The sequence below is a fragment of the Sphingomonas sp. genome (assembly GCF_029239295.1).
GTDB lineage: Bacteria > Pseudomonadota > Alphaproteobacteria > Sphingomonadales > Sphingomonadaceae > Sphingomonas.
The window spans coordinates 114,480-172,150 of the sequence record NZ_JAQZBC010000006.1; the positions used below are offsets into that span (position 1 = coordinate 114,480).

Here is a 57,671-nt window from a genome sequence, read left to right on the forward strand (position 1 = left end):
GATCCTGCGCCGCCGCAGCAGCGCCGCACGCGCCCAGCCCCACCACGGTCGCATCTGCTCCCGGCGTCAGCGTGCAATAGGTTGCGGCGCCCGCAGGCTGCCACTGGATCACGCGATAACTTTCGATCCCGCGCTTCTTGTCCCAGGAGTATCGCAACCCGGCGGTCCCTTTCAGACCGTCGATCAGCTCGTAATCAACCTGGCCGAAGCCCGCGAGGCCATCGGTTCTCAAATCTCCCGACCCGTCGTAGAACGCGCGCCGCGGGTTGGCAGGGCAGTTCGGCACCACCGCGAAGCTGACCGGCGCGACACAGATCGGTGCCGCCAGCCGCTGGCTCAGGGTGTCGCTATTGTCGCCATCGACGAACCAGGTGACCGGCTGGAAGTATTTCTCGTGGAACTGATAGGCGCCGACAATCCAGTTGAACCGCCCCTGCGTGGCATTGGATAACGTCAGCTCGTTGGTGTAATATTTCTTATCCTCTTGGTAATCCTGCACGTAGGTCGGATTGTACGAGTAGGTGCGGAAGGCATTGGCCAGCCCGAACGGTGCCAGCGCTGCTATAGGCGCGGATCCAAAACTGGTGGTCACCAGCTGGTTGGCGGTATAATCCAGATCGGCGAACGCCTGATATTTATACTGGGTATATCCCCCGACATATTTCAGGGCGACACCGCCGATGTCCGCGGTAAAGTTCGCAACGAACGTATGATTGTCGCTCAGCAGCGACTGGTTCAGCGTGTTGCTGTTGATCTTCCACGGGTCGGTGACGGAGGGATTGGGCACGCCGTAACCGAATGCAGCGGCCGGGGTCAGCGAATTATCCGTCGCACCATCGATGTCGTTGGTTACATAGGGGCTGACCTGCACGCCTACGGGATTGCTGTCGTTCCACTCGGCATGGCTGTATTTCAACCACAACTGGGTGGTGTCCGAAAAGTCGTACTGAAGCTGCGCTTCCAGAAAGAAGCGGTTGGTGAACCCCTCGTCGCGGGACGTCGCCGTGCGCGCGATATTGTCGTACCTGGCCCCGGTTGCACGGGTTACCTGGGCGGAGAGGCGCGCCTTCAACCCGCCCACGATCGGGCCCGACAGATAGCCTTCGGAAACCATCTGGAGATTGTCCACGCTGAAGCGCCACTCGCCGGTCGTTTCTTCCGTAGGACGTTTTGAAATGACGTTGATCGCGCCGCCCACAGAGTTGCGGCCATACAGGGTTCCTTGCGGCCCGCGCAGGAATTCCACCCGCTCTACAAACATCGGCGTCTTGGATGCCTCCGCGTTCGACGCGGTGTAGAAACCGTCATTGTAGATCGCGACGCCGGGGTCGGAGCCGATGGTGTTCGTCAGTCGCCCGATACCGCGCAGCGACAGGCGATCGAGCGATGACGAGAATGTCAGCCCGGGAGTGAAATTGGCGAAATCCTGGATCGAGCGGATGCCGCGCCGGTCGCGGTCACTCGATTCGAAGACGCTGATCGCGATCGGCACGTCCTGGATCGCTTCGGCTCGCCGTTGAGCGGTGACGACGATGTCGTTGAGCGCAGCGGTGTCAAAGGGATTGGATGGGGCGCCGGCTTGTCCCGCCCCGGCGCTCGCCCCCTGTGGTGGCGATCCTCCCGGATCGCTTGCCGGAATCGCCTGTACGCCGCCCGGTTCGCCGGTTTGCGCCGCCGCATGCCCACTCACCAGCGCGATCATTGCCGCGCCTGCCCGCATCCTCGCCTTCATCGCCGTTCCTCCTCCTGAAAGAGGCGGCCGGGGGCGCTCGCGTCGCTCCCGTGTCCGCTAGACCATTGTCATCAGCTTCTCGGATCCATGCTTTGAGGGGCACATCGCGATGCCTTTACGCGCGATGCGGAACATTGCCGTCGGCTTCGCCAGCAACCGCCACCTGCTTGTTCGCCGCAGGATGTTCGGTGCTGAAAAGAGTGGACGGTCGAAGAAGGAAGCAACGGCGGATCGGCCGGCGCCCGCGGGTGCCGCTGCGCTGACCGTACGCCAAACGGCGACGATCCCGCATGCCTGACCGATGGTCGGCGCGAATGTTTCCGCGAACCGCCGCATGATCTTCCTCTCCATAACCAGTTTTGGAACAACTGGCGCGGCTGTCAAGTTTGCAATGTTGGCGGCGGGTAGTCCGCTGCGCCGAAATGGCCTATGTTCACGCCGTGACACGTAGCGCCGCCCCGGCTCACGATCGAACCGCGCGCTTCGCGCAACGGCGCTCGCAGATCCTCGATACGGCGTCGGCGCAGATCAACCGGCATGGTGCGCGGGGCATGACCCTGACTGCTGTCGCCAAGGCGCTCGGCCTCGATACAAGCAGCGTCACTTACTATTTCAAGCGTAAGGACCACCTCGCCGCGGCCTGCTACGAACGGACGCTCAATTGGGCGCTCGAGACGGCACGCGAAGCCGCGCGCCAACCAACCGCTGCCGAGCGCGTCCGCCACCTCATCGCGGCGCAATTCGATCTCTACCGGCGCAGTCGTAATGGGGAGGTCGGCGATTTCGCCGTTCTCTCCGACATTCGGGCGCTCGATGAGACGACGCGGGAGCCGCTGGAGGCAGCCTATCTCGAAAGCTTCGCGGTCATTCGCGGATTCTTCGCACCGGAGGGCGCCCGGGCGTCAGGATCGCGCAGCGCGATCGCCGCCACCCATCTGACCGCCAGCCTGCAATGGCTGCCCGCCTGGATCGACCGTTACCAGACGCGCGACTTCGATCGGGTGCAGGAACGGCTGTACGACGTTCTGGCCAATGGCCTTGCGCGCAGCAATTCACCCTGGCCGGTCACTGTTGCGCCGCCCCCGCAGGACGCCAGCGACGGCACGCAGGGGCGCTTCCTCGCCGCCGCCACTCGCCTCATCAATCGGCACGGTTATGTCGGCGCAAGCGTGGAGCGGATCGCCGCGGAACTGGGGGTCAGCACCGGCAGCTTCTATCACCACCTCGACAATAAGGATGATCTGGTCCTCACCTGCTTCCAGCGCTCCTTTTCGACCATCGAGGCAGCACAAACGCACGGCGACGCAACCGGCCGCGACGAGGGCGAGCGCCTGGCAATTGCCCTCGCCAATCTCGTCGGCCTTCAGTTCACTGACGACAGCCCCCTGCTCCGCATGAGCGCCTATCAGGCGCTGCCGCTGGAGTTGCGCGCCGACATGCTCGCGCTGGCTGGACAGGTCACCCGCCATGTCGCCGGGACAATCGCCGATGGTATCGCGGATGGATCGTTGCGACCGGTCGATCCGCTGGTCGCCAGCCAGACAGTGATGGCGGCTGTCAGCGCCGCTTCCGACATGCACCGCTGGGCGCAGGGGCGCGACCCGTCGGACGCTGTCCGCGCTTATCTTGAGCCGCTACGCGTCGGCATATTCCACTAGGCGCCGCCGCTCTGGAACAGCCGCGCGCGTTCGCTATCGGCCCGCGGCGGTATCCGCCGGCCCGTCATGTGGTGCCTCGAACGTCGCCCAATCAGCGTCCCCGCCGGGCGGCGGCGGATCGCCGGCAATACTGCCCGGCTCGACGATCGCGCCGGTCCTCAGGCGATGCAGGTGAACCTTCGCGATCATGTTTGCTGAGATCGGCGCAGTGATGAACAGGAAGACGCAGATAAGCAGTTCATGCGCCGTCCAGATCCCCAGCCGCGCCTGGAAGAAGATCATGGAGCCGATCAACAGCGCCCCCAGCCCCAGCGTCGTCGCCTTGGTGGGGCCATGCAGCCGCTCCATCGTCGATGGCAGACGCACCAGCCCCCAACTGCCGATCAGGACAAACGCTGCCCCCAACAGGATCAGTGCGGCGATGATCGCGTCGACCACCATGGTCATTCCACGATGTCCCCGCGCAGCACGAACTTACAATAAGCGATCGTGCCGACGAACCCGACCATCGCCAGCAGCAGCGCGGCCTCGAAATAGGCATTGGTCTCGCCGGTCATGCCGATCAGGATGATGATGGCGATGACGTTGATCACCATCGTGTCCATCGCGACGATCCGATCGCCCAGCGCCGGTCCGCGCATCAGCCGCCAGCAATTGCACATCAGCGCCAGCGATACGGCGGCAAAGGCGATGTGGAGCGCCGCGTCGATCATACGAACACCCGTTGCAGCCGCGCCTCATACCGCTGCTTGATTCGCGCGATTTCAGCTTCCGGATCGGCCACGTCCAGCGCATGAACCAGCAGGAAGCGCCCGTCAGCGGACACATCCGACGATACCGTCCCCGGCGTCAGGCTGATCGTCCCCGCCAGAACAGTGATCGCCTCGGGCGTATGGAGATCCAGCGGAATGACCAGCCACCTCGCCCGCAGCTCGCGATTGCGACGAAACAGAATAACGGCGGCGACCTGGAAGTTGGCCACCACGATGTCGAACAGGACGATCGCGACATAGACCAACAGGTCGCGCCCGAACCGCACCGCCGGTCGGTCGGGCCAAAAGGGCGCGGTAAAGCGCGGCAGCACCACCGCAAACAGGCTGCCGAGTACCAGCGCACCGACCGAGATGGTGTTCACCATCAACAGCCATATCACGAGCAAAAGCACCGATAGTCCCGGATGAGGCAGCAATTTCCTCATGGCTGCCCCGTCCTGCCGGCAGCCGCCGGCTCCAGCACCGCGCCGATATAGGCGTCGGTGTCGAATACCTGATGAGCAGCGCTCCCTGCCCAATCGCTGGCGGGCCCGGCAAAGATCGTCCATCCCACAAGCGCACCGATCGCCAACGTCGGCCCCAGGAATGCGGCGCGCGGCAGCGGCGCGGCGGTAATTGCGGCCGCCTCGGGTTCCGCCGCTTTCCAGAAGATGGTGCTGCCGGTGCGCGCAAACCCGATTACCGCCAGCAAGGTGGTCAGCAGGATCGTTGCCCAGATCACCGCCTGCGCCGCCGTGCCGGTCGTGGCACGCAGCATCAGCAGCTTGCCGATAAAGCCCGACAGAGGCGGCAGCCCCGCCGCCGCAATCGCCGCCGCCAGGAACAACAGCCCCGCCGCCTGCTGTCCCGCGAACCGTGGGGCGGCGACTGCCGCATCACCATATTGCCCGCGGAGCCGGAGCACGACGTCGGCGACCAGGAACAGCGTCGCGCCGGCCAGCGTCGATTGCACCAGATAATACAGCGTCGCCGCCGTGGTCGGCTGCGTCCAGGCGGACAGCACAATCATCACCGTACCGGTTGATCCCAGCACCGCGAACGCCGCCTGTTCGCGCAGTCCACGCGCCGCCAGTACGCCGGCAAAACCAAGCGCCGCCGTGAGCAGGGCCGCGGGCAGCAGCCATGGCGACGGCACCCAGGCGGCCGCCCCCGCCTCCGCGCCGAACACCAGCGGGACGACGCGGATCATCGCATAGACACCCACCTTCGTCATAATCGCGAAAAACGCCGCAACGACCGGCATCGTCGCACTATAGGTTCGTGGCAGCCACAAATGGAGCGGCACGGCCGCCGCCTTCAGCGCGAACACGGCGGTCAGCAACAGGCCGGCGGCGCGGATCAGGCCAGCGTCCTCGGGCGGGACCTGCGCCACGCGCTGCGCGAGATCGGCCATGTTGAGTGTGCCCGTCAGGCCGTAAAGCAGACCCAGCGCGATCAGGAAAAGCGCGGATCCCACGATATTGACGATGACATAGGCAACGCCCGCCTTCAGCCGCGCTGCCCCCTGCCCGTGCAGCATCAGCCCGTAGGAGGCGATTAGCAGGACCTCGAAGAAGACGAACAGGTTGAACAGATCGCCCGTCAGGAACGCGCCGTTCAGCCCCAGCAGCTGAAACTGGAACAGTGGATGGAAATGCCAGCCACGTCGATCCGCGCCGGTGGCGATCGCATGGACCATCACGATGACGCCGAGCACCCCCGCCAGCATGAGCATCCCGGTCGACAAGCGGTCGAGCACGAGGACGATGCCGAACGGGGCTGGCCAGTTGCCGACCGGATAGGTCCGGATCATTCCGTCGCTCGCTTGCGCAAACAGCGTGACGGCCGCCAGCAGGGTGAGAATGCAGCCAAGCAGAGAAATGCCCGCGCCCAGCCGGCGGCGGCGGCGCATCACCAGCAGCGCGACTGCAGCCGTCATGGCCGGCAGCACCACCGGCCCGATCACCAGTTGATCCGCCAGCGTCATGGCCGCGGATCCTCATCGCGCTGGTCGGCCTCGACCCGGCCGTCGACCTGGTCCGATCCGCTTTCCAGAAAGCTGCGCAGTGCCAGGATGACGACCAGCGCCGTCATGCCAAAGGTGATGACGATCGCAGTCAGGACCAATGCCTGCGGCAAGGGGTCGGTATGCTCGACTACCGCCTTGTCATAGATCGGCGGGCGGTCGACGATCAGGCGGCCGATGGCGAACAGGAACAGGTTCACCGCATAGGAGATCAGCGTCAGCCCCAGCACTACCTGAAACGTGCGTCCCCGCAGCGAAAGATAGACGCCGCCAGCCACCAGCGCGGCGATCGCGGTCGCAACCAGGAACTCCAGGCTCACGAGGCTTTCCCCTCGTCCGGCTGGCGCGCTGCGCGCTGCGCCACATGGCTCAATTGCGAAAGCGCCATGGTGACGGCGCCCAGCACGACGCAGGCCACGCCCGTATCGAACAGCATCGCGGTGGCCAGCTCGAACTCGCCGATCAGCGGCAGGTGGAAATATCCGAAGCTGCTGGACAGGAACGGTGCACCAAAGGCGAGCGAGCCCAGCCCTGTCGCGATCGCGATCAGGACACCGAAGGCAATCAGCGGATGTTCGCCCATCCGGCGCCGCTCATCGGTCCAGTCGAATCCGGAGGCGAGATATTGCAGCAGGATGGCGATAGCGAAAACCAGCGCCGCGACGAACCCGCCGCCGGGCTGGTTATGCCCCCGCAGGAAGATGTAGATCCCCACCAGCAGCGCGATCGGCAGCAAGAGCCGCGTGGCCATCACGAACATTACCGGGTGCCGCTCCGGCGAATGCGGCATGTCCTCGCGCCACTCCCGCAACCGTCGTCCGGCGACACCGCGGACCGCCGGCTCCAGAAGCGCGAAGATCGCAAGCCCCGCAATCCCCAGAACGATGATCTCGCCCAGCGTGTCGAAAGCGCGGAAGTCCACCAGCGTCACATTGACCACATTGGTCCCGCCACCGCCGGCATAGCTGTTCGCCCAGTGGAAGGAGGAGATCGTGTCGCCCTGCTCGCGGGTCATGATCCCCCACGCGCCCACGCCGGTGGCGGCGCCGACAAACAGCCCCAGCACCGCGTCACGCCCTCGCCGGCTCACGCTCGACAGTGCGCGCGGGGTTTTGGGCAGAAGGTGAAGCGCAAGCAGAAGCAGCAGGATCGTGACCACTTCGACCGCGATCTGGGTCAGCGCCAAATCAGGAGCGGACAAGTGGATGAAGGCAAGCGCCATAACCAGGCCGATGACGCTGATGAAGATCAGCACCAGGAAACGATGCCGATGCATCAATACCACGGCCAGCGTGGCGACCAGCAGCAGCAGCCAGGCGATGACCGCGGTCATGCTCGCGGGCGTCGTAGCGCGCGTGCCGGTCACGATCGCGCCGGGAACGCCCGCGCCATCGATCGCGAACAGCGCGGCAACGGCGAACACCATCAGCAACGCGCGTTGCAGCGAGGGCGCGTGGATCGCGAGCGACACGCGCCGCGTGCGCTCGACGAACGCCCCCAATGCAGCTTCGAACATCCGCTTTGCGTCGGGCGCTCGCCAGCCTCGGACGCGTCGCTCCAGAATCGGATAGCGCGCCAGCAGCAGCGCACCGGCCACGACCGCGCCGACGCTCATCGCGAGGGCAGCGTTGATCCCGTGCCACAGCGAAAGGTCGACTGGCACTGCCGCGCTTCCCGTAACCGCCGCTGCGGCCTGCATCACCAGCGGCCCTGCCAGCCACATCGGCGCCAGCCCCAACGCCAGCGCCACCGCCACCAGCAACAATGGCGGCCCCAGCAGCAGTGCGCCGGGATCGTGCGGGGCCGGCACATCGCCGGTGCGGGTCGGGCCGAAGAACAGGCCCAGCGCATATCGCAGCGAATAGGCGACCGACAGTGTTGCGCCGATCGTCGCCAACGCCGGCACCAGCCATGGTTGCCCGACGGCGACAGTGTGCGCGCTTTGCTCCAGCATCATCTCCTTGGAGATGAACCCACCCAGCGGCGGCAGCCCGGCCATCGCAGCAGCGGCAAGCGTCCCGCCAACGGCGGTCAGCGGCATCAGTCGTGCCAGACCGCCCAGTCGCCGAATGTCGCGGGTGCCCGTCTCGTGATCGACGATCCCGGCGTTCATGAACAACGCTGCCTTGAACGCGGCGTGGTTGAGGATGTGGAAAATCGCCGCCACTGCGGCCGCCGGCGTAGCGAAGCCCAGCAGCATGACCATCAGGCCAAGCTGGCTGATGGTCGAATACGCCAGAATCGCCTTCAGATCGTCTCGAAACAGCGCGACGGCGGCACCGAATATCAACGTGATCAGCCCGGTGGTCGCCACCAGGCCGAACCACAGGTCCGTCCCCGCCAGCACCGGCCAAAGCCGCGCCAGCAGGAAGACGCCCGCCTTCACCATCGTCGCGGAATGGAGATAGGCGCTAACCGGGGTCGGGGCCGCCATCGCGTGCGGCAGCCAGAAGTGAAAGGGGAACTGCGCCGACTTGGTGAACGCGCCCAGCAGGATCAGCGTCAGCATCAAGGGGTAGAGTGGCCATTGCTGCACCAGATCGCGCTGCGCCAGAATGCCGGGCAGCTCGTACGTTCCCGCCGCTTGTCCGAGCAGGAGCACGCCGGCGATCAGCGCCAGTCCACCGCCGCCCGTGATCGCCAGCGCCATCCGGGCACCCTGGCGCGCGTCCGCCCGGTCGCGCCAGAATCCGATCAGCAGGAATGAGGAAAGGCTGGTCAGTTCCCAGAAGATCAGCAGCAGCAGCACGTTGCTCGACAACGCGATGCCCACCATCGCGCCCTGAAACAGCATCAGGAACGAGAGGAAGCGACCTGTCGCCTCCGTCCGGGCGAGATAGCCTTGCGCATAGAGGACGACGAGCAGCCCGATGCCCAGGATCAGGCCGGCGAACAGCAACCCGAGCGGGTCGAGCCACAGGCTGATGTCGAGGCCCAGTGCCGGGATCCACGGCACATGTGCCGCTATCCGCTCACCCGCCAGCACGGCCGGAGCCATCGACAGGAGCAATGCCAGCCCGCCAGCGCTGGCGACCGCCGCGATCGCGACATGCAGCGCGCGCGACGCCCGCGCCAGCAAGGCGAGCGCCATCGCAGCCGCGAACGGCAGCAACAGCAGAACAAGAAGGGTCAAGCGAACGCCTGCATGATCCGCCCCCTCTTACATGGCTGGGCGGTCAGATCGACCCTTGGCGTCATGAATCGACCCGCCGGGCCGTACGGGAACGTCAGCCGGGCAACGCGGCGGTGACGATGATCTCCACCTTATAGTCGGGCGACGCCAGCGTCACTTCGCCGGTCGCGCGGGTCGGGGCATTGCCGCCGCCGATCCACTCTTCCCACACAACATTCATCGCGTCGAAATCGGCGATATCGGCCAGCCAGATGGTGGCATGCAGCAGATGCGCCTTGTCGGTTCCCGCCTGGGCCAGCAGTGCATCGATTTCGGCCAATGTGCTCCGCGTCTGGGCCGAAACATCCTCGCCGGGGTTGCCCACCTGGCCGGACAGATACACGACCCCGCCGTGGATCACGATCTGGCTCATCCGCCCATCCTGGTCGATCCGGGTAATCGTCATCGCACTTCGTCCTTTCAGTAACGGTCCAAGCTCAGCCCGTCGGTGGGGATCGGCGGGTGCTTCCCGGCAATGATCGATGCGACCACCGCGCCGGATCCGCACGCCATCGTCCACCCCAGCGTCCCGTGGCCAGTGTTAAGGAACAGGTTGTTCACCTTGGTCCGGCCGATGATCGGCGGGCCATCGGGCGTCATCGGACGCAGCCCGCTCCAATAGCCTGTCTCGCCCTTGTCCGCGGCGCCTGGGAACAGATCGTTCAGGCAGTGAAGCAACGTCGCCTCGCGCCGCGGCGGCAGCGACCGATCAAAGCCGGAGATCTCGGCCATGCCACCCACCCGGATACGGTTGCCAAGCCGAGTGATGGCGATCTTGTAGGTTTCGTCGAGCAGGGTCGATTCCGGCGCCCGCGTCGCATCGGTGATCGGCACGGTTATCGAATAGCCCTTCACCGGATACACCGGCAACCGCACTCCCAGTGGAGCGACGATGCGCGGCGAGAAGCTGCCCATCGCGACCAGATAGGCGTCGCCGCGGACAATCCCGCCGCTGGTCCGCACGCCGGTGATGAGGCCCCCCGCCTGCTCCAGCACCTCGACGGTAGTGGACCACCGAAATTCCACGCCATCGGCCGCGAGCCTCTCGGCAAGCTTCGTCGTAAAGATATGGCAATCACCCGTCTCGTCGTTGGGCAGGCGAAGACCACCGGCAATCAGATGGCGCGACCCGGACAGCCCCGGCTCTACGCGCACGCAGCCATCGACATCCAACAACTCGTACGGCACGCCATAGGATCGAAGAACCTCGACGTCCTTCGCACTCCCCTCCAGCTGCTTGTCCGTGCGGAACAGCTGGAGCGTACCCTGCGACCTTTCATCATAGGCGATGCCCAGGCGGGTGCGCAGCGCCTTCAACTCATCGCGGCTGAACTCCGCCAGCCCGACCATACGGCTCTTGTTAATCGCATAACGTTGCTCTGTGCAGTTGCGCAGCATCATCGCCAGCCACGTCAGCATCTGCGGGTCCAGCCGTGGGCGCAGGATCAGCGGCGCGTGGCGCATCATCAGCCATTTGATCGCCTTCGCCGGAATGCCGGGCCCCGCCCAGGGCGAGGCGTAACCCGGCGAAATCTCTCCGGCATTACCGAAACTCGTCTCCAGTGCAGCGGCAGGCTGGCGATCAATCACGACCACCTCATGCCCTTCCTGCCGGAGGTAATGAGCAGCAGTGACGCCGATGACCCCGGCGCCGAGAACCACGACCTTCAACGCACGTCTCCAGCAATACAGGCGGTGGTGATCCCGCGTTCCAGATAGGAACGCGCGTGCCGCCGACCGAGGCTCGTCAGAATTTCATAAGCGATCGTACCGGCGTCTGCGGCGACCTGATCCAGGCTCTGGCCCGGCCCAATCAGTTCCACCAAATCGCCTTCCTGCAACGCCCCCGCGTCCAGCGCGGAGATATCGACCATGATACTGTCCATCGACACGCGGCCCACGATCGGAAGCCGAACGCCATTGTGACAAGCGGCGCCGCGATTGCTGAGCGCGCGCGGCCACCCATCGGCGTAACCGATCGCCAGCGTTGCCAGGCGCCGCACATCAGGCGCGGTATAGGTCAGGCCATAGCCCACCCCGGTACCGGCAGGAATTTCCCGCGTCTGCAGGACCCGCGCCCGGAGGCTAACGACGGGACGAATAGCCGCTGCTCCGGCGGGCAGCGGCACGCCGTACAAGGCAATGCCGGCGCGCACGACGTCGTTGTGAAAGGCACGCGGGAGGGCGCTGCCAAAGCTGTTGGCAATCGATCGCGGGACACCCGGAAACAGGGCTGCCATCGCTTCGAACCGGTTCAGCTGCGCCGCATTGCTCATCGCATCCGGCTCGTCGGCCGACGCAAGGTGAGTCATCACTAGGCGCAGCTCCACCTCTTCGGCAAAGCTGGGGTCGTCGGCCAGCGCCTGCGCCATGGCCGCATCCACCCCAAGGCGCGACATGCCAGTGTCGAACTGCAAGGCGGCCGGCAGCCGCTGTCTCCGCCGGCGTGCCGTGTCCCGCCACCGGTGCAGCGCCCCCGGCGCGTTCAGTGCGGGGACGAAGCCTTGGTCGGCACAGCTGTCTTCGGCGCCCGGATCCAACCCGTTCAGAATGACGACCGTGCAATCCGAGGCGACAACGTCGCGCAGTTCCATCGCCTCGCACAATTGCGCGACAAAGAACGTCCGGCATCCTTCGCGGTACAGCGCGGGCACGACGCGCATCGCGCCGACGCCGTACGCGTCTGCCTTCACCACCGCACCACATTGCGCCGGCGTCACATGATCGCGCAGGTTCCGGTAATTCGCTGCGAGCGCGTCAAGATCGATCGTCAGCTCGCTGGAATAGGTCATTTCGTGCGTCATCGCCCTTGGCATTCTCGCGCGCATGTTGAATGCAGTAACTGCAAATGTCTGGCCGTTTCTGCGACGGATGCTGCGAAATATCGCGTTCGTCAGCAGATAGTGCGTCCATCATGAAGGATCCTGCACCCATGCTCGACGCTGTCGATCGCCGCATCCTCAACCAGCTGCGACTCAACGCGCGGATCACGAATACGGCGCTCGCCAGGGAAGTCGGGCTATCCGAATCCGCCTGCCTTCGGCGGCTCAAGCTAATGGAAAAGTCGGGCGTCATTCGCGGCTACACCGCTGTCGTTGCCGGCGTGGATACGGATGAAGGCACTGTCGCGATCGTCCAGGTCGAACTCCTTCGTCAATCGGAGGAATACCTCTCCCGCTTCGAAGCAGCGATGCGCAAGCACGCTCAGATCCGCGAATGGTATCTGCTGACTGGCATGGGGGATTACCTGCTTCGGGTGCAGATCGCCGACATGGAGGATTATGCGACCTTCCATCGCGAAGTGCTGTCGCGGCTTCCGGGGGTCTCCCGGATCACATCGAGCTTCGCGATGCGGAGCCACCGAAAGGCCTGAAACGCACGCGCACGCCCGCTTCAGGCCATGACTGCCTCGCGGAACGATGCGCCTGTCTTTTCGCGGACTTCATCGATCGACACGCCGGGCGCCAATTCCAGCAGCGTCAGCCCCTGCGCGCCACATTGCATGACGCAAAGATCGGTGATGATCATGTCGACGCAGCCAGCGCCGGTCAGCGGCAGCGTGCAGACCTCCAGCACCTTCGGCTTCCCTTGCTTCGACACATGATCCATGACGACGATCACGCGTTTCACGCCGGCGACAAGGTCCATTGCCCCGCCTACGCCCTTCACCATCGCGCCGGGGATCGTCCAGTTGGCGATGTCGCCGCGCGCGGAAACCTCCATCGCCCCCAAGACGGTCAGGTCGATGTGACCGCCACGGATCATCGCGAAACTATCGGCCGACGAGAAGAAACTCGATGTCGGCAGCAGGCTGATCGTCTGCTTTCCCGCATTGACCAGATCGGGGTCGACCTCGTCCTCATAGGGGAATGGCCCCATGCCCAGCATGCCATTCTCGGACTGCAGGATCACGTCGATGCCGGCCGGGATGTGATTAGCCACCAGGGTGGGGATGCCGATCCCCAGATTGACGTAATCGCCGTCGCTCAACTCACACGCGGCGCGCGCCGCCATTTCGTCCCGGGTCCAGGCCATCACACCGTCTCCCGAGGGCGGGTCATCCGCTTCTCGATACGCTTCTCGTTGATCGTGCTTTTGACGATACGATCGACGTAGATGCCCGGTGTGTGGACCAGGTCGGGATCGATACTGCCGGCCGGCACGATCTCTTCGACCTCGACGACGGCGACGCGCGCGGCGGTCGCCATTTCCGGATTGAAGTTCCGCGCGGTGCGCCGGAACACCAGATTGCCTGCCGGGTCGGCCTTCCACGCCTTCACAATTGCAAGGTCCGCGCGCAGCCACGTCTCGCGCACATAGTCGCGGCCTTCAAACGTCTCCACTGGCTTGCCTTGGGCCAGCAGGGTGCCGACGCCCGTTGCGGTGTAGAAGGCGGGAATGCCCGCCCCGCCGGCACGAATGCGCTCCGCCAACGTGCCCTGAGGGGTCAGTTCCAGTTCCAGCTCTCCGGAAAGATACTGCTGCTCGAACAGCTTGTTGTCGCCGACATAGGACGCGATCATCTTCGTGATCTGCCGCGATTGCAGCAGCATCCACAGACCGAAATTGTTCGCGCCGGCATTGTTCGAGATAACCGTCAACCGCTGGACCCCGGAGGCCCTGATCTCGGGGATCAGGCTCTCCGGGTTCCCGGTCAGGCCAAAGCCGCCGGACATGATGGTCATGCCGTCGAACAGCACGCCGTCCAGCGCCTCCTTCGGGCTATCGCAGATCTTGGTGCGCACTGCTTCAGGACTGGTGAATGGCCTTGACGTTAAGGAACGGCTCCAGCCCTTCCCGTCCGCCTTCGCTGCCGAAGCCGCTGTGCTTGACGCCGCCGAACGGTGAGTCAGCGCCGCTGATGGCAAAGCTGTTGACGCCCACCATGCCGGCCTCGATCGCGTCCGACACCCGCGCGGCGCGGCGGCCGTTCTCGGTGAACATGAACGATGCTAGGCCATATGGCAGACGGTTCGCGCTTGCGATCGCCTCTTCCTCGGTTTCGAACGGCTGGATCAACGCCACCGGACCGAACGGCTCGTTGGACATGATATCCGCCTCGATCGGCACGTCGGCGAGAACGGTCGGCTGATAGAAGAAACCGGAGCCGAAGCGGCTGCCGCCTGCCATGACCCGCGCGCCACGCGACACCGCATCGTCAACCAGCGCTTCGATCGCATCCGGGCGGCGGCCGTGCGCCAACGGTCCCATCTTCGTGTCTGGATCCAGGCCGTTGCCCACCGCGACGCCGCGCGTCCGCTCGGCAAAGCCGTTGGCGAACTTTTCGTAGATGCTGCGCTGTACGTAGAAGCGCGTTGGCGAAACGCACACCTGCCCGGCGTTGCGGAATTTCTGCGGCACGACCATGTCGAGCGTGCGCTCCAGATCGCAATCGTCGAAGATCAGGACCGGCGCGTGTCCACCCAGTTCCATCGTCGTCCGCTTCAGATCCTCCGCTGCCAATTTCATCAGGTGACGCCCGACCGGCACGGAGCCAGTGAAGCTCAGCGCACGGATGACAGGGGATCCCAGAATATGCCGGCTGACCAGGTCGGGTTCGCCGAATACCAGCTGCAACACGTCACCCGGCAGTCCTGCGTCCAACAGGCAGCGGATCGCGGCGCTCGTGCAGCCCGGCGTTTCTTCCGGCGGCTTCGCGACGACGGAGCAGCCTGCCGCGAGCGCTGGCGCTAGCTTCTTCATCATTAGATAGACGGGAAAATTCCACGGCGTGAACGAGGCGACCGGGCCAACCGGCTGACGAATCACGATCGAGCGCGACCCCGACGGGCGCATCAGCACGCGGCCCTCGATGCGCGTCGCCTCCGCCGCATAAAAATCGAGCAACTCGGCGCTGGCACCCACTTCGCCCCGCGCTTCGCCGATCGGCTTGCCCTGTTCGGTGGTCAGCAGCGTGGCAATCGCCTCCACCCGCTCGCGCATCAGCGTCGCTGCTTTTCGCAGGATGGCCGCCCGCTGCGCCGGATCGGTATTGCGCCAAGTCACGAAACCACGCGCGACCGAATCAAGCGCCAGGTCGAGATCGGCCTTGGAGGCTAGCGGCACTGCGGCGATCGCGTCGCCATTGGCGGGATTGAGCACGGGCTGCTCATCACGCCCTTCACTGCCCTGCCATGCGCCGTCGACGAACAACTGCAATTCGGTATCGTAAGCCATAACCCTCCGTAGGGGACGATCGCCGCGCCCCCTGTGTTATTGTTCGCATAGCGCCGGAAAGTTCGCTTTACGAGCAAATTTCGCGGCGATATGGCTCTACCATGATTGAGGCACTTCGCGGAAAAACCATCCTCCTGACCGGCGCCTCGAAGGGGATCGGGGCGGCAACGGCGCGGATCCTGCTGGATGCCGGCGCTCATCTGATCGCCCATTATGGCACCGACGAACCCGGCGCACGTGCGGCGGTCGCTGGGTTCTCAGGGGATCGGGTGAAGCTGCTTTCCGCAGACCTTGGTGATCGTGCCTCCACGCTCGCTCTTTGGGCCGCCGCCGTGGCGTGGCGCGGCCGCATCGATGTCCTGGTCAACAATGCGGCGGTCATGCCGTTCAACGGCGCGTTCGATGGGCCGGACGAGGATTTCGAAAGCGCCTGGGATCAGTCGTTGGAGGTGAATGTCCGTGGGCCAGCGCGGCTGATGCGGGCGGCCGTTAATCACTTCAAACAGGCCGAAGGTGGCTCGATTGTCACCATTTCCAGCTGGGCGGCGCAGCGCGGCGTCACCAATCCGGCCACCATTGCCTACGGCGCCTCAAAGGCGGCGGTCCGTTCCGCAACCCAGTCGATCGCGCGCGCTTATGCCCGCGACAACATTCAGGCCTATATCATCGCGCCCGGCGTTGTCCGTACCCGGCTGTCGGAGGAATTCGCGGCCAGCCAGGGCGGGGAGGAGCGTGTCAGCGCCACGCTCGCCAGTGGCGAATGGGTCACCCCGGAAGAGGTCGGCAATATCGTTGCCTTCGTCGCGAGCGGCGCAGCACGGCAACTGTCGGGCGCGACGCTGGACGTGAACGGCGCGAGCTACATCCGCTGATATGCGCGTAACCCTTCCCGGAGCCGAACGCCGCGGCCCCTCGTTCGGGCTGACGTTCGACGGAGAGAAGGTGGAAGCGTGGCCGGGTGAAAGCATCGCCGCCGCGCTGACCTCCGCCGGGAAGCGGGCACTGCGCGAGGCACCGACCGGCGCGCCGCGCGGCATGTGGTGCGGCATGGGCGTGTGCGGCGAGTGCCGCGTGGAGGTGGACGGCCAGGTCCGACTCGCCTGCATGACGCCGGCGACGCCGAACCAGGCAATCCGCCATGCACCCGCGCGCATCGTCGCGGGTGAGAATACCACCGCGTCGGCGCTTGGCATGGCGACCGTAGAAACGCCGGACGTGCTGATCGTCGGTGCCGGGCCTTCAGGCCTGTCGGCGGCTCGCATCGCCGCATCGGCGGGGCTCGACGTTCTGATTGCCGACGAGCGGGCCATGGCCGGCGGACAATATTTCAAACAGCCTGCCAACGCCTTTACGGTCGATCCAAAAAGGGTCGACCGACAGACCGCCGAGGGTCGCACGCTGATCGCGCAAGCCGTCGCTTCAGGCGTGCGGATCCTGCACGGCCGAATGATGTGGGCGGCGACGCGCGACGACGATCGCGCCTTATCGGTCTATTTGTCGGGTGATGACGGGGCCGTCGTCGTTCGTCCAAAGCGGCTGGTGCTGGCGATGGGCGCCTATGAGCGGCCCTGGCCGATACCCGGTTGGACCCTGCCCGGCGTCATGACGGCCGGCGCAGCGCAGACGCTGCTGCGCGCTTATTCCACTGCGCCGGGACGCCGCGTTCTGGTCGCGGGCAATGGTCCGCTCAACATCCAGGTCGCCCGCGAATTGCTGCGTGCCGGATGTGAGGTCGTCGCGCTGGTGGAGGCCGCCCCAGCCCTGGGGCCGGCCAACGCTCTTGATGCGGCCCGCATGGCTCGCGCCGCACCGCGACTGGCGCTTGACGGCGCCGCGATGCTGACCGCCCTGCGCCGCGCCCGCGTGCCGATGCTCCACGGCTATGTCGTCACTCGTATCGATGGTGAGGATAAGGCCCGCACGGCTACGGTCGGCCGGCTGGATCGCGAGGGAGATGTGGTCCCCGGAAGCGAGCAGACGTTCGATGTGGATGCGGTGTGCCTGGGCTATGGCTTTCTGCCCCAGGCAGAGGCGGCGCGGGCGCTGGGGTGCGCGATGGAGAGCAGCGCCGACGGGACCATCGGCGTGGTGCGTGACGATGCCGGCCGTACCTCGATCGATGACGTGCAGGTGATCGGCGACGGGGGAGGATTGGGCGGCGCGCGGATCGCCATGGCGCAGGGGGTGCTGGCAGGCGCCGCGCTGGTCGATGCGATCGGCGGGAGCAGCGTGCCAGCTGCCGTTCACGCAAAAGCGAAGCGTGAGCTGGCGCGGCATCGCACCTTCCAGGATGCCTTGTGGCGCATCTACACGCCCGTCGGCACGCCGAAACTGCGGCCTCAGGCGTTGCTGTGTCGGTGCGAAAGCATACCCGTTTCGGCCGTGGATGCGCTGCTGTCGGCCGGTCTGCGGGACATTTCGGCCATCAAGCGAGCGACACGCGCCGGCATGGGCGCGTGCGGCGGACGATATTGCGCCGCGCTGATCGAAGCCAGGCTGGCGGCGGCCGACCCGTCCCACCAGGCGCCGGCAATCGCCGGCTTCGCACCGCGCGCGCCGTTCAAACCGACCACGATCGACCAGATCGTGGCCACGGCACAAAATGACCGCATAAAGAACGAAAGTTCGTCAGAAGAACATTGACGACCCTGATGCCGCTTGTCATTCGACGATGCGGGGGAGGGCCGATGTGCTGCGCCGATGCTGGATATTGTCATTTCTGATCTTCGCGATGTTGAGCGGCGGGGTGCATGCACGTTCGCTGGAGGAAGTCCGCAAGTCAGGTGAGATCCGGGTCGGGGTGAACCCCAATTTCCCGCCGATGAGCAGCTATGGCGATGACAATCGCCTGGCAGGATTTGATGTCGACGTTGCCAAGCGCATCGCCACGGCGCTGGGGTTCAGGGTGACGCTGGTGCCGACCGAGGCGGCGCAGCGCGTGCCCTTCCTGGTATCCGGCCGCATCGACATGTCGATGGGCGCGCTGACCATCACGCCCGAACGCCAGGCGCTGATCGATTTCACCATCCCGCTCCATTCAGAGGCGATGGGCGTCATCACGACGGACCGCGTCAAGGCGGAGCGCTGGGAGGACCTGAACCGCGCTGACGTGACGCTGGTGAACATGCGGGGCAACCAGTCGGTCACGGTCCTCCAGGAAAAGCTGCCCCTGCCCCGCCGCCTGCTGGTGGACGGCAACGCCGACACCATCCGCGCCATCGCGCAGGGCCGCGCCGACGCACTGATCGAGAACACCGACTTCTTCCTGGGCTTCACCCGCAACTACCCCGAAGTGGCGTGGCGCGTCCTTCCCGACCCGATCTTCGCCGCCTGGTGCGGCATTGGCGTCGCCAAGGGCAATGCCGGCCTTCAGGCCGAACTGGATCGGGTGCTTCATACGCTGCACAAGGACGGCAGCATCGCCGCCATGTGGCGCAAACATTATGTAGCGGACATGAGCGTGCCCGTCGGCGAGGAGCAGATCGCCCCCGCGCTTCGCGAGCGCTCCGCCGCCGAGCAGACCGACAGCCGCGGCTATGCCTTCGATTTCAGCGGCGTTATCGGCCAGATCCCCTATCTGCTCGGCGGCGCAGCGATCTCGCTGCAGATCGCCTTCCTCGCCTTCATCATCGGCGCCTCGATCGGCCTCGGTGGAGCGATGGCGCTGCTTTATGCGGCGGGGCCGATCCGCAGTTTCGTCAGCGGCTATGTGACGCTGTTCACCAACACGCCCGCGCTCGTGCAGATCTTCCTGATCTATTACGCGCTGCCCGACGCGGGCATCAAACTCGGCTCGTTCACCGCCGTGGTCATCGGCCTGACGCTCAACGCGGGCGCGTACCTGACCGAGATCATCCGCGCCGGTGTCGCCTCGGTCCGCCCTGCTGAACTGGAGGCGGCGAGCGTTCTCGGCCTCAACCGGCGTAACGTCATGACGCATGTCATCGTGCCGCACGTGTTGCGTACGGTGTATCGCCCGCTCGCCAATTTCTTCATCGTACTCGTCCTTGGCAGCTCGATGGCCGCGCTGTTCGGCGTGGAGGAGCTGACCGGCCGCGCGATCAACGTCAGCACCGCGAGCCTGCGCACGATCGAGACCTTCGCCGTCGCTGGCCTCATCTACATCGCCCTCACCCTCATCGCCTCGGCCGCCCTGGCGTGGTTCGGGCGCACATTCTTCCGCGTCCGGACGGGGGCCTGACCATGATCGACTCCATTGTCGAAAGCGCACCGCGCTTCTTCACGCCGGGCGTTGCGATGTTCCTGCTTGCCGCGCTGTGGCGCACGGTGGTGATGACGGCGATCGGCTGTTCGCTGGGCTTTACGTTCGGCATGGGCCTGGCGGTGTTGCGCCGGACGCGCTCAGCCGCGCTGGCCCCGGCCCGCTACCTTGCCATGCTGCTGGTGGAAACGTTCCGCCGGCTGCCGTTCCTGGTGCTGCTGATCCTGTCACTGTTCGCAACGCAGATCATCGCGCCGGAACTGTCGCTGCTTGGCATCGCGACCGTCGCCGTGACGCTGTATGCGAGCGCCTATCTGTCCGAGATCATTCGTGCCGGCCTTGATTCCGTCCCGCGCGCGCAGGTGGAAGGCGCCGAGGCGCTCAACTTCAACGCGTGGCAGGTGTTCTGGCTGGTCATCCTGCCGCAAAGCTGGCGCATCATCCTGCCGCCGGCCACCGCCTTCATCGTCATGTTCATCAAGGACACGTCGCTCGCTTCGCACCTTGGCGTCGTGGAGCTGACCTTCTCGGGCAAGATCCTGGTGAACCGCGGCTTCCCGCCGACACTCGGCTTCGGCGCGGTCCTGCTCCTGTATTTCCTTCTGTCTTGGCCGCTCGGCCTGCTCGCCAAGCGCCTGGAGAATCGCCTTGCACCATCTCGACGTCCGTGACCTCGAAGCCAGCTACGCCGGCAATCCTGTCCTGCGCGGCGTTACCTTGTCCGCCGACAAGGGAGAGGTCGTCAGCCTGATCGGCCCGTCCGGATCGGGCAAGAGCACGCTGCTGCGCGTCCTGATCGGCCTGACGCCGCCAACCGGCGGCGCAGTCAGCATCGGCGGTGCGGCAGTGGACTATGACGACAAGCGCAGCCTGCGCGCGCTGCGCAGCCGCATGTCGATCGTGTTCCAGCAGTTCAACCTGTTCCAGAACATGACGGCGCTGGCCAATGTGGCAATCGCCCCGGTCAAAGTGCACGGCGTGCCCAAGCGCGAGGCGGAGGAGCGCGCCATGGCGCTGCTCGACAAGGTTGGGCTGGGGCACAAGGGCGACAGCTATCCCGACCAGCTATCAGGCGGCCAGCAGCAGCGCGTGGCGATCGCCCGTGCGCTGGCGGTAGAACCGGAAATCCTGCTGCTGGACGAAGTGACCTCCGCGCTCGACCCGGAGCGGGTGGGCGAAGTGCTCGATACCGTTCGCGCGCTCGCGGGGGATGGCATCACCATGCTGCTGGTCAGCCACGAAATGGCGTTCGTGCGCGAAATCTCCACCCGCGTGGTGATGATGGATGCCGGCCAGGTGGTGGAGACCGGCACCTCATCAGAGATCTTCACCGCTGCAACGATGGAGCGGACGCGCGCCTTTGTCGGCGCTGTTATCCGGCACGGGGGCTGAACGCATCAAACGGCGCCTCCATCGGCGGCGGCTTTCCCTGCACCATGCTAGCGATCGCACGCGCGGCAGCTGGCCCGCCGGTGAAGCCCATCCACGGCACATAGTTCAGGAACACGCCCGGCGCGCCGGGCAGTTCGCCCAGGATCGGCAGCCAATCGTCGGTGCCGTTCACGAACGCCGCCCAACTGCGCACCAGCTTCAACCCGCCGATCGCCGGTACCGCAGCGCGCGCCAGCGACAGGTTCAGCGCCAGATTGTCGACATCGACGATCGGGCGCCCCTCCCCATCGAGCCGCGCGGACCAACCGCCGCCGATCAGGATGCTGCCGGCGCGCGTCTGCTTCATGGTCAGCTTTTCGCCAGCGCTATAGACGAGATGCTTGATCAGCGGGGCGGCAGGCTCGGTCACGCTCACCTGGATCGGGAAGGCCTGCACCCCCAGCGTTACCCCCAGTGCCTCGGTCAACGCGCCGCTGGCCCATCCCGCGGCGATCACGATGCGATCGGATGTAAAGCGCCCGCCGGCAGTGGCGACGGTGTATGCGCCTGCCTCGCGCGTGATCGTGGCCGGCCCGGCATACCTGACGATGCGGGCACCCGCCGCTTGCGCCGCGTGCGCAAAGGCGGGCGCGACCAGCATCGGATTGGCCTTCCCCTCGATCGGGCACAGCGCGCCGCCAATAAGATCTTCGGAAAGATAGGGGGCGTGTTCGCGGAGCGAACGGGTATCGAGCAGTTCCATCGGCAAACCCGCAGACCGCTCCACCGCCGCCTTGGCTGCGATTTGCGCCATTTCCGCCTCGCTCGCGCCGACCAGCAAACCGCCGCCAAAGCCGATCTCCAGATCGGTGCCAAGCTCTTCCTCCAGCGTCCGCCAGATCTCCAGCGAGGCCATGTAGAAGGGGATCGCCTGAGCGTAGTTGCTCGCCCATTGTGGGCCGAGATTACGGAAGGGATCGTGTGGAATCTGCGCGTGAAGGCTGCCGGCATTGGCGCTGCTGGCGAGCCCGCTGAGCCCCGCCTGCTCAACCAGTGTCACAGCGGCGCCATCACGCGCGAGGTAATAAGCGGTCGCGCATCCGGCGATGCCGCCGCCAACCACGATTACCTCGTCCACAGCCACGTTCCCATCATTAACCACCTCCGCAAAGTTCTCATCTTGCCACTCAAAAGTTGGGCGCTATGGGTACAAGTGTTCGCTTATCGAATGGCATGGCACAAGCGTATCGTCCATGCGCATCCAGACAGAAAGCAGGTTCATGAAGAAATTCCGCGGTAGTTACACCGTCGCGGTCACGCCGTTTTCGGCCGACAGCGCAACCATCGATTACGGTGCGCTTCGCTCGTTCCTCGACTGGCAGCTCGAGTGCCGGGTACCCGGCATCATCATGCTTGGGACGACGGGCGAGTTCCTGACGATCAGCCGCGAGGAACGCCGTGCGTTGGTAGCCGAGACGGTGAAGCATGTGGGTGGCCGCATGGACGTGCTGGTCGGCACGATGGACGCGTATACGCCTAACGCGGTCGCCTACAGCGCGGAGGCCCAGGCGCTGGGCGCTGACGGGCTGATGATCATCCCGCCTTATTACTACACGCCGACTGATGACGAGATTTTCGAATATTATCGCGCGATCTGCGCGGCCGTCACCGTGCCGATCATGGTGTACAATAATCCGGTGACGTCGAACCGCGACATGAGCGCAGCGCTCATCGCGAAGCTGACCCATTCGTTCGAGCAGGTTCGCTACATCAAGGAGGCGAGCATGGACGTCGCCCGGGTGTATGACATCGTCGAGGAAACCGGCGGCGTGATGAACGTGTTCGCAGGCGAACGTCCGGTCGAAAGCTTCCTACTTGGCGCGGTCGGCTATGTGAACCCCTATGGCAATTACCTGCCATATGCGACGACCCGGCTGTGGGAGCTGCTGGAGCAGGGTCGCATCCGCGATGCCGCCGCGATCCAGCATCTGGTGCACCGCGCCGATCGCATCATTGCCGAGGGTCATCCGACCTATGGCCACCAATGCTATTCGAAGGCGCTGGCGGGTGCGATGGGTCACCCGGTTGGCGATGTGCGCCAGCCGCTGACCACCTTCGCCAGCCTGGGTGACGAGGGCAAGCAGAAGCTGGCGGCGATCCTGGCGATCTTCGAGGAGATCGACGCCCTGATGAAGGACATCGATGCACGTACGAGCGACGCCGTCGAGACTGCCGCATGAGTGACACGCCCGCCCTCTTCACGCCCTTTGCGTGCCGGGGCGTGGCGTTCCGCAACCGCATCATCCTGTCGCCGATGTGCCAATATGTGGCGCAGGACGGACATGCGACCGACTGGCACCGCGCGCACCATGCGCGCTTCGCACTGGGTGGCGTCGGCGGCGCGGTGGTGGAGGCGACGGCCGTCACGGCGAATGGCCGGATCACGCCCGGGTGCCTGGGCATCTGGTCGGACGATCACGTCGCCGGGCTGTCGACGATCACGAAACTGTACCACGATCAAGGCGCGGCGGTTGGCATTCAGCTGGCTCATGCGGGTCGCAAGGGCAGCGCGGAGGTGCCGTGGGACGGCGCGCAGCCGATCGATCCGGCAGACGCGCGCGCGTGGCAGACGATCGCGCCCAGTGCGCTGCCGTTCCTCGATGGCTGGCCGACTCCAGATGCGCTGACCGAAGCGGATATCGCGACCATCATCGATGCCTTCGCGGCGGCTGCGTATCGAGCCGTCGCAGCCGGGTTCGATTTCGTCGAGGTCCATGGCGCGCACGGCTATCTGATCCACAGCTTCGTCTCTCCGCTGAGCAATCAGCGCGGGGACAGTTGGGGCGGCGACGAGGCCGGACGATTCCGCCTGCCGCTGGAGATCGTGCGTCGGCTGCGCGCCGAGCTGCCCCAAGGGATGCCGATCTTCTACCGCCTGTCGCTGTTCGACGGGACGGAGGGCGGGCTTCAGGTGGATGACATGGTTCGCCTGGCCACCGCCCTGCGCGAGGCGGGCGTCGACGTGGTCGATTGCTCCTCCGGCGGTGTTCGCGGCGGCTCGGGCGTCGCCGATGCGGCCCCCTCGCCCGGCTACCTCGTCCCACATGCCGCCCGCATCCGCGCTGAGGCTGGCGTGGCGAGCATGGCCGTGGGCCTGATCGTTACCCCGGAGATCGCCGAACAGGCGATCGCATCCGGCAGCGCCGATCTGGTCGCGATAGGTCGCGAATTGCTGGCCGACAGCAACTTTGCCTATCGCGCGGCGTCCGTGCTGGGGCTGGAACGGCCCAACGCGGTATTCCCGCGCAACTACGCCTTCTTTCTGGAACGACGGCGGTACCGCTGATCGAGGCTGACAGGCTGAAAAAGCCCGCGCTGCCGAGGGTAGCGCGGGCTTTTTTGTCTGGATGGGTCGCCCGTCGCTACGCCAGCCCGTCGCGGACCGTCCGCCCGACGAAGAAACCCCGCCGGGCTCGCCGACGGGTTTCTCAAGGTCACACTCTATCGCTGCGTTCAGCGCATCGTGCGAACCTGATCGTCCTTGCCGGTCATTTCCCAGCGGATCAGTGCGATCGGGATGAGGCCCGACTGGATGAAGCGATCATGGAATTTGGTCAGGTCGAAGTCGTCGCCCTTCGCCAGCCGCTCTTCGGCGAGCAACTGTTCCAGCTGAACCTTCCCGAAATAATAGTTCAGGCCAAGCCCCGGCTGACGCAGGTACAGCGCCATGTCGTAGATCGCGGTGTCGTCGGTCTTCTCCATCCAGCGGGGGGTACGACCAGACAACGATTCCAGCGCCTGATCGAAGGTCCATTCATTGGCCTGGGCCAGCAACTCCGCCTTCAGCCGCGCGCCGCGGTTGGCCTGCAGCACATAATGGATCTCCCGCGCCTTCGGCCGATCATCCAGCCAGCCGGCCTGAAGCAGCATTTCCTCCAGGTAGAAGGCCCAACCCTCCAGGCGCCCGCTGTCGATGAAGCCAAGCCGTTCGTCACCGCGAATTGGGCGCGGATCACGCGTCCGTGAAGCGCTGTCGAAAATGTGCCCCGGCAGATTGTGCGCGCGCAGGCTGCGCGGATCGCGATCTTCCGCCTCGCGGAAGAAATTGCGGTCGATCGGTTCGGCAAACGGCCCCGGCACTGCCGGATCCTGGTTCGCCGGCATCACATAAGGTCCCTCGGGTGGCGGCACCGTCAGCCAATCGGGCACGGTCATGATCTTGCGCGCTTTCAGGAAGCGAAGCAGATCCTCGTCCGCCTCCCGTCGCAGCGCCTCGAACCCGTCGAGGGAGGTAACCGGGCGCGGCATCGGGAGGGCCTGGTGCTCGTGCTCCTCGATCGCGAGGAACGCCATGCTGCGTTCCCATTCGCGTTCGCCCAGCACCTTCATCTCGGCGAAGGTCCACGGCATCAGCATGACATTCTTCAGATACCAGTCGAAGTCCGCGATGCCGATCCCGGCATGCTGCGGCAAACGCGACTTTTCGGCGCGCAACCATGCGGCAAACTCCCGCGACGCCTTTTCCGCCGCGCGCGCCAGGCCCAGCAGCTCAGGGTGATGCTTCGCCACGTCGCGCGCCAAGCGGCCGTAGACGCGGGTTTCGATATCATGGTGCATGATCCCCAGCTGGATCAGGTCGCCGCGCGCATCTGTCAGCGTGCGGCGTGCGTTCGCCAGGATCGTCGGCGTCGCGCGCAGCTGCTGGGCAAAGGCGGCCTTCGCAGCAGGGTCCTTGATTGGCAGCTTCGGCGGCGAGAAGGCGGTTTTCACCTTTGGCCCCCAGCCCAGATCCAGTGTCGACCACCAGCTCGGGTCGCGCGCCCAGGGACGCAGCACCCGGTGCTCGAAATCCACCCCGCGCATTTCGGCCAGCGCCAGCATCAAATCCGCCCGCTGGGGGATTGGCCAGGCCGCATCGTCGATCGCGCCGATCCGCGCCATGGCGCGCTGCGCCGCCTGCTGGCGGGCTGCCATCGCCTGCTCAGAGACGTCCGGCACATGATCGCGAACGGTGAAATCAACGTCCTTTCTCGCCTGCTGATACAAAGCGACGAGATCTTCATGCGTGCGAACGGCGGCGTCCGGCGTGGATCGGGCAGCAACGCCCTGCGCCATCTGCGCCGTGGCCTGCACGCCCGCCTGTGGCGCCATCATCGCCAGCGACGCCGTCATCGTTCCCGAGAACAACCACTTCATTCAGACCCCCTCCGTTACCACACAACCGAAACACGATCACAGTGCGAACGCAAGTTCGCAGAGCGCTTTCTGTTGTGGAGACGTTGCGCAAAGCGCCAATGCTTGGACGGCGCTGGCTGATGAACTTCGTTCGCTGATCAATTGGGTTCGTGCAGGCCGTACACTTCAACCCGGCCGGGTGACGCGCGCTTTGCCGTCACATTGTCCTGTGGCTGAGATGATGAATCTGTTGAGATCGGCGTCGGCAGGGGATCGGGCGCCTTGCCTAGGACGAGTTCGGTCGTGGCATCGGCCTGCCGTGCGTGCTGGAGGTGCTCCGCCGCCATGATGTGGCCGCCAGCTTCTTCGTCCTGGCGCTCTGCGCCCTAGTGGACCCGCGAGACATGCAGGCTGGTGGGTGCCGGTCATGACGTCGGCAGACACGGCTGGGTGCACGACGATAACAGCCTGCTTGATGCTACGACCGAACGCGATCTGATGGTGCGCGCCCATGACGTGCTGACGCCGCTGCTCGGCGCCCGACTGGTCGGCCTCCGTTCGGGATCTGTCAGCGCATACGATGGTGATCGTCGCTAACATGGGGCTGCTCCTCGACAGTTCGCTGATGGGGGGGCGAAGTCCCGTACGAACTGCTGCTCGACACGCGGCCGACCGGCGTCGTCGAGATCCCGGTCGAATGGCTGCGATCATGCCGTGTACATGATGTTCAACCGCGGCCAGCTACGCGCCCCTCGGCCATGCCAGGCGATGTAGTTTCCTCTGCAAACGGGAGCTTGAGGCCGCCGCCGATGGCAGCGTGTTCCAGCTGTTCATGCACCCCTTCGTCATTGGTTACCGATCCCGCCTCTGGATCCCAGAGGTATTGATCGAGGCGGCGAAGGATCTGGGCGGCGCGTGGTTCGCCACCCACGCCGATTTGGCGCGCTGGGGGAGCGCTGCCGACGGGCCGGGCAGCCAAGCCGAGTAGCCTGCTGTCCGCCACGCCGCTACGGCTTGATCCCCAGCTTCTCCAACTCGTCGGTCTTGCCCAGCATTTCCCAGCGGATGAGGGACAGCGGGATCATGCCATGGCGGTTCAGCCCGTCGAAGAATTCCCGCGTGCGGAATGCCTCGCCGCGGCCCTCCGCCATCTCCGTCAGCAGCCGCTCGATCATCGCCTTGCCAGTGATGTAGCTGGGGCCGTAGCCCGGCAGGCGCAGGTACATCTGCTGTTCGAACCCGAGCAGCGGCAGCGTAGGCGACATGTAGCCGTTGGGTGTGCGCGTGACCTGCATCTGCATCGCGGCTTTCAGGTCGATCATGTTCGCCTGGGCGTATAGCGAGGCAAGGCCCCGTGCGGCGCGCTGCGCCTGCATGATCCACACGAATTCGCGCGACCGCGGCTCATCGTCGAACAATCCACCGTGAAGCATCAGCTCCTCGACGGCCGTCGCCATGCCCTCGGATCGGCTGAGCCAGACATTATACAGAAGCGGCCCACGCCTGATCTCGCTGGGATGCGGATCAGCCTGCATCATGCGCAGATCCCACCAATGGTAATAATGCGTCCACAAGGTCGTTGGCGCGCGGTGCATGACGATGTGGAAGAAATTCTGATCGGCAGGCGGAACGTAGCTCCCCACCCGCTTCATCAGTTCGGGCTCCATATAGTCCCGGACGGTCAGGATATCCTTGTCCTTCAGGAACTTCAAATATTTGCGGACCGATGCCGCGGCCAGCGCGTCATATTCCTTCGGACTGCCGGCGCCGACCAGTTGCGGCAAATGGCGGTTCCGCTGTTCTTCCATCCGCAGCGCCGCGTGCGAACGATCCAGCTCACGCTGCATGATCGCGACCTCGTCCGCCCAGGTCAGCGTGGAAAGCTGGACGTTCTTCAGGAACCAATTGTAGTTTTCGACGCCAACACCGGACGGCCCCGTCTTGCGCGGCGCCTGCGCCTTCACCCACTCGATGAAGCTGCGTGTTGCGGTCGCTGCATCGGCCACAGCGCGCACCAGCGTCGGATCGCCGCCCGCAACCTTGCGCTGCAGATCGTCCAGCGCCTCCTGCTGGCCGCTTAATGTCACCGGGCTGGCGGTCCACAGGTCGCGCGCGTCGCCGGTCAGGTTGACGCGCGCCTGGCGCAACAGCTCAGGGATATGCGCCAGTTCGCCAGCCAACTTCGTCGATGCGGCGGCATCCAGCGGGAAGCTGTAGGTCCACAATTCGATCGGCATCGGATGCACCGGGCCCTCGTGGGCCGGCGTGTCGCTTTGCGCGGTCCAGACGGACAGGTACCAGGCCGGATCACGCTCCCATGGCTTGGCGACGCGCAGATCGAAATCGAGGCCGTTCATCTCGGCCCGGATGATCTCACGGTCGACCTTCTGCGGTACGGTCCAACCAGTGGTGGGCAGCGCGTCGAGGCGCGCGCGCAGCTGCTTCAGTCCCGCCGCCTGGCGTGCCAGCGCAGGCGCGCTGTAATCCGTGGCGCCGTTCTTTACCTCGCCCAGCTGAAGCTTGCGCCATTCACGAAAGACGGTTTCCAGCGTGTCCTGCCGCGCCTGCGCCGCGACCGGGACTGGCAGGGCCAGCGCCGCCATCGTTCCCATCAGCGCCGCTGCCAGCAACAAACCATGTTTCATCAACCGTCCCCTTCGCGCCCGCTGTCGACCACCCGCCGAAGCCCAAACTGCGACCAGAGATCGTGGATGAACGCACGTTCGGCCGCTTGTGCTGGAGCCATGACACAGCACCCTCAACGAGGCCAGACACAATGTGCGCTATGCGACTGTATGTTCGCCTGTCGATATATTCTTGACAGCCGCGAGCTGCCCGCTTGATAGTACGCACTGACTGCAGGGTGTCCGCTGAGCGATCGTAGTCGCGCTGGCATTCCTCCTGCAACGCGCGATTTGCGCCAAGAAACGACAGGCTTTGGGAGTTGAGATCATGTCCTTCACACACCGGCCGCTGACGCTGGTCGTTGCGGCCGTGCTGATGGCGTCGACGCCTGGGATTGCCGCCGCACAGGGCGCGACGAGGCCCGTTGCCGCTTCCGTCGCCCGACCACCGGCTGGCCAGGGCAGCCACCAGGATCTGCTGCGGACATGGGGTGACTTCCTTAGCTGGCGCACCGCGCAGGCGAAAACCAGCGACTTCAGCCCGGCTGCAGTCGAGGGGCGCCGCGCCAAGGTGGCGGGCTATCTGCAGGCGATGGAGAACATGAACGTCGCCGGCTGGCAGCGCGCCGAGCAGGTGGATTGGCTCGCCGCCCGCGCGAAGATGAACGAGGAGGATTTCCTCCTGCGGGTGTCAAAGCCGTGGGAGCGCGACCCGGGCTTCTATGTCGACCAGCTGCTGCGCGTGTCGTTCACCGAGCTCCCCGCCAAGGGCGCGGCGTTGACCACGTTGCGCGGGCAGCTGCGCGAGATGCCGGCGATCGTCGCGCGGGCGAAGGCGACACTACGCAACGTGCCGGGGGACTATGCCGATCTGGCGCTGCACAACCTGACCAATGCCGATGGCGTCGGGCACGGCCACCCGTATCGCAAGGTGCCACCGGCCGGAATCATCGGGTGGTTCGATGATCTGGAAGGTCGCGCACGCACCGTGCAGCCGGCCGTGCTGCCCGACATTCGCGCCGCCCGCGCCGCCGCGGCCGATCTGCTGGCCTGGTTGCAGGCCGAGCGCCCCCGCATGACCGCACCCGCCGGCGTGGGCGAAGCGAATTTCAACTGGTACGTGAAGAACGTGAAGCTGCTGCCGTATAATACGGATCAGCTGCGCACGATCGGCCATCGCGAGACCGAGCGCCTGTGGGGTATGCACGCGCTGGAAAAGCACCGGAACCGCAAGCTGCCGGAACTCACGCTGCCGCAGACCGAGGCGGAGTATGAGAAGCGCAAGGCCGACACGCTGCGCGACATCCACGCCTTCCTGAAGGACGAGGAGATCATCACCGTCCCGGCGGACATCGGCTATCTCTACGTCAACGTGCCGTGGATCGTTCGCCCGAACGGGCCGAATTTCTGGGAGCAGATCCAGTATCGCGACCCCAGCCCCGACCTGTTCCACGCCACCATCCCGGGGCATGCCTTTGACGGGCAGATGGGCAAGCGTGATACCCATCCGATCCGCAGCAAGATCAACGACGGCGTTCGTGCCGAAGGCTGGGGCACCTATCTGGAGGAAGCGGCCCAGCGGCTCGGCTTCTTCGACAAGGACCGCGCCCGCACGCGTGAGCTGATCGACCTGTTCGGCATTTTCCGAGCGGTGCGGGTCGCGGGCGACCTCGACCTTCAGCTCAACCGGGCCACTGTGTCTGAAGTGGTGGCCGAGTGGCAGAAGTACACGCCATGGCTGGACCCCGATGTCGCGCGTGTCGATGCCGAGATCTACCTTCGCCGGCCGCCTGGCTATGGCCTGGGCTACACGGTCGGGATGATCGAGATGCAGAAGCTGCTGGGCGACGTACGGCGGCAGCAAGCGGACAAGTTCGTCCTCCGTGACTTCCACGATCGCATGATGACGATCGGGCGCATACCTTTGTCACTGATCCGCTTTGAGATGACGGGCAACGACGACGAAGTCTCGACTTTCTGGCGACGCGATCCTCTCCCCGGAGGCGCGTAACCACGGCCGGCCGCCACTGCCCCCCAGCAGTGCGGCCAAATCCTCGGCGTCATCACGCATGTTCCCGCGCCGGGGTCCCAAAACCTGAAGGGTGCTGGCCTATGGCTGGCACCCTCTTCTTTTATGGCGATGCCGTCCGGTTGAGCGTCAGGCACTGCTCGCTGTCCAATGCGGGCCAGCAGCCGTCCGAACAAAGACCCACGCAAAAAGGCGCGGACTCAACGCCCGCGCCTCCATTTACGTCTACCGCTGTGATGGACCGGTCAGGCGGCCTGTCTGCCGATCCACTCCTCGATCAGCTGCTCCAGCACGCCCAGCGGCATGATGCCCGACAACAGACCTGCATCATGGAAGGCGCGGATATCGAAGCGTGCGCCGAGGCGCCGGCGGGCATCCTCCCGCAGGCGGATCCACTCGCGCTGGCCGATCTTGTAGCTCGGCGCCTGCCCCGGGATGAGGCAGTAGCGGTCGACTTCCGAGGTCACGGAATCGCGGCTGTTGCCGGTTGCGGCGACCATATAGTCGATCGCCTTCTCACGGCTCCAGCGGTGGTGATTGAGGCCGCTATCGACAACTAGGCGCGCGGCGCGGAACAGTTCGCTCTGCAGATAGCCCAGGCGGCCAAGCGGATCGTTCGCGAACACGCCCATCTCGTCGGCGACGGTCTGCGCGTACAGCGCCCACCCCTCGACATAGGCGCTGCATTCCATCGTTCGGCGCCAGATCGGAATGCTTTCATTCTCCTGCGAAAGCGAGATCTGCATATGATGGCCGGGAACGGCCTCATGGTGCGTCAGGGTCGCCAGGCCGACGACGGAGCGATCCTCCATCTCGCGCATGTTGATGAAATACGATCCGGGCACGGTGCCATCGATGCTGCCGCGGCTGTAATAGCCCCCTGCCTTGCCCGCCTCGATCGCCTGGGGAATGCGTTTCGCCACGACGGAGGCGCGTGGCTGGGTCCGAAAGTACTGCGGCAGCAGCGCGCTGATCTCATCAATCTGTCGGGTGGCGTCGACCAGCATCTTCGCGCGGCCGGCGTCCGAGTTTTCGTACACGCCGTTCATGTCGATCGCCATCGCGTGGATGCGCTCGCCCAGCGTTCCCTTGGTATAGCCGCCCGGCTTCAGGATCCCCTCGATATCGGCGGTATGCTGCGCCACCATCTCGAGGCCCAGGCGGTGGATTTCGTCCCCGCTGAACGGCTTGGTGTTGAAGAGGCGGATGCCCCAGTCGTAGTATGCCTCGCCATCCGGCAAGCGCCATGCGCCCGCATCGTGATTGGCGGTCTGCCGCTGGCGCCGCAGCTCGGCAATCTGCCGATCAAGCGCGGGATAGACACGCTTCTCGACCAGCCCGGCGGATCGCTTTGCCCAGTCGCCGGCCACGCCCCGGGCCGCCGCACGCCGCGCGACCGACATGGCAAGCGTCGACTGCGCGGCAGGTACGCCGCGCAACAGCGAAATCTGCTTGATGCAGGTGTCGAGGATGAAGTCGGGGGCAGCGGCACCCCGGGAAGCATCGCGCCGCGAACGTTCGGTGTCTTGGTCGAGCACCGTGGCAAAGGCATCCAGCCGGCTCAGATACGCCTCGGCATCCTCCGTCGTCTCGACCCGGTGCGCGGTGTCGAGGAAGTCGGGGATGTTGTTGTACGTGCCATCGAGCTGGTTGACGGCATAGGCGCGCGGGTAGCCCGGCTCGCCAAATTTGAACCGGTCATACCCTTCGAGCGTGATGTCGGCGTAGAAGCTCATCGAGCGGTGATTGACGAGGTCGATCCCGGCAAGCTTCCTGGTGTCGATACGAGCCAGTTCTGTCCGGGCACGCCGGAGCGTATCCATAGAACGGGCGAACGCCCCCTCTGACCGATCGTTGAGCAGCCGGCGCGCCGCGGCATGTTCGGGCGCGCGGTCCAGCCCCAGCGACGTCAGCTTCTGCGGCGTGGCTGCGATTTCCTCCTTCCACACTCGGGAATAAAGGGCATCGAGCTGCGCCGCAGTGGCAGGATCGGATCGGGGAGCCCCACTCCCGGCCTGGGCCAGCGCCCTGCCGGGAACGGCGGCGACCGCAGCAAATGCGACGCCGGATTTCAAAAGGCTCCGCCGATCCATCGTCATGCTATTCCCTTGCCTTAGAACTTCGCGACCGCACCGATGCGGAACATCCGGCCCAGGCCGTCATAGGTGCCCGGATAGGTGTTCGCGGTGGCGCCCAGCCCGCCGACGTCGTTGCCGAACACCTGCGGCTGGCGATCGAACAGGTTGGAAATGCCCGCCGTCAGCGTGAAGGCCTCGGTCACGTTCAGCGAAGTATCGAGGTCGAAATAGTTTGCGGCGCGCAGGCTGGTGACCGGCGACGGACGCGTATCGGTCCCCAGGGCGAAGCGGTCGAGCTCCACCTTGCCGATGTGGCGCCAACGCAGCGAGACGATGGTCCCACCGTTCTCGTAAGCGAGACGGCTGGTCGACTTGAACTGCGGGATCAGGCCGTTGCAGATCGCGCCGAAGCGGCCCGAGCATTCATATGCCGGAAGCCCTTCACCGCCCTGGCGGATGAAGCTGTCGACATAGGTGGCGTTGCCGCCGAAGCGGACTTGCCCCGAACCGACCGGCACCGAATAGTTGACCGCGAAATCGAAGCCCTTGGTCTCGATCCGGCCGGTGTTGACCAGCGTGGCGTACACGCCGGTTTCGTTGCCGCCGAACAGCGAGCCGTTGATCGGATCACGCAGGATGCTCTGGCAGAACACCGAATTGATGTTCTGCGTGTTGAAATAGCAGGCGTTCAGCGCATTCTGTGCGCCACCCGCCAGCGATTCAATCGCGTCGACAATCTTCAGGCTGTAATAGTCGACCGACACGACGAGCCGGGGAATGAACGTCGGCTGGAAGATCACGCCGATCGTGTACGTGTCCGATTTCTCGACGTTCAGGTTCGGGTTACCGCCGGTGAACCCCTGAAACTGACCGGCCGGTGGCAGCGGAACCGCGCCATATCGGCCCGACGGCACGCCGGTCGCCTCGCACAGTGCCTGACCCGCGGTCGGGCTGACGCCGGCGCACGGATCGATGCCGGTGACGGCGGTTTCGACCTGCGGCTGGAACAGCTCGTTGATGTTCGGCGCACGAACCGCGCGTTGGTACAGGCCGCGGAAGCGGATGTCGCGAACCGGAGCCCAGTCACCGCCTGCCTTGAAGGTGTGCACCGTGCCGGCAGCGGTCGAATAATCCGAAATGCGATAGCCGCCTTCGAACGACAGCGCCTCGAAGAAGGGTCGCGATTCGATCAGCGGGATGCGGATTTCGCCAAAGGCTTCCTTCACATTGAAGTTGCCGACGACGCTGGCCGCAGTGCCGAAGCCTGCCGATCGGCCCGCCTCGTAATTGGCGTCGGGACGATAGCTTGAACCCTCGTCGCGATATTCGACACCGAACGCGAGGCCGATCGGATTGTCGGCGAACGGCGACTTGAAGTCGCCCAGGTCGCCCGACAGCGTACCGCCGGCGACCGTCTGGCGAGTCATCGCCTGGACCTGCAGATCCAGCGAGATGAAGTCGAGCGCGGCCTGGCTCACCGACGACGGATCGTTGGTGAAGATGTTCAGCGGCACGCAGCCGCCGGTCGGATCGACGCACTGCGGCGTGCCGTTGACGTTGCGCACCTGCAGTGCCTGCTGGATGAGGCCAAGGTTCGCGTCACCGGTCAGCTGGGTGTTCAGATCGGTGCGCGAATGCTGCGCAAAGACTTCCCAATTCCATGCGCCCACCTTGCCGCGCAGGCCGCCCTGCACCTGGAAGGCATTGCGGGTGAATTCCGAGAAGCGCGGCGCGGCAAAACGATAGCCGATCTGGGTGCGCAGGTTGCCGTTCGCATCGACACCGCCGGCACCCGCCTCCACGCGCAACGCAGCGACGGTGGCCGGCGCGAGGAAGGGATTGTCGGGATTGAGCGCGAAGGAGGCGAAGAAGGTGCCGCTCGGCGCCAGCTGAGTCGAGACGCGGTTGTGCGCAAAGGTGAAACGGCCGAACGCTTCGATCGCGTCGGTGATGTCGTAGCGGACGTTCGCACCGCCGAGCCAGCGCTCCTGCGGGACCTGGAGGTAGTTCACCGGGTTGGTGTTGTAGAAGCTCGCCTGGCTGTTCAGCGTGCCACCGGGGCCGAAGGAGACGGTACCGTCGCCATCGCCGTCGATGCCGCGGTTGCCCGGTGCCGACAGGACGATGTTCGCCGGGAAGGACGTGGTCGATCCCGCACGGATCAGACTGGTGCGATCGCGGCTGGGCTGCAGGGCATAACGCGAGAATTCACGCTGCCCCTGGAAGATCGGCTCCCGCTTCGTGTAGCCGCCCCACATCGTCATGTGTCCGCGACCATCGGCGAATTCGCCGCCGACCGTCAGGTTCGCGTCGAACAGATGGCCATCGCCTCGCTCGGTTATCTGCGACGTCAGGCCGAGCTGCGCGCCCTCGAAGCGATCGTTGAAGATGAAATTGACGACGCCTGCGAGCGCGTCCGAACCGTAGACGGCGGACGCGCCGCCGGTGACGACCTCGACCCGCTTCAACAGCGCGACGGGGATCGTGTTCAGGTCGACCACGCCGGTATTGCCCGACGGCATCCAGCGCTTGCCATCAACCAGGACGAGCGTGCGGATATCACCCACGCCGCGCAGGTTGACGGTGGTCGTGCCGTTGCTGCCATTGTTGTTGGTGCTGCTGGTCCCGGGCGTCGCCTGCGGAATTTCGACCAGCGTATCCTCGACGTTGACCGTCCCCTGGAGCGCGAGCTCCTGCGAGTCCGTCGTGTTGATCGGGCTGTTCGACAGCAGATTGGGCACCGCAATACGAGAGCCGGTCACCACGATATCGCCGCCGGCATTATCCGGGACTGCCTGACCCGCCAGATCCCCGCTCGCCTCCTGCGCGACAGCCGGAATCGACACAAACAGCGCAGCGCTGGTCAACAGGATACGCCTGGCTGCGGAAGCCCTAGTCATCAACAAACCCCTCTTGCTTTATCGTTCGCAAGGCGCCGTTTTGTTCGTATGGCGCACTTGTCGTCAAGCATTTTCCTGCGTAGTCGGGGCGCAGAACACAACATATTTGCGATTTATCCGCGGTATGTGGAACTTTCTGGAGGGATCTGATGCGCTTAGTTCAGGCTGCAACAGCGGGCGCTTTTTTGCTCGCTTATGCTGGGGCTGCCGCGGCGCAGCCGAGCGAAGCTGCCTATGCCGACGCGCTGAGCCTGCGCGAGCGTACGATGCACCTGACCGATGGGGTCGCCGATGCAGCCGTGTGGTCACACGATGGTAGCCACTTCCACTATCGCCGCACCGAGAACGATGGATTTCGCTTCATTAGTGTTCGCTTGGCGGACAAGCAGAGGCGCGACGCGTTCGATCATTCACGCCTCGCCGCTGCCATCAGCACGATAACGGGCAGCACCTATCGCCCCGATCGCCTGCTGTTAAGCGAGTTCGCCTTTTCATCCGACGATCGCGCTATCCTGATCACCGTCGCCGATCGCCGCCTTTCGTGCGCGCTGGATACCTATGTCTGCGGGGCCATCCCCGCCGCGCCCGGCCGCCCCAAAGTGATCGGCGTACTGCGCGATCTCAGCGTACCGGCCGACAACAGCCCACGCCACTCGCCCGACCGGCGCTATGTCGCAACGGTGGAGGGGGACAATCTGGTCGTACGGCAGGCGGCGGACGGTCGTGAGCTGGTCCGCAGCGGCGATGGATCGCCCGGCAATTTCTACGATCCCGAAACGATCACCTGGTCGCCCGATTCCTCCCGCGTGGTGATCAACCGCGTCCGTGCGGGCCATCGGCGCGAGATTTATCGCGTTGCCAGCTCCCCCTCGGATCAACTCGAACCCAAGCTGATCACTCAGCTTTATCCAAAGCCCGGCGACGCGATCGACATCGATCGCCCGATCCTGTTCGATGTTGCCGCCGCCAAGCAGATCGACATCGACCCCGCGCTGTTCGACAATCCGTATCAGCTGGGGAAGGTCACGTGGCGAAAGGATTCCGCCAGCTTCGCCTTCACCTACAATCAGCGGGGACACGCCGTGTACCGTCTGGTCGAGGTTGACGCGCGCACCGGAAAGCCGCGCGAAGTGATGGCCGAACGCTCCGACACCTTCGTCTACGCCCCGCGCATGGATTATCGCGACGTCGACGGGACGGGCCGCGAGATCATCTGGATGTCGGAACGCGACGGGTGGAACCATCTGTACCTGGTCGATGGCCGCGGCGGGAAGATCCGCAACCAGATCACCAAGGGCGATTGGGTCGTCCGCCGCATCGTCAGCGTCGATCCTGCGACCCGCACGATCATCTTCGCCGCCAACGGCCGCGAACGTGGTGACCCCTACCTTCAGCATTACTACCGCATCGGTTTCGACGGCCGCGGCCTGAGCCGGCTGACGCAGGCGGACGCCTTCCATGAGGTGACCTTCTCGCCCGACGGCCAGCATTATGTCGACATCTACTCGCGCACCGACATGCCGCCCGTGGCGGAGTTGCGGCGCACCGCCGATGCTTCACTGGTCGAGACGATCGAAAAGGCCGACATCTCGCGCCTGCTCGCCGCAGGGTGGAAGGCGCCGGAGACGTTTGTCGCCAAGGGTCGCGACGGAAAGACCGACATCTGGGGCGTGATCGTACGGCCTGCCGATTTCGACCCGGCCAAGAAGTATCCGGTGATCGAGAACATCTACGGCGCCGGCTTCGACGCCTTTGTGCCCAAGAAGTGGTGGCCGTTCGGCTTCCATGCCGGCGGCGACGAGGTGGTCGGCATGCAGGCGCAGGCGAACCTCGGCTTCATCGTCGTCCAGATCGACGGGATGGGCACGCTGCACCGGTCGAAGGCCTTTCATGACGTCACGTGGAAGAATGTCGGTGAAGGCGGCGCGCCCGATCGCATCGCATGGCACCGCGCCGCGGCAGCCAAGTACAGCTATTACGATGTCGACCGCGTTGGCCTGTATGGTGGATCGCTGGGTGGGCAGAACGCGCTGGGCGGCCTGCTGTTCTTCCCCGATTTCTACAAGGCAGCGGTCGCCTACAACGGGTGTCACGACAACCGCATGGACAAGGTCAGCTGGAACGAACAGTGGATGGGTTGGCCGATCGACGAAAGCTATTCGCGATCATCCAACATCGACAATGCCTGGCGGCTGAAGGGCGATCTGCTGCTGATCTCCGGCGAGCTGGACATGAACGTCGACCCGGCGGTGACGATGCAAGTGGCCGATCGCCTGATCAAGGCGGGCAAGGATTTCGACCTGCTGGTGGTGCCTGGCGCGGACCATGGTGTCGGTCGGTCGGAGGAGCCAATGGAATATGTGCTCCGCCGCCAATACAGCTTCTTCGTGCGCACGCTGCGCCGTGAAAGCACGCCGAACTTCAACCGGGCAGCGGCGACGCCGCCTCCCAGGGCCAAGCTCACGTCCGCTAGTTGATCGCATGAGAAGAGGTGCCGCGCCGACGGTCGACGGCGGCACCTTACTTACCTGAAGGCCTCCCGACACGCAGACTGCGTCTCGGAAGGTCATCTTTTCACATCCCGCGCGTGACCGTCTGCGACGCGGCGATGAGTTCGGGCAGGATGTTCTTGCGCATGTCGTCAGAGGTGACTCGGGCCGTCGGGCAGCACACGTTCAGCGCGGCCAGGACACGTCCCTCGCGATTGCGGACCGGCACCGAGAGCGAGCCGAGCCCAACCTCCAGTTCCTGATCGACGAAGCTATAGCCTTCCAGCCGGACCTTCTCGATCTCGGCGCGCAGCTTGACCTTCGACGTCACGGTGTGCGGCGTAATCGGCTCCAGCTTCACCCGATCGATATACCGCTCAAGCGCGTCATTGGGCTCCGCCGCCAGCAGAACGCGCCCGGTGGAGACCGCATGAGCGGGCGTGGTGCTGCCAATGGTGATGCTGACGTTGACCAACCGTTCGGATGTCGCCCGTGCGATATAGGTTACGTAATCGCCCGTCAGGACCGCGGCAAATACCGACTCCTGAAGATTGCGCGAAAGGTCATTCATCACCGGCTGGATCACGTCCAGAATACCCATCGACGAAAGCGCTGAATAACCAAGCTCAAGCACCTTTGGCTTGAGGCTGAAAAGCTTGTCATCCTTTTCAGCATATCCTTCGCGCACCAGCGTCAACAAGAATCGCCGAACTGTGGCGCGCGTCATTCCCGTCGCGCGGGAGATCTCGCTCAAGGTCATCTTCGGCCGCGTACGAGTGAACGACGATATGACTTCAAGCCCGCGGGCAAGAGAATTCACATAGTCTCGATCACTAACGTCCTGTTCGGCTGAAACCATATTCACTCCTTTGCCTTGCTCGACAGTCGGTCGCCACGGCGTTGTTTGAAGCCGGCGTACAATGCTTCAGCCAATGCGTCGATTCCCACGCGCGCCGGAATGCGCCATCCCCTTGCACAATCGCGCTGCCGCTCGTTAATACCACATAGCGCACATGTGTTCGCGTGACGAGCAAGGGGTTATACGTAATGGTAATCGGCAGTTCCGGTCTCAGCACAGCGGAGATCGACCGCAAGTTCGTGTTTCACCCTTTTACCATGCTCGCCGACCATGAACGCAGCGGCCCGTCGGTCGTCATCACCAAGGGCAAGGGCGCGGTGCTCACCGATGAACGTGGCGTCGATTATGTCGATGCCATGGCCGGCCTGTGGTGCGTTAACGTCGGCTATGGACGCGCCGAAATCGCCGACGCGCTGCGCGATCAGGCAAACCAGCTGTCCTATTGCCACGCCTTCTCCTCGATGAGCAGCGACAAGCCGGCGATCCTGGCCGCGCGCCTGATCGAGATGGCGCCCGCCGGCATGTCAAAGGTGTTCTTCGGCAATTCCGGATCGGACGCGAACGACACCCAGGTGAAGCTGGTGTGGTATTACAACAACGCGCTGGGCCGCCCGCAGAAGAAGAAGATCATCGCACGCCAGCGCGGCTATCATGGCGTGACGATCATGACCGCCGGGCTCACCGGCCTCCCCGGACTTCATGCCGGCTTCGACCTGCCGTTGCCGATGATCCGCCACACCACTGCGCCCCGCCGGCTATGGGAAGGCCATGGCCTGACCGATGCGGAATTCACCGCGAAGCTGGTCGCCGACCTGGAGGAACTGATCGCGCGCGAGGGAGCGGACACGATCGGCGCGATGATCATGGAGCCAGTGATGGGCGCCGGCGGGGTGATTGCGCCGCCAGAGGGCTATTATGCCGCGATGCGCGACGTGCTGCGTCGCCACGACATCCTGCTGATCGCCGACGAAGTGATTTGCGGCTTCGGCCGACTTGGCGCGATGTTCGGGTCCGAACTGCTCGACATGCAGCCTGACATGATCACCGTCGCGAAGGGGCTGACCTCGGCCTATTTCCCGCTCTCCGCTTGCATTGTCGGCCAGCATGTCTGGGACGTGCTTAGTGGCGCCGGCAGCCAGTTCGGCGCCTTTGGCCACGGCTACACCTATTCCAGCCATCCGCTGGGCGCCGCCGCAGCGCTCGCCAACCTCGACCTGATCGAGAAGGAGAACATGCTCGCCCGCGTCACTGACGAAGGTGCGCACATGCAGGCGTCGCTGCGCGCTGCCTTTGCGGATCACGCGCTGGTCGGCGAAGTACGCGGTCAGGCACTGATCGGCGCGGTCGAATTCGTGAAGGAAATCCGCGCGACCGGTCCGGTCGCCTTTGATCCCGCGCTGAAGGTCGCGGCGCGCATCGTGAAGGGCGCGCTGGACCGCGGCGTCATTGGCCGTGCGCTTCCCTCCGCAGACACCGTCGCCTTTTCCCCGCCATTCGTCATCCAGCGCGAAGAGATCGATCGTTCAGTTGCCGCCTTCCGCGATGCCGCGGATCAGGTTCTGGCCGAACTGCGCGCCAGCGGCGACGCCTGATCTGAGACCCGCCGCCGCCGCTTCCCCGGATGCGGCGGCCCGGACGAGCGCAAAGGGGGCGCGTACCGTGTCGGTACGCGCCCCCTTTCTAACGGTCATGTCTTTGCCGATCAGCCCGCGGCGTTCTTCCGCTGATGCGCCGCCCAGGTGGTCGACCCGATCGCCGGATCATCCAGGTTGCGCGCCGCCAGCGGCTTCACGACCTGATTGTGCGGTCCGGTTTTCACCATCTCCGGATCGCGATACGCCTCGTCCACGACATGGGCGAGTACGTTGATCCAATAGTCCACGTCCTCGCGCGACCACATCTCTCCCGCTTCCGGCGTGAACGGCTGCGGCACGATCCACGGCTCGTGGCTCAGCCAGAAGGCGTCGATGCCAAAATCACCCATGCGGTTCTGAACGTCGAGCGCGCCGACCCCGGTTTCCTCGAACAGTTTCTCCATGCTGAAGCGCGTCATTTCCAGACGCCATCCCGGCATGTCGGGATGCGAGCGGGTGACACCGCGGACTTCAAGCAGGCGCTTTTCCATGTAATTGTTCAGCAGCACCGACATGTCGGACGCTTCGGACAGGCCCTCGAGCCCCATCGCGCGAACCCAGGCATAGGCCTTGAACACCTGATGCAGATTGCCGAGATATTCGCGCACCTTGGGTGCATCGACCGATCCGTCCGCCAGCGCGAAACGATCATCATTACGCACCACGCGCGGCCCCGGTAGGAACGGCAGCAGCTCCGCCGAACAGCCATAAGCACCTACCGCCGGCCCGCCGCCGCCCTTCGACACACCGAACGTCTTGTGCAGCATGAACATGCACGCGTCGAAGCCGAGATCCCGGGCGCGGATCTTCGTCATCACACCGTTGAAATTGGCGTGATCGTAGAAGGCAAGGCCACCAGCCGCCTTCACGATCCGCACCCATTCATCGATCTCGGGATTATAAACGCCCATGTCGTCGGGGTTGTTGATCATCAGCGCCGCCGTCTTTGACGACACCGCGGCGCGCAGCGCGTCCAGTTCGGGATAGCCGTTCGGCCCCAGCGGCAGGGTGATCACGTCGAATCCGGCGGTTGCGGCGGTTGCGGGATTGCACGGGTGCGACTGGATGCTGGTGATGATCTCGGTTCGCTGCTCCGCTTCGCTACGCGCAGCGTGCCAGGCGCGCGTGATGCACGCCTGCGTATAGGCGGCATCCGCCCCGCCCGCCGGCTGGAAGGTAAAGCCCTCCATGCCTGACAGTGCGCACAGCGCCTCTTCCATCCCGTGCACCGCCGCCAGCAGACCCTGGACCGTATCGGGATGCTGGGCCGGATGGACGCCGGCTATCTCGCGCCGCATCGCCGCCTGCTCGCCGCGACGGGGATTGTATTTCATCGTACAGGTGCCGAACAGGCTGATGCCGATCATGCCCATCGTCTCCTGGGAGAGGCGCAGATAGTGGCGCAGCACGTCAGGCTCGGAATTCTCCGGCAGCGCGGGCGGGTTCGCACGACGCAGCGCAGTGGGAACGCGCGCTTCCCCCCCTTCAACCAGCGGAAAATGCTGCCCCCGCCGCCCGGGCGCGCCCATTTCCATGATGATTGGCTCGTCCCACACGGGCGCGTGATAGCGACGAAGCGTCATGCCAGGATCTCCTGCAACGCGACGCCCAGCGCATCCACGCTGGCATCGTTATGAATTTCGGTGAAGGCGTACAGCGCAGCCGACGGCAGTTCGGGACACAGCGCCCCGACATCGATCCCGCCCAGGATGTTGCGCGCACGCAGTGCGGCATCGACGCCGGCGACATCCGCGCGATCGTAGGAAAGTGGGAATTCCTTGAAGAACCCGCCCGTCTCCGGGACGGACACTCCGGCAATCCCGGCCAGCCGCTCGGCGGCACGGTGCGATCGATCGAGGATCAGCTCGCCCACTTCGCGGAACCCCGCCGGGCCGAGCAGCGCCATGTAAACGCTGGCGCCGACCGCCCAGAGATAGGTCGAGTTGCCGGTCCAGTCCTTCCCCTCCTCACGCGATCCGTAGGAGGATTGGTGGAACCGCATCATGCCGAACGCCATCTTGCCGTCGACCGTCTCGGTGATGCTGTTCAGCAGGGTCGGATATTCGGCGGTGTAGCGTTCCTCGTCGCGCGACGCGATGAAGCCGCCCAGCCCGCCACCGGCGTGCATGTGGATGCCGAGCGTCTGGATCGTGCCGACCGCAATGTCCGCACCATAGGCGCCGGGCGCCGCGATGACGCCAAGGCTGATCGGATCGACACCGACCACCGCCTCCGCCCCGACCGCATGCGCGATATCGACGATGTCGGCCACCCGATGTTCCAGCCCGCCGAGGAACGCCGGATTTTCGAAATACAGGGCGGCGATCCCGTCATCCGCCAGCGCGCGCAACGCATCGACATCGGCGCGACCCAGCAGGTCACAGGGATAGGTTTCGACCACGATCCCGCGATCCGCACCAGCAGAGGCGCAGTATGAATTGATCACCGCGCGGCGCTCCGGGCACATCCGCGCCGGCACCAGTACGCGGCGGCGCCCGTTCAACCGCGCCGCCATCCTCAGCGCATGGCCGGCAGCGCAGCCCCAGCTGTACACCGGCAGACCGACCATCTCGAGTTCCAGCAGCGCGCCGAGCTGGCTGGTGAACTCGAACCACGCCTGGTTGCGTCCGAAGTCCGAGGAGGGCGTGCCCCACACGGGGGTCAGGAATTCGGCGCGGTTGACGATCTCGTTTACTACTGCCGGCACATGGTGCTGCCAGCATCCCCCGCCGAGAAAGCTCGTCATCGCCGCGGCCGGCCGGTTCTGCGTCAGCAGGCCGTCGAGGTGCCGCGCCAGTTCCACCTCGGAGCTGAGCGCCGGTGCCATCGTGATCGGAGTGCGCAGGCGGTGATGCTGGGGGATCTGCCCGAACAGCGCGTCGGTCGTATCAGCGCCAATCGCGCGCAGCAGGTCGGCCCGCTGCTGCGCCGTGGAATTCGGCATGAAAGGATGCGCGCGGTCCGGTGCTGGCATGGAGCCTCTCGTCGTTTTGTGCTAAGGGCGCACATAATGATTGCAGTGCGAACAGGACTTGCGTGCGTCTCGGCCTGATTGTCAACCCGGTCGCAGGGGTCGGCGGGCCGCTGGCGCTGAAGGGATCGGATGGCGCGATCCCGGCGCATTTGGCGGCGGGGGCGGGTGTGCCGTCACTCACGAGTACACGCGCCGCAACGGCGCTCGCCGCGCTAGCCGGTCATCCATGTACCATCGTCACCAGCGCAGGAGCGATGGGAGAGGACGCTGCTCGCCAGGCATCGCTTTCGGTTCAGGTCGTACATGCGCCGGCCACTAACCCGAGCGCGCCGTCAGACACGGTCGCCGCAGCCGGCGCGATCGCCGCAGCCGGCGTCGATCTGCTGGCCTTCGCCGGCGGGGATGGCACTGCGCGTGACCTTCTCGCCGCGAACCTCGGGTCGCTCCCGATGCTTGGGATACCTGCCGGGGTGAAGATGCATAGTGCGGCCTTCGCCACCAGCCCGGGCACCGCCGGAACGATCCTGCGGCACTGGTTACAGGGGCACGGTCGCCCTCCGGTCGTCGCCGACGTCATGGATCGTGATGATCAGGGCGCGATCACGCTATACGGTGCGATGCCGATCCCGCGATCGCGCGGCATGCAGGCTGCGAAAGCCACCCTGGCAGGCAGCGCAGCGGCCGATCTGGAACGTGCCGCTGCCGCGCTTTCGCGCGAGTTACGCGACGAACCGCTGGCGGTCATCGGCCCCGGCGCGACGATGATGATGGTGAAGCAGGCGCTGGCAGGCCAAGGCACGTTGCTCGGCGTCGACGCCTACGCCCATGGCGAGCCGGTGGCGATTGACGCCGACGCACAGGCGCTCCGCGCGCTCGCCGCCGCAACGCCCCCGCGCCTCGTCTTGGGAGTGATTGGCGGACAGGGCTTTCTCCTTGGCCGAGGCAACCAGCAGATCGATGCGGTGGTGATTGCCTGTGCCCGTCAGAAAGGTCTGACGGTGCTGGCCGACGCGGCAAAGCTGGTCGCGCTCCACGACGCCACCCTGCTGGTGGATAGCGGCGACGCGAGCCTCGACCGCGAGTTGGAGAGTTATCTGCGCGTCCATGTCGCGCCCGGACGATCGATGATGATGAAGGTACGCGCCGCCTGAGCCCCCGACATTGCGAGACCGCCAAGCGGCCCACGCGAACCCAACCGGCTCGCTTTACTCCCAGGTGATCACCAGCCTGCCGCTGGCCGGCACATGGTAGTCGATCCGGTCCTCGTCGCTCGCATAGGGGCGCAGCGTGTCGCCGGCCGCCGCGGTCACGTTCGTTCGCGGCAGCTTGTGTCGTTTCAGCCGTACCAGCCGCAGATTGGCGGTGCACGGCTCGCTGCCATCGAGCGTGATCGTCAGGGCGCGGTCGCCCATGCGCTCGATCCCGCGGACCAGATAGTCGCAATACAGCCGGAATGGTGCGTCCGGCACATTGTGGAAGGCGCGTGTCGCGAAGATGAAGGCCGCGCCGGCGCCATAGACTTCCTGCCCCACCTGCCCCGCCTGCTGCCCGTCGGGATAAAGATCCTCCAGCGGGAAGGAGAGTTTGGCATCGATATGGCCGTTCGTTTCGCGCTGCTTCTCCGCGATTGCCTGGGGCGGCAGCGCATCGGGATAATAATACCACGCCCGCGACAGCGCGTATTTGCCATATTCGTTGATCAGCATGCGGGCCTCGGGCTCAAGGTCCGGCCCCCCGTCGCGCAGATATTGTTCAAACGCGACGAAGCTGTCGAAGCATTCGTACATCGCCATATAAGGCGCGTCCTGAAGGCAGGTGACCGCCAGGAACGTTTCATAAGCGGCGGCATGGCCGATCTGGCTGTCCCAGATCACCGAATTGTGCAGGAAGCTCGCCAGATAGACGTAGCTTTGCTCCAGATAGACGTCGTTGTTGGTGATCCGCCACAACCGCATGCACGCCGCTGCGCCCCAGGCGGTGAGGTTCGCCTGGTAATTGACGTTGAAGCGGAGCCCGATCGCCTTCTCGATCGCGATCCGCGCCTCGTCGAGATAGGTCTTGTCGTCGGTCAGCTCGAACGCCTGCAGCATGACCCAGGCGTAAACCCCGCCCACATCGGTCTGGCCACGCCCGTCGGCAGGCGCGTTCTTCGCGATCACCGTGAAGTCGGTGACCTTATACTGCACCGGCCATTCGTAATCGAAATGGCGCGCCGCCTTTACCGCATAATCGAGTGAGCCCAGGAACAGCGCGCGCGCATCCTCATCACCATCCAGCGCCAGGATGCCCAGGTTCAGCAGCGGGTGATAGAGATACCAGCTGTCGACGGCATCGGCGTCCTTCTCCTTTCCGACATTGGGCAGGTACCGCCGCAGCGTCTTCAGCTTGGGGTCGTAGAACTTCTTCAGCCCCTTCTTCAGTTCGGCCTCCAGCGGCAGCGGCTCGCCCCGCCACTTGCCCCATCCATGAAGCGCCGCGATCACCGACATCTGCGCCATGATGTCCGGATATTCCGCGCCGGTGTACGGGTGGATGTACAGATGGCCATAATGGCGGATGGTCGCCTCTGGCGCCTGCGCGAGATCGCGTGCGGCACGCTCCGCACGATCGATCCAGTCGCGATAATGGACCACCGGCAGGTCGATCATGCGGTAGGCGTCGCCCAGCATCTGGATGAAACGACGCGCCGATTCCCGCTCATGCGGGGGCGCATCATGCCGGAAGATGAGGATCGCGTCGGACAGTGTGATCTTTTGTCCGGCGGGCAGCGCCACCTCGGCAGGGTCTACGTCCCGCGCCGGTGTCGGCAGCAGATAGCCCAGCTCCGGCCATTCTCCGCCCACGACGCCATCGGGAGTCGTGCCGGTCGCCCGGAAATAGTCGTTCAGCGCCGTCAGGTTCTGGAAATACAGGACATCGCCGAACCCCGGCTGATCAATGCGGAAATACAATAGCCCGGCGTTGTGCCCGCGCTGCGCCGCCTCGACCGTGCCCGTCGTACCCAGCGGATCGTCTCGCTCGTCCAACGGATACAGGTCGCGTGGCACGAACGGCAGCACCATCGAACGCGTCGGGGTCAGCCGCACGACTACGCGCAGCCGTTCCAGCATGTCCTTGTTGCGGAAGAAGGTGATCTCATGCCGGCCCGCAGCACTGGTCACCTCGATCCGCGCCGCCTCGCCCGGCTTCGCGCGCAGCAGCCGGGTTTCGAAGGCGGTGCCCAAATATGCGGCGCGGACCGCCAGGCCGCCCTCACCCGGCCGGCGAACGATGGCGAAAACCGAGTCATGTGTCGCCCGCACCTCGACGGTCAGCTCGCCGAGGTCGAACCCGACGATCGGCTTCCCGCCGCCATCAAGGCTGTCCTTCAGCGCGAGGAGATAGGGGCTGACGCTGCTGCGTGCTTCTTCCAGCGTGGTCGACGCCAAAATTACACCTCCGATGTTCCTTCTGGCGTAATCGGCGTCGGGCGCGCTGGTTCCCGGCTTTAACCTGCCTCAACAGGATTGCCCGGCGGCGGACGGGAGAGCCTTTGCCCCCGGGAAGCGGGGGCCCGCCGCCGCGTATTCGCGGTGACGATCGCCTCTTGTCCTCACATGTCGGCCGCGGTCGGGCGGACGATCATTTCGTTGATGTCGACGCCCTCGGGTTGCTCCAGTGCGAAGCGCACAGCGCGGGCGATGGCATCGGGGGTCAGCGACTTCTGCCGCCATCCCTTCAGCGCGGTAGCGACGTCGGGGTCGGTGATGTCATTGCCCAACTCGGTTGCCACCACCCCCGGCGAGATGAGCGTGGAGCGGATCTCGTCATGCTCTTGTCGCAGCCCCTCGGTGATCGCGCGCACGGCATGTTTGGTGCCGCAGTAAACCGCTGCGGTCGGCATCACCATGTGCGCCGCAACGGAGGCAACGTTGACCACATGGCCGCTGCGCTGGGCGATGAAGCGCGGCAGCACCGCGGCAATACCGTTCAGAACGCCGTTGATGTTGACGTCGATCATCCGCTTCCACTCGTCCCGCTTCAGCGCGGCGAGCGGCGACAGGGGCATGACGCCGGCATTGTTCACCAAGACGTCGACCCGGCCGAACTGCGCCTCTGCCGCGGCGGCAAAGGCATCGAAATCGTCGCCATCGGTCACATCCAGCATGCGCCAGGCGACGCGGTCACCCAGTTCGGCGGCCAATGCCTCCAGCCGGTCGGCACGCCGGGCGCCAATGAACAATTGCGCGCCCGCCGCGGCCAATTCACGGGCGGTTGCCTCGCCGATCCCGCTCGATGCGCCGGTGATCAGCACTACCTTGTTGATGTTCTGCGTCATGATGCTTCCTTTCGCTTGGTCTGCACGAGCATCCAGATGGCGTTGCGAGGGGACCGGGCGGTAGAGCGATCCTCCAAACCCCTTGCCTGATCCTCCAGGATCGCCGCTGCTGGCTTGCGCGATCCGCCCGCGAGGAGGATCACGGCGATCATGAAAGAGGTCGCCGAACTCGCCCGCATCATCGGTCGGCATGTCAGCAGCGCGGGGATTGCTCCCACAGCGATGCCGCGACTGTCGCTGATCTGCGCCGATCAACCCAGCACGCCCACACCGGCCGTCTATGAGGCGTCGCTTTGCCTGATCGCCCAGGGATCGAAACGCGTCTCGATCGGGGAGCACAGCGTCATCTATGATGCCGCGCATTACCTTCTGGTCTCGGTCGATCTGCCGTTGGTCGGCCATATCATCGATGCCAGCCCTGACCGACCGTATCTGTGCTGCAAGATCGATCTCGATCCGACCATGTTGGCAGACCTCCTGGGCGAGGAAGGCGGGCGCATATCGCGCACCGACCTGCCGGTGCTGGGCGTCTATCCCAGCGATCCCGATCTGATCGATGCGGCCTGTCGGCTGGTCAGGCTGCTTGACCGTCCGGAGACGATCGACGCGATCGCCCCGCTGATTGAGCGCGAGATCCTCTATCGCCTGCTGACAGGGCCGCACGGCCCGATGCTGCGCCATGTGGCGACCGCCGGCAGCCACCTGAACCAGGTTAGCCGCGCGATTGCTGCCATTCGCCGCGGCTTCGACCATCGGCTGCGGATCGAAGATATCGCAGCCGAGGCGGGGATGAGCGCATCCTCGCTCCACGCCCATTTCAAGGCGGTCACGCGGATGACGCCGCTGGAATATCAGAAACAGCTACGCTTGCAGGAGGCGCGCCGGCTGATGATTGCGAACGGCGCCACCGCCGGCACCGCGGCTTATGCCGTCGGCTATGAAAGCCCCTCGCAGTTCAGCCGCGAATATCGCCGGCTGTTCGGCGCACCACCGCGGCAGGATATCGAACGCCTGCACGCTGAGCCGGCTGGTGGGATGGCGCTATAACGCTGTCCATCCCTCAGCGGCTGGCGCGCATCGGTACATTATCGAGCATGTCGTAGACCTGCCCCACTTCCCCGGCGACGAAGCGATCCGCTTCCATTCCCGCCGCGCGCGCGGCGGCGGCCAGCAATTCCGCGGGTTCCCCGCGCGGCTCATCGGTCAATTGGAACGTGCCCCAGTGGATGCCGATCGCACGCCGGGCGCCGACATCCTGGAAGATCTTCACCGCCGCATCCGGGTCGACATGCTGCGGCGCCATGAACCAGCGCGGCGCATAGGCGCCGATCGGGATCAGCGCTGCGTCGGGGCTCCCCAGGCGCTCCCGCAAGGCGGTGAAGATCGCGCCATCGCCATATCCGGTGTCGCCGGCAAACCAGATCGTCCCCGCCGGCGTCGCCAGGAAATGACCACTCCACAGCGCCATGCGAACGTCGCTCGGCCAGCGGTTCGCCCAATGATAAGCCGGCGTCAGCGTGGTCGTGAGCCCCTCGGCCAGCGACAGCGCCTCCCACCAGTCCCCCGTGACGCAGCGTGCGTCCGGCACGCCGGCACGGATGATCGCATCATTGCCCAGCGGCATCGCCATCAGTGGATCGTGGGCTGCTTGCAGCCGTCGCAACGTGGCAAGATCGAGATGGTCGTAATGGGCATGGCTGATCAGCACGACATCGATCGGGGGAAGATCCTCGAACCTTATACCCGGTTCGGTCACCCGCTTCGGGCCGATCGAGGTGAACGGGCTGGCCCGCATCGACCAGACCGGATCGGTCAGGATATTCCACCCCGCTGCCTGGATCAGCGTCGATGCGTGGCCCACCATCGTCACTAGCAGGCCGGCTACCCGCGCGTCCGGCATGGCGGGCGTGACCGGAACGCTCGCCGGCCATCGCGCCGCCCCGCGCGCCAGTTTCCAGCGCAGGATCGCCGACAGCCCGGCGTCGGTCGATTGCTGCCCTGGATTGAAGAAGCGCGTGCCGTCGAAATGGTCGCTGGGCGGCCCCTCATAATATCGATTGCGCGCCACGCCCGTCAGCCGTGCCTGATCGGCACACGCCGTCCGCGACGCGCCACGATCATCACTGGGTAACGGCGTCCCGGTCTGCGTTGCGCTGCCAGACCTGTTCGGCCAGCAGCGTTGCAAAGCCGAGCCAAGCGACAAACGGCACGCCGAGCAGCCCGGCCGGCTTGTCCACCTTGCTCGCGGTCAACACATAGCTGGCCCCCGTTCCGACCATCATCGCCGATGCCGCTGTGCTGGCGCCCAGCGCGCGCTTGCGGAAGAACAGCTCCGTCCAGCCGCCGATCATCCCGGTGTTGAGCAGCCAAAGCCCGACGCCAAGGTTGCGGCTGGCGCTGGCTGGTTGGCGCAGCAACCGGTATCCGCCCACGGCCAGCCCGGTCTCCAGCGCCGGCCACACCGCGCCGAAGGCGGCATCGGGCGGCGTGAATGAGGGCTTGTCCAGCCGCTTATACCATCCACGGATACCGGGGTGGCTGCGATCAGGTGCGTTGCGCCGCCCGATCACCGCGCTCACGCCCATGACCCCGGCGACGATGGTGGCGGCGGCAACACGCGAAAGGCCGGTTGCTGGCTGTGTCCGCGCGGCGATCATGCGGCGAGATACCGCTGCAGATCGTCGCTGCCGCCGATCCGCTTGTCATCGATGAATACCTGCGGGGTCGTGTCGACGCCGTGCTCGGCCTTGAACGCATCGACTTCCTCGCGCGACGACAGGATCCGGTCGTCGACCTCAAACCCTGCGGCCTCCAGCATCTCCTTGGCCCGGACGCCGAACGGGCACACATGATCGGGCAACACCATGCGGTACAAAATCGCAGACTTTTGATCCGCCACCAGCTTCTCCATCGCTTCAATGATCGTTGTTGCCCAACAGAGCGCAGGATGGCGACGTCTGTTCCCGTCCGGCACCACATGTTCGCCGCTCGCGTCCCGTGCCAATCCGATGTTCCACCTTCGTTCCCACGGCGTTATAGGTACGCTCATGTCGAACCAGCCGACTCATGGTCGCTCGCGAACACAAGCGACTTCGCGCCCGGGCCGCACCCTCTTCGCAGGGCGCGGCTGATGGCCCGCCGCGCCGGCAGCGCCGATCTGCCGCTGCACAGCGGCCGTGTACCCGCATGGCTGGGGCAGCGGATGACGCGGTTGGGCGCGGTGATCGCCGAGGCGATCGTGATCGAATATGGCCGCGACGAGTTCCTGCGACGGCTGGCGCATCCCTTCTGGTTCCAGTCATTCGGCGCGGTGATGGGCATGGACTGGCATTCGTCCGGCATCACCACCAGCGTGCTCGGCGCGTTGAAGCGCGGGTTGGCGCCGCTCGCGGGCGAGCTCGGCCTGCATGTCTGCGGCGGACGCGGACGGCACAGCCGCGCAACCCCGGCAGAACTCGCGGCGGTCGGCATGCGGGTGGGGCTGGATGGCGACGCGCTCGCCCGTGCCAGCCGGCTGGTAGCGAAGGTGGACAGCGCGGCGGTTCAAGACGGGTTTGATCTGTACCTGCACGGCTTCATCGTCAGCGACGACGGACGCTGGGTCGTGATCCAGCAGGGCATGAACGGCGACCGCCGCCAGGCGCGCCGCTACCATTGGCTGTCGGAGGGCATCGAAAGCTTCCTCGATGCGCCACATGCCGCGATCGAGGGGGTCAACCAGGGACGGATCGTCAATCTGGCAGACGAGCGCGCCGCCGCCTCGCGCGACCGGCAACTGGCATTGCTGCGCGAAACCGGTCCGGACGGCATCATCCGCGCGCTGGAGGAAATTGATCCCGCCGCCGCGCCGCGCGCTCGCGCGCCATCACCGCAAGCGATGCTCCCGCACCTCGTCATGCCGCAGCATCACGACGTCCGCCCCGAGAACGTCGTCACCCGCCGCCTCCACGGCGCGCTGGCCGCGGCGGCGGAGCAGGGACCGACTGACTTCCCCGATCTCCTCCTGGTGCCAGGCATCGGTGCCCGCACGATCCGGTCGCTCGCCATGGTGGCGGAGGTGGTCCACGGCGCTCCCTGCCGGTTCAGCGATCCGGCGCGCTTCAGCCTGGCGCATGGCGGCAAGGATCGACACCCCTTCCCCGTTCCGACGCACGTGTACGATCGGACGATCGCGACCATGAAGGCCGCGGTGACTGCCGCGCGGCTGGGACAGGATGAGAAACTCGCCGCAATCCGACGGCTCGATCAGCAGGCCCGGCGGCTGGAAGCGACCGCGAGCGGCCCGTCGGTCGAGGCGCTGATCGCCGAGGAACGCCGCCATTCGCACGCCTTTGGCGGCCGCAGCATCTTCGGCCGCGAACCGGCGCCCGCGGCGGAGGAGGTCGCCTGATGCCGCCCGACAGCCTGTTCGACCTGCTGGCGCTTCCCGGCCTGTCGACCATCAGTGATCTGGTGAGCGCCGAGGAGGAACGGCAGTTGATCGCTGCGATCGATTCCACCGCCCTGTCGCCGTTCCGTTTTCAGGGGTGGACAGGCAAGCGGCTGACGAGCTCCTTTGGCTGGCATTATGACTTCGATCGCGGGCGGCTGGAGCCGGGGGCGCCGCTCCCGGACTGGCTGCTGCCGATCCGCCAACGGGCGGCGACATTCGCCCGGCTGCCCGCCGACGCGCTCGTCCAGGTGCTTCTGATCCGCTACGATCCGGGCGCGGGTATCGGCTGGCATCGCGATCGGCCGGCGTTCGGGCATGTCGTGGGCGTGTCGCTGGGCGCACCGGCGGATTTACGCTTCCGTCGTCGTCTCGGGACCCGCTTCAGCCGGGTCACCGTGCCGCTCGCCCCGCGCGGCGCCTATCATCTCAGCGGCGAGGCGCGCGACGACTGGGAACATAGTATCGCCGATATGGATCAGACCCGCTGGTCGATCACCTTTCGCAGCCTGCGCGCACCCCTGCCAACAGGCTCAGCCGCACCTGCTCCGTAAGATTGCTGAGCGAAACGAGCCCCGGCTCCATGCCATTCCCCGTCGATCCGCAAGGTCGGCGACGCGGCACCGGAATGGAGTAGACGACATGGCGTATCGCAAGCGCCTCGTGCTCGCGTTTGTCGCCGTTCCGCTCCTGCTGACGATTGTCTGGGCGCTCGGAATGTTCACGAGGCCCGGTGCCGATAATTTCTGGGCGGTGCGGCGCCTGCTGGTCAATTACACCGGGATTGTGGCGATCGGGCTACTGGCGATCGGACTGATCCTGGCTGCCCGCCCGGTCCAGGTGGAGGGGCTGCTCGGCGGGCTCGACAAATTCTACCGGCTGCACAAATGGTTTGGTATCGCGGGCACCTGCGTCGGCATCGTGCACTGGCTGATTGAGATCCTGCCGCGCCAGTTCGTTCGCTGGGGCTGGATAGCGGGGCCGGGACGCCGCCCGCGCGGCCCCCCCGCGGTCGCGACCGGCCTTGATCCCTTCCGCGACTGGCACAGCGCCGCCGTCAGCGTGGCGGAGCCAGCACTCTATGTGATGATAGCGCTGGTGCTGATCGCGCTGTGGAAACGCTTTCCCTATCGCGCCTTCCTCAGCACCCACAGGCTGCTCGCGGTGGTCTATCTGGTGCTGGTGTTCCACGGCACGATCCTGATGGGCCGCAGTTACTGGTCGGCGCCGGTCGGGCCGTTCCTGGGCGTGCTAATGGCGGCGGCCTCGCTCGCCGCGATGGCCTCGCTGTTCCACCGTATCGGCAAGTCGCGCCGTGCGGTCGGCGCGATCGAGATGGTCGATCATCATCAGGAAAGCGGCGTCACCGAACTCGTGGTGCGTCTGTCCACCGCCTGGCCGGGGCATCACGCAGGCCAGTTCGCCTTTGTCGATTTCGGCGATCATGAGGGGCCCCATCCGTTCAGCATCGCGTCGGCCTGGCATCACGATGGCCGCCTGCGGTTCGGGATCAAGGCGCTGGGAGATTATACCAGCACGCTGCCGCGACGCCTCTTCCCGGGCCAGACCGTCACGATCGAGGGGCCTTATGGTCGCTTCGATTTCGATTCGGGGGAACGCCAGCTGTGGATCGCTGGCGGGATCGGGATAGCTCCCTTTGTCGCGGGGCTGGAGCGGCTGGTGGAGCAGGATCAGCCAGCGGACGTCGATCTCATCTATTCCACCCGGGTGCGCGACGAGGAACTGCTGCACCGGTTGTCGGCTCTGGCGGAGCGTACCGGCACGCGGCTCCACCTGCTGGTCACCCCGCCCGATCCGCAGCTCACGGTCGACAGGCTTTCGCAGATGGTACCCGACTGGCGATCCGCCGATGTCTGGTTCTGCGGGCCGCAGCCTTTCGGCGATGCCATGCGGACAGGAATGACTGCGAACGGGCTGCCTGAGTGGCGTTTTCACCAGGAACTGTTCCAGATGCGGTGAGCGCGCGTTCAACGCCGAAGGACATGAAACCCATCGTGCCCCGGCGATCCGCCTGCCGCCATCCGTGCATCTCCTTACTAGATATTCGCCGCGATCCGCTGAACTCTGCCACCTGGACAGCGTTTAACCCTTGCTGCCCTACTCGAAGGAGTTTCCGATGACGCGAAGCTTTGTGATCGCGGGGGCAATTCTGGCCGCCTGCACAGCTACGGCCGGTTCGGCGCAGACGAAGCCTCAAATCGAAAGGCAGGCGCAGGTACCGCAAAAGGACGGCATGACCTACATCGACGTGTTCAAGGTGAACAAGCGGATGGAGACCATCACCTGCCGCGACTTCAACCTGGTGGACGTCAACTTCCGCCCGCAGGCGGTGGTCTATGCGGCCAATTACGGGCCCAAGGGCCAGGTATCGAACCCGTCCGTCACGGTCGCCGGGGTCGAACGCGTGGTACCCGTCGTGGTCGATGCCTGCCGGGCCAGCCCGGGCAACAATTTCGTCGCAGCCGTTCGCCGTGCCATGGCGCAACAGCGCGCCGGCATGAAACGATAAGGCTAACCCTCGGGTGCCGACGCTCCCCGCGTCGGCACGCCTTTTCCAGCGCATCGTAGAAATTGCCGCCCCAGCCCTGCATTGGCACGCGTAGGCGAGCAATCAGATGGTGGACGCACCGCTGCCGCAGCCGGTCGCCAGAGCGTCACCGTCGCCAGCATCATCGATAGGAAATGTCGCCGCGATCGGCTGCGCGCACCGTGCCCGCGATCGGCCAAAGAAGGCCGCTGCTCACCCCGCGCCGCGAGGTGATCGATCAACCAGAATATGGTGGAAATGGTGGAGCCGAGGGGGATCGAACCCCTGACCTTCGCAATGCCATTGCGACGCTCTCCCAGCTGAGCTACGGCCCCATTCCGTTGGGAAGGCGCCCACTACCGGGGCGCCGGTGACTTGGCAAGCGGCCTTTTTGAGAAAGCCGCCTGCCAGTCAAATTTTGTTCAGACGATCAGTTATTGTCGTCGTCGTTGGTCGGCGCTTCCACGCCCAGGTCGTCGTCGCCGCCCAGATCGACTTCGTCGTCTGCGTTGGGCTCTTCGTCCTCGTTCTCGACCAGATCCGTATCGTCATCGCCCGCCAGATCGCTGTCGGCCGCCTTCTCGGACTTGGCCGCCTCGAACGGCATCGGCTGCTTGGACTTCAGAATCGGCTCCGGCTCCCATGCGTAGCCGCATTCGATGCACGTGACCGGATCGTCCTTTTGCAGGTCGTAAAAACGCGTCGCGCACTTCGGACACGTCCGCTTCGTGCCCCATTCCGGCTTGATCATGCCGTCTCTTGCCTTTCGGAAAATTGGTTCGACAGGGATGGCCTGTGAAGTGGCGCGCGCCTTGCCATAGCGCAACCCCGCTGGCAAGGCGCGGCGCGCAATGGCGCACCCTGACCCCCGTCCCGTTTCCGTTCATCCGGCCGCTCGCCTCACGGGGCGCATCCGCGTGCCGGGCGACAAATCCATAAGCCATCGCGCGTTGATGCTGTCCGCGCTCGCGATCGGCGAAAGCAGCGTTCAGGGCCTGCTGGAGGGGGAAGATGTCCTCGCCACTGCGGCCGCGATGCGCGCGATGGGCGCGACGATCGAGCGGGGTGATGACGCGATCTGGCGGATTCACGGCGTCGGTGTCGGCGGGCTGCTTCAGCCGCAGGCGGCGCTCGAAATGGGCAATTCGGGCACGTCGACGCGGCTGCTGATGGGGCTGGTCGCCAGCCACCCGATCACCGCCACCTTCACTGGCGACGCCTCATTGTCCTCGCGCCCGATGAAGCGGGTGATCGATCCCCTCGCCTCGATGGGCGCGGACATCACGGCCTCGCCGGGCGGACGCCTGCCACTGATGGTGCGCGGCCTGTGCCCCGCCGTGCCGATCACGTACCGCCTGCCGGTCGCCTCGGCGCAAGTGAAGTCGGCCGTGCTGCTCGCCGGCCTCAACACGCCCGGGATCACCCGCGTCATCGAACCCGTCCCGACGCGCGATCACAGCGAACGGATGCTGGCCGGCTTCGGTGCGCAGATCACCGTTGAGGAAGACGTGGACGGCCGCATCATCTCGGTAACGGGAGAGGCAGAACTTCGCCCCCAGACGATCGTCGTGCCGGGCGACCCCTCCTCCGCCGCCTTCTGGATGGTTGCCGCCTCGATCGTGCCGGGCAGCGATGTGGTGATCGAGAATGTCGGTCTGAACCCCACCCGCGCCGGCCTGGTCACCGTCCTGCGCCTGATGGGCGCGGACATCGTCGAACAGGATCCGCGCATCGTCGGCGGGGAGCCGGTGGCGGACCTGCGCGTCCGTCATGCCGCACTGTCGGGGGTCGAGGTACCGCACGATCTCGCCCCGTCGATGATCGACGAATATCCGGTGCTGTTCGTCGCAGCCGCCTTTGCCAGCGGCCGGACGATCGCGCGCGGCGCCGACGAACTACGCGTCAAGGAATCGGATCGGATCGCCGTGATGAAGGCGGCGCTGGAGGCCAATGGCGTCCGCTGCGAGGAGCATGAGGATGGGCTGACCATCGATGGCACTGGCGGAGATCCGATCGCAGGCGGCGGCACCGTCGCCTCGCGGCTCGATCACCGGATCGCGATGAGCATGGCCATAGCTGGCCTCCACGCCGTCCGGCCAATCGCGATCGACGATGCCAGCCCGGTCGCTACCAGCTTCCCCAGCTTCTTCGACCTTCTCACCCAATTGGGGGGCCGCGTCACATGGGGCTGATCACCGGCGAGCCAAACAGCGGACGCCTGATCGATCGCCGCACGTTGATCACCCGCAGCGCCGGTGTCGCCGGGGCTGCGCTCACCAGTACCGGCCTACTTGGCGCTCCCGCCTGGGCGCGCGATCTCGCCCGGCCGACCCGCGAAATGATGGTCCCGGTCGAGGGCGGCCGCGTCTATGTTCGCGTCGACGGCAATCTTGCCGGGCCCCGCCCGCCGATCATCATGGCGCATGGCGGCCCCGGCGGCACTCACGCCAGCTTCCTGGAGGCGCTGGCGCTTGCCGATCAGCGCGCCGTGATCCTCTATGACC

Annotated in this window: 51 protein-coding genes and 1 tRNA gene (2 of these 52 cut by a window edge); 22 read left to right on the plus strand and 30 right to left on the minus strand. The window is 65.3% G+C overall.

Translation table 11 applies throughout. The features are described 5' to 3' along the window. Window positions 1–1,732, minus strand: the 5' portion of a protein-coding gene (locus K0S66_RS07730) for a TonB-dependent receptor (RefSeq protein WP_301074767.1). It extends 878 nt beyond the left edge of the window; the window shows 1,732 of its 2,610 coding nt (coding positions 1–1,732); the start codon lies at window positions 1,730–1,732; its stop codon lies off the left edge, out of view. A gap of 57 nt (window positions 1,733–1,789) precedes the next feature. Beyond that, window positions 1,790–2,116 carry a hypothetical protein gene (locus K0S66_RS07735; protein ID WP_301074768.1) on the minus strand — a complete coding sequence of 109 codons (327 nt, stop codon included), beginning with the start codon at window positions 2,114–2,116 and terminating at the stop codon, window positions 1,790–1,792. Window positions 2,117–2,154: 38 nt separating this feature from the next. On the opposite strand from K0S66_RS07735, the gene K0S66_RS07740 reads away from it, so the two are divergent. Next, a complete protein-coding gene (locus tag K0S66_RS07740; protein WP_301074769.1) occupies window positions 2,155–3,390 on the plus strand; it encodes a TetR/AcrR family transcriptional regulator in 1,236 nt (411 codons plus the stop codon). 33 nt (window positions 3,391–3,423) lie between these two features. On the opposite strand, the gene K0S66_RS07745 is transcribed toward K0S66_RS07740, so the two are convergent. The 9 genes from K0S66_RS07745 to alr all read right to left on the minus strand — a co-directional run bounded on the left by K0S66_RS07745 (window position 3,424) and on the right by alr (window position 12,144). Continuing rightward, entirely contained in the window at window positions 3,424–3,837 is a 414-nt protein-coding gene (locus K0S66_RS07745) for a Na+/H+ antiporter subunit G (protein ID WP_301074770.1), read from the minus strand. Then, a complete protein-coding gene (locus K0S66_RS07750; protein WP_301074771.1) occupies window positions 3,834–4,103 on the minus strand; it encodes a K+/H+ antiporter subunit F in 270 nt (89 codons plus the stop codon). Before K0S66_RS07750 ends, K0S66_RS07745 begins: the two co-directional genes overlap by 4 nt. Further along, a complete protein-coding gene (locus K0S66_RS07755) occupies window positions 4,100–4,588 on the minus strand; it encodes a Na+/H+ antiporter subunit E (protein WP_301074772.1) in 489 nt (162 codons plus the stop codon). Before K0S66_RS07755 ends, K0S66_RS07750 begins: the two co-directional genes overlap by 4 nt. Continuing rightward, a complete protein-coding gene (locus K0S66_RS07760) occupies window positions 4,585–6,129 on the minus strand; it encodes a monovalent cation/H+ antiporter subunit D (protein ID WP_301074773.1) in 1,545 nt (514 codons plus the stop codon). Before K0S66_RS07760 ends, K0S66_RS07755 begins: the two co-directional genes overlap by 4 nt. Continuing rightward, complete coding sequence (locus tag K0S66_RS07765; RefSeq protein ID WP_366520802.1) at window positions 6,126–6,482, minus strand: Na+/H+ antiporter subunit C; 357 nt, start codon at window positions 6,480–6,482, stop codon at window positions 6,126–6,128. The genes K0S66_RS07760 and K0S66_RS07765 overlap by 4 nt, the downstream gene beginning before the upstream one ends. Before the next feature lie 2 nt (window positions 6,483–6,484). Then, window positions 6,485–9,301, minus strand: a complete 2,817-nt coding sequence (locus K0S66_RS07770) for a monovalent cation/H+ antiporter subunit A (RefSeq protein WP_301074775.1) — start codon at window positions 9,299–9,301, stop codon at window positions 6,485–6,487. A 94-nt stretch (window positions 9,302–9,395) separates the two neighbouring features. Beyond that, a complete protein-coding gene (locus K0S66_RS07775; protein ID WP_301074776.1) occupies window positions 9,396–9,746 on the minus strand; it encodes a RidA family protein in 351 nt (116 codons plus the stop codon). Between the two features lie 14 nt (window positions 9,747–9,760). Next, on the minus strand, window positions 9,761–11,011 hold the full coding sequence (locus K0S66_RS07780) for a D-amino acid dehydrogenase (protein WP_301074777.1): 1,251 nt from the start codon (window positions 11,009–11,011) through the stop codon (window positions 9,761–9,763). Then, on the minus strand, window positions 11,008–12,144 hold the full coding sequence (gene alr, locus K0S66_RS07785; protein WP_301074778.1) for an alanine racemase: 1,137 nt from the start codon (window positions 12,142–12,144) through the stop codon (window positions 11,008–11,010). Before alr ends, K0S66_RS07780 begins: the two co-directional genes overlap by 4 nt. Before the next feature lie 110 nt (window positions 12,145–12,254). Here alr and K0S66_RS07790 point away from each other — a divergent pair, with 110 nt between their 5' ends. Beyond that, window positions 12,255–12,713 (plus strand): Lrp/AsnC family transcriptional regulator, encoded by a 459-nt coding sequence (locus tag K0S66_RS07790; RefSeq protein ID WP_301074779.1) that lies wholly within the window; start codon window positions 12,255–12,257, stop codon window positions 12,711–12,713. A gap of 20 nt (window positions 12,714–12,733) precedes the next feature. On the opposite strand, the gene K0S66_RS07795 is transcribed toward K0S66_RS07790, so the two are convergent. Genes K0S66_RS07795 through K0S66_RS07805 form a run of 3 tightly spaced genes read right to left on the minus strand, consistent with a single transcriptional unit; the run spans window position 12,734 to window position 15,517 of the window. Next, complete coding sequence (locus K0S66_RS07795) at window positions 12,734–13,375, minus strand: 3-oxoacid CoA-transferase subunit B (RefSeq protein ID WP_301074780.1); 642 nt, start codon at window positions 13,373–13,375, stop codon at window positions 12,734–12,736. Continuing rightward, a complete protein-coding gene (locus K0S66_RS07800; protein WP_301074781.1) occupies window positions 13,375–14,085 on the minus strand; it encodes a CoA transferase subunit A in 711 nt (236 codons plus the stop codon). Before K0S66_RS07800 ends, K0S66_RS07795 begins: the two co-directional genes overlap by 1 nt. 4 nt (window positions 14,086–14,089) lie before the next feature. After that, a complete protein-coding gene (locus tag K0S66_RS07805) occupies window positions 14,090–15,517 on the minus strand; it encodes an NAD-dependent succinate-semialdehyde dehydrogenase (protein WP_301074782.1) in 1,428 nt (475 codons plus the stop codon). Window positions 15,518–15,618: 101 nt separating this feature from the next. On the opposite strand from K0S66_RS07805, the gene K0S66_RS07810 reads away from it, so the two are divergent. Genes K0S66_RS07810 through K0S66_RS07830 form a run of 5 tightly spaced genes read left to right on the plus strand, consistent with a single transcriptional unit; the run spans window position 15,619 to window position 21,131 of the window. Beyond that, entirely contained in the window at window positions 15,619–16,389 is a 771-nt protein-coding gene (locus tag K0S66_RS07810) for an SDR family oxidoreductase (RefSeq protein ID WP_301074783.1), read from the plus strand. A 1-nt stretch (window position 16,390) separates the two neighbouring features. Next, the gene (locus tag K0S66_RS07815; protein ID WP_301074784.1) at window positions 16,391–18,160 is read left to right on the plus strand and encodes an FAD-dependent oxidoreductase; all 1,770 of its coding nucleotides are present in this window, start codon (window positions 16,391–16,393) and stop codon (window positions 18,158–18,160) included. Between the two features lie 46 nt (window positions 18,161–18,206). Then, window positions 18,207–19,718 carry an ABC transporter substrate-binding protein/permease gene (locus K0S66_RS07820; protein ID WP_301074785.1) on the plus strand — a complete coding sequence of 504 codons (1,512 nt, stop codon included), beginning with the start codon at window positions 18,207–18,209 and terminating at the stop codon, window positions 19,716–19,718. 2 nt (window positions 19,719–19,720) lie between these two features. Further along, a complete protein-coding gene (locus K0S66_RS07825) occupies window positions 19,721–20,410 on the plus strand; it encodes an amino acid ABC transporter permease (RefSeq protein ID WP_301074786.1) in 690 nt (229 codons plus the stop codon). Further along, the gene (locus K0S66_RS07830) at window positions 20,388–21,131 is read left to right on the plus strand and encodes an amino acid ABC transporter ATP-binding protein (protein WP_301074787.1); all 744 of its coding nucleotides are present in this window, start codon (window positions 20,388–20,390) and stop codon (window positions 21,129–21,131) included. Before K0S66_RS07825 ends, K0S66_RS07830 begins: the two co-directional genes overlap by 23 nt. Here K0S66_RS07830 and K0S66_RS07835 read toward each other — a convergent pair. Then, window positions 21,112–22,248, minus strand: a complete 1,137-nt coding sequence (locus tag K0S66_RS07835) for an FAD-binding oxidoreductase (protein ID WP_301074788.1) — start codon at window positions 22,246–22,248, stop codon at window positions 21,112–21,114. The two genes, K0S66_RS07830 and K0S66_RS07835, sit on opposite strands and share 20 nt — an antisense overlap. 142 nt (window positions 22,249–22,390) lie before the next feature. Here K0S66_RS07835 and K0S66_RS07840 point away from each other — a divergent pair, with 142 nt between their 5' ends. Both K0S66_RS07840 and K0S66_RS07845 read left to right on the plus strand, forming a co-directional pair. Next, window positions 22,391–23,350 (plus strand): dihydrodipicolinate synthase family protein, encoded by a 960-nt coding sequence (locus K0S66_RS07840; RefSeq protein ID WP_301074789.1) that lies wholly within the window; start codon window positions 22,391–22,393, stop codon window positions 23,348–23,350. Beyond that, window positions 23,347–24,456 (plus strand): NADH:flavin oxidoreductase/NADH oxidase, encoded by a 1,110-nt coding sequence (locus K0S66_RS07845; RefSeq protein ID WP_301074790.1) that lies wholly within the window; start codon window positions 23,347–23,349, stop codon window positions 24,454–24,456. Before K0S66_RS07840 ends, K0S66_RS07845 begins: the two co-directional genes overlap by 4 nt. 167 nt (window positions 24,457–24,623) lie before the next feature. Here K0S66_RS07845 and K0S66_RS07850 read toward each other — a convergent pair whose 3' ends face one another. Then, window positions 24,624–26,306: a DUF885 family protein gene (locus K0S66_RS07850; RefSeq protein ID WP_301074791.1), complete on the minus strand. Its 1,683-nt coding sequence runs from the start codon at window positions 26,304–26,306 to the stop codon at window positions 24,624–24,626. A 137-nt stretch (window positions 26,307–26,443) separates the two neighbouring features. Beyond that, the gene (locus tag K0S66_RS07855) at window positions 26,444–26,632 is read right to left on the minus strand and encodes a hypothetical protein (protein ID WP_301074792.1); all 189 of its coding nucleotides are present in this window, start codon (window positions 26,630–26,632) and stop codon (window positions 26,444–26,446) included. 67 nt (window positions 26,633–26,699) lie between these two features. Here K0S66_RS07855 and K0S66_RS07860 point away from each other — a divergent pair, with 67 nt between their 5' ends. Together K0S66_RS07860 and K0S66_RS07865 are read left to right on the plus strand one after the other, a co-directional pair. Next, on the plus strand, window positions 26,700–26,882 hold the full coding sequence (locus K0S66_RS07860; RefSeq protein WP_301074793.1) for a hypothetical protein: 183 nt from the start codon (window positions 26,700–26,702) through the stop codon (window positions 26,880–26,882). A gap of 220 nt (window positions 26,883–27,102) precedes the next feature. After that, window positions 27,103–27,273, plus strand: coding sequence for a hypothetical protein (locus tag K0S66_RS07865; RefSeq protein WP_301074794.1), 171 nt, complete (start codon window positions 27,103–27,105; stop codon window positions 27,271–27,273). A 19-nt stretch (window positions 27,274–27,292) separates the two neighbouring features. Here the strand turns inward: K0S66_RS07865 and K0S66_RS07870 are convergent, their stop codons facing one another. Beyond that, window positions 27,293–28,930, minus strand: a complete 1,638-nt coding sequence (locus K0S66_RS07870) for a DUF885 family protein (RefSeq protein WP_301074795.1) — start codon at window positions 28,928–28,930, stop codon at window positions 27,293–27,295. Window positions 28,931–29,237: 307 nt separating this feature from the next. Between K0S66_RS07870 and K0S66_RS07875 the strand changes: the two genes are divergently transcribed. Next, entirely contained in the window at window positions 29,238–30,920 is a 1,683-nt protein-coding gene (locus tag K0S66_RS07875; RefSeq protein ID WP_301074796.1) for a DUF885 family protein, read from the plus strand. A 263-nt stretch (window positions 30,921–31,183) separates the two neighbouring features. On the opposite strand, the gene K0S66_RS07880 is transcribed toward K0S66_RS07875, so the two are convergent. Together K0S66_RS07880 and K0S66_RS07885 are read right to left on the minus strand one after the other, a co-directional pair. Then, entirely contained in the window at window positions 31,184–33,037 is a 1,854-nt protein-coding gene (locus tag K0S66_RS07880) for a DUF885 family protein (protein WP_301074797.1), read from the minus strand. Between the two features lie 14 nt (window positions 33,038–33,051). Beyond that, the gene (locus tag K0S66_RS07885; RefSeq protein WP_301074798.1) at window positions 33,052–35,916 is read right to left on the minus strand and encodes a TonB-dependent receptor; all 2,865 of its coding nucleotides are present in this window, start codon (window positions 35,914–35,916) and stop codon (window positions 33,052–33,054) included. A 149-nt stretch (window positions 35,917–36,065) separates the two neighbouring features. On the opposite strand from K0S66_RS07885, the gene K0S66_RS07890 reads away from it, so the two are divergent. Beyond that, window positions 36,066–38,393, plus strand: a complete 2,328-nt coding sequence (locus K0S66_RS07890) for a S9 family peptidase (protein ID WP_301074799.1) — start codon at window positions 36,066–36,068, stop codon at window positions 38,391–38,393. 97 nt (window positions 38,394–38,490) lie between these two features. On the opposite strand, the gene K0S66_RS07895 is transcribed toward K0S66_RS07890, so the two are convergent. Further along, window positions 38,491–39,264 carry an IclR family transcriptional regulator C-terminal domain-containing protein gene (locus K0S66_RS07895; RefSeq protein ID WP_301074800.1) on the minus strand — a complete coding sequence of 258 codons (774 nt, stop codon included), beginning with the start codon at window positions 39,262–39,264 and terminating at the stop codon, window positions 38,491–38,493. 188 nt (window positions 39,265–39,452) lie between these two features. Here K0S66_RS07895 and K0S66_RS07900 point away from each other — a divergent pair, with 188 nt between their 5' ends. Beyond that, entirely contained in the window at window positions 39,453–40,856 is a 1,404-nt protein-coding gene (locus K0S66_RS07900; protein WP_301074801.1) for an aminotransferase, read from the plus strand. 110 nt (window positions 40,857–40,966) lie between these two features. Here the strand turns inward: K0S66_RS07900 and gcvPB are convergent, their stop codons facing one another. Together gcvPB and gcvPA are read right to left on the minus strand one after the other, a co-directional pair. Beyond that, the gene (gene gcvPB / locus K0S66_RS07905) at window positions 40,967–42,481 is read right to left on the minus strand and encodes an aminomethyl-transferring glycine dehydrogenase subunit GcvPB (RefSeq protein WP_301074802.1); all 1,515 of its coding nucleotides are present in this window, start codon (window positions 42,479–42,481) and stop codon (window positions 40,967–40,969) included. Beyond that, window positions 42,478–43,872 carry an aminomethyl-transferring glycine dehydrogenase subunit GcvPA gene (gene gcvPA / locus K0S66_RS07910; protein ID WP_301074803.1) on the minus strand — a complete coding sequence of 465 codons (1,395 nt, stop codon included), beginning with the start codon at window positions 43,870–43,872 and terminating at the stop codon, window positions 42,478–42,480. The genes gcvPB and gcvPA overlap by 4 nt, the downstream gene beginning before the upstream one ends. 62 nt (window positions 43,873–43,934) lie before the next feature. Here gcvPA and K0S66_RS07915 point away from each other — a divergent pair, with 62 nt between their 5' ends. Then, window positions 43,935–45,023, plus strand: coding sequence for an NAD(+)/NADH kinase (locus tag K0S66_RS07915; RefSeq protein ID WP_301074804.1), 1,089 nt, complete (start codon window positions 43,935–43,937; stop codon window positions 45,021–45,023). Window positions 45,024–45,077: 54 nt separating this feature from the next. On the opposite strand, the gene K0S66_RS07920 is transcribed toward K0S66_RS07915, so the two are convergent. Together K0S66_RS07920 and K0S66_RS07925 are read right to left on the minus strand one after the other, a co-directional pair. Further along, the gene (locus tag K0S66_RS07920; RefSeq protein ID WP_301074805.1) at window positions 45,078–47,300 is read right to left on the minus strand and encodes a hypothetical protein; all 2,223 of its coding nucleotides are present in this window, start codon (window positions 47,298–47,300) and stop codon (window positions 45,078–45,080) included. Between the two features lie 164 nt (window positions 47,301–47,464). Continuing rightward, window positions 47,465–48,190 (minus strand): SDR family oxidoreductase, encoded by a 726-nt coding sequence (locus tag K0S66_RS07925; RefSeq protein ID WP_301074806.1) that lies wholly within the window; start codon window positions 48,188–48,190, stop codon window positions 47,465–47,467. A gap of 150 nt (window positions 48,191–48,340) precedes the next feature. Here K0S66_RS07925 and K0S66_RS07930 point away from each other — a divergent pair, with 150 nt between their 5' ends. Next, window positions 48,341–49,237, plus strand: a complete 897-nt coding sequence (locus tag K0S66_RS07930; RefSeq protein ID WP_301074807.1) for an AraC family transcriptional regulator — start codon at window positions 48,341–48,343, stop codon at window positions 49,235–49,237. Window positions 49,238–49,250: 13 nt separating this feature from the next. Here the strand turns inward: K0S66_RS07930 and K0S66_RS07935 are convergent, their stop codons facing one another. Genes K0S66_RS07935 through K0S66_RS07945 form a run of 3 tightly spaced genes read right to left on the minus strand, consistent with a single transcriptional unit; the run spans window position 49,251 to window position 51,101 of the window. Continuing rightward, a complete protein-coding gene (locus K0S66_RS07935; RefSeq protein WP_301074808.1) occupies window positions 49,251–50,258 on the minus strand; it encodes an MBL fold metallo-hydrolase in 1,008 nt (335 codons plus the stop codon). A gap of 52 nt (window positions 50,259–50,310) precedes the next feature. Beyond that, window positions 50,311–50,847 (minus strand): TspO/MBR family protein, encoded by a 537-nt coding sequence (locus K0S66_RS07940; RefSeq protein WP_301074809.1) that lies wholly within the window; start codon window positions 50,845–50,847, stop codon window positions 50,311–50,313. Next, on the minus strand, window positions 50,844–51,101 hold the full coding sequence (locus K0S66_RS07945; protein WP_301074810.1) for a glutaredoxin domain-containing protein: 258 nt from the start codon (window positions 51,099–51,101) through the stop codon (window positions 50,844–50,846). The genes K0S66_RS07940 and K0S66_RS07945 overlap by 4 nt, the downstream gene beginning before the upstream one ends. Window positions 51,102–51,320: 219 nt before the next feature. Here K0S66_RS07945 and K0S66_RS07950 point away from each other — a divergent pair, with 219 nt between their 5' ends. From K0S66_RS07950 to K0S66_RS07965, 4 genes are all read left to right on the plus strand, one after another. After that, entirely contained in the window at window positions 51,321–52,580 is a 1,260-nt protein-coding gene (locus K0S66_RS07950; protein WP_301074811.1) for a DUF763 domain-containing protein, read from the plus strand. After that, window positions 52,580–53,173, plus strand: coding sequence for an alpha-ketoglutarate-dependent dioxygenase AlkB (locus tag K0S66_RS07955; RefSeq protein ID WP_301074812.1), 594 nt, complete (start codon window positions 52,580–52,582; stop codon window positions 53,171–53,173). The genes K0S66_RS07950 and K0S66_RS07955 overlap by 1 nt, the downstream gene beginning before the upstream one ends. Before the next feature lie 88 nt (window positions 53,174–53,261). Next, a complete protein-coding gene (locus tag K0S66_RS07960) occupies window positions 53,262–54,599 on the plus strand; it encodes a ferric reductase-like transmembrane domain-containing protein (protein ID WP_301074813.1) in 1,338 nt (445 codons plus the stop codon). Window positions 54,600–54,756: 157 nt separating this feature from the next. After that, window positions 54,757–55,149 (plus strand): HdeA/HdeB family chaperone, encoded by a 393-nt coding sequence (locus K0S66_RS07965; protein ID WP_301074814.1) that lies wholly within the window; start codon window positions 54,757–54,759, stop codon window positions 55,147–55,149. A 277-nt stretch (window positions 55,150–55,426) separates the two neighbouring features. Here the strand turns inward: K0S66_RS07965 and K0S66_RS07970 are convergent. Next, window positions 55,427–55,502, minus strand: a tRNA-Ala gene (locus K0S66_RS07970). Between the two features lie 95 nt (window positions 55,503–55,597). Continuing rightward, window positions 55,598–55,918, minus strand: coding sequence for a TIGR02300 family protein (locus K0S66_RS07975; RefSeq protein WP_301074815.1), 321 nt, complete (start codon window positions 55,916–55,918; stop codon window positions 55,598–55,600). Between the two features lie 100 nt (window positions 55,919–56,018). Between K0S66_RS07975 and aroA the strand changes: the two genes are divergently transcribed. After that, complete coding sequence (gene aroA, locus K0S66_RS07980; RefSeq protein ID WP_301074816.1) at window positions 56,019–57,359, plus strand: 3-phosphoshikimate 1-carboxyvinyltransferase; 1,341 nt, start codon at window positions 56,019–56,021, stop codon at window positions 57,357–57,359. Then, window positions 57,350–57,671, plus strand: the 5' portion of a protein-coding gene (locus K0S66_RS07985) for a proline iminopeptidase-family hydrolase (protein WP_301074817.1). The gene runs 713 nt beyond the window's last position; 322 of the gene's 1,035 nt are visible here — the first part of the coding sequence; the start codon lies at window positions 57,350–57,352; the stop codon falls past the right edge of the window. The genes aroA and K0S66_RS07985 overlap by 10 nt, the downstream gene beginning before the upstream one ends.

Bases quoted from the DNA above. Each gene is read 5' to 3' on its own strand.
- K0S66_RS07740 (WP_301074769.1), top strand. From the start codon at position 2,155: ATGGCCTATGTTCACGCCGTGACACGTAGCGCCGCCCCGGCTCACGAT.
- K0S66_RS07745 (WP_301074770.1), bottom strand. From the start codon at position 3,837: ATGACCATGGTGGTCGACGCGATCATCGCCGCACTGATCCTGTTGGGG.
- K0S66_RS07750 (WP_301074771.1), bottom strand. From the start codon at position 4,103: ATGATCGACGCGGCGCTCCACATCGCCTTTGCCGCCGTATCGCTGGCG.
- K0S66_RS07755 (WP_301074772.1), bottom strand. From the start codon at position 4,588: ATGAGGAAATTGCTGCCTCATCCGGGACTATCGGTGCTTTTGCTCGTG.
- K0S66_RS07760 (WP_301074773.1), bottom strand. From the start codon at position 6,129: ATGACGCTGGCGGATCAACTGGTGATCGGGCCGGTGGTGCTGCCGGCC.
- K0S66_RS07775 (WP_301074776.1), bottom strand. From the start codon at position 9,746: ATGACGATTACCCGGATCGACCAGGATGGGCGGATGAGCCAGATCGTG.
- alr (WP_301074778.1), bottom strand. From the start codon at position 12,144: ATGACGCACGAAATGACCTATTCCAGCGAGCTGACGATCGATCTTGAC.
- K0S66_RS07790 (WP_301074779.1), top strand. From the start codon at position 12,255: ATGAAGGATCCTGCACCCATGCTCGACGCTGTCGATCGCCGCATCCTC.
- K0S66_RS07795 (WP_301074780.1), bottom strand. From the start codon at position 13,375: ATGGCCTGGACCCGGGACGAAATGGCGGCGCGCGCCGCGTGTGAGTTG.
- K0S66_RS07805 (WP_301074782.1), bottom strand. From the start codon at position 15,517: ATGGCTTACGATACCGAATTGCAGTTGTTCGTCGACGGCGCATGGCAG.
- K0S66_RS07810 (WP_301074783.1), top strand. From the start codon at position 15,619: ATGATTGAGGCACTTCGCGGAAAAACCATCCTCCTGACCGGCGCCTCG.
- K0S66_RS07815 (WP_301074784.1), top strand. From the start codon at position 16,391: ATGCGCGTAACCCTTCCCGGAGCCGAACGCCGCGGCCCCTCGTTCGGG.
- K0S66_RS07825 (WP_301074786.1), top strand. From the start codon at position 19,721: ATGATCGACTCCATTGTCGAAAGCGCACCGCGCTTCTTCACGCCGGGC.
- K0S66_RS07840 (WP_301074789.1), top strand. From the start codon at position 22,391: ATGAAGAAATTCCGCGGTAGTTACACCGTCGCGGTCACGCCGTTTTCG.
- K0S66_RS07845 (WP_301074790.1), top strand. From the start codon at position 23,347: ATGAGTGACACGCCCGCCCTCTTCACGCCCTTTGCGTGCCGGGGCGTG.
- K0S66_RS07850 (WP_301074791.1), bottom strand. From the start codon at position 26,306: ATGAAGTGGTTGTTCTCGGGAACGATGACGGCGTCGCTGGCGATGATG.
- K0S66_RS07855 (WP_301074792.1), bottom strand. From the start codon at position 26,632: ATGGCGGCGGAGCACCTCCAGCACGCACGGCAGGCCGATGCCACGACC.
- K0S66_RS07870 (WP_301074795.1), bottom strand. From the start codon at position 28,930: ATGAAACATGGTTTGTTGCTGGCAGCGGCGCTGATGGGAACGATGGCG.
- K0S66_RS07875 (WP_301074796.1), top strand. From the start codon at position 29,238: ATGTCCTTCACACACCGGCCGCTGACGCTGGTCGTTGCGGCCGTGCTG.
- K0S66_RS07880 (WP_301074797.1), bottom strand. From the start codon at position 33,037: ATGACGATGGATCGGCGGAGCCTTTTGAAATCCGGCGTCGCATTTGCT.
- K0S66_RS07885 (WP_301074798.1), bottom strand. From the start codon at position 35,916: ATGACTAGGGCTTCCGCAGCCAGGCGTATCCTGTTGACCAGCGCTGCG.
- K0S66_RS07890 (WP_301074799.1), top strand. From the start codon at position 36,066: ATGCGCTTAGTTCAGGCTGCAACAGCGGGCGCTTTTTTGCTCGCTTAT.
- K0S66_RS07895 (WP_301074800.1), bottom strand. From the start codon at position 39,264: ATGGTTTCAGCCGAACAGGACGTTAGTGATCGAGACTATGTGAATTCT.
- K0S66_RS07900 (WP_301074801.1), top strand. From the start codon at position 39,453: ATGGTAATCGGCAGTTCCGGTCTCAGCACAGCGGAGATCGACCGCAAG.
- gcvPB (WP_301074802.1), bottom strand. From the start codon at position 42,481: ATGACGCTTCGTCGCTATCACGCGCCCGTGTGGGACGAGCCAATCATC.
- gcvPA (WP_301074803.1), bottom strand. From the start codon at position 43,872: ATGCCAGCACCGGACCGCGCGCATCCTTTCATGCCGAATTCCACGGCG.
- K0S66_RS07925 (WP_301074806.1), bottom strand. From the start codon at position 48,190: ATGACGCAGAACATCAACAAGGTAGTGCTGATCACCGGCGCATCGAGC.
- K0S66_RS07930 (WP_301074807.1), top strand. From the start codon at position 48,341: ATGAAAGAGGTCGCCGAACTCGCCCGCATCATCGGTCGGCATGTCAGC.
- K0S66_RS07940 (WP_301074809.1), bottom strand. From the start codon at position 50,847: ATGATCGCCGCGCGGACACAGCCAGCAACCGGCCTTTCGCGTGTTGCC.
- K0S66_RS07945 (WP_301074810.1), bottom strand. From the start codon at position 51,101: ATGGAGAAGCTGGTGGCGGATCAAAAGTCTGCGATTTTGTACCGCATG.
- K0S66_RS07950 (WP_301074811.1), top strand. From the start codon at position 51,321: ATGGCCCGCCGCGCCGGCAGCGCCGATCTGCCGCTGCACAGCGGCCGT.
- K0S66_RS07955 (WP_301074812.1), top strand. From the start codon at position 52,580: ATGCCGCCCGACAGCCTGTTCGACCTGCTGGCGCTTCCCGGCCTGTCG.
- K0S66_RS07960 (WP_301074813.1), top strand. From the start codon at position 53,262: ATGGCGTATCGCAAGCGCCTCGTGCTCGCGTTTGTCGCCGTTCCGCTC.
- K0S66_RS07965 (WP_301074814.1), top strand. From the start codon at position 54,757: ATGACGCGAAGCTTTGTGATCGCGGGGGCAATTCTGGCCGCCTGCACA.
- K0S66_RS07975 (WP_301074815.1), bottom strand. From the start codon at position 55,918: ATGATCAAGCCGGAATGGGGCACGAAGCGGACGTGTCCGAAGTGCGCG.
- aroA (WP_301074816.1), top strand. From the start codon at position 56,019: ATGGCGCACCCTGACCCCCGTCCCGTTTCCGTTCATCCGGCCGCTCGC.